Origin of the sequence: Streptomyces sp. NPDC101110, assembly GCF_044759525.1 — a bacterium.
Lineage (GTDB): Bacteria > Actinomycetota > Actinomycetes > Streptomycetales > Streptomycetaceae > Streptomyces.
In genome coordinates this window covers 344204-399534 of sequence record NZ_JBIVZM010000006.1, presented here as the reverse complement: position 1 = coordinate 399534, position 55331 = coordinate 344204, and the positions used below count along the sequence as shown (strand labels likewise).

General features: G+C 70.6%; 58 protein-coding genes and 1 pseudogene (2 of these 59 running past the window's edge). 18 read left to right on the top strand and 41 right to left on the bottom strand.

The window, feature by feature from the left end; genetic code table 11:
- The 3 genes in view from ACIQU3_RS17045 to ACIQU3_RS17035 are tightly spaced (at most 33 nt apart) and all read left to right on the top strand, a layout consistent with a single transcriptional unit that may run on beyond the window.
- Positions 1-376, top strand: partial view of a DUF317 domain-containing protein gene (locus ACIQU3_RS17045; protein ID WP_403925868.1) — the final stretch only. The gene continues 497 nt to the left of window position 1, outside the view; 376 of the gene's 873 nt are visible here — the last part of the coding sequence; the start codon falls outside the window, past its left edge; it ends in the stop codon at positions 374-376.
- Positions 377-405: 29 nt separating this feature from the next.
- A complete protein-coding gene (locus ACIQU3_RS17040; protein ID WP_381056127.1) occupies positions 406-894 on the top strand; it encodes a hypothetical protein in 489 nt (162 codons plus the stop codon).
- 33 nt (positions 895-927) lie between these two features.
- Entirely contained in the window at positions 928-1905 is a 978-nt protein-coding gene (locus ACIQU3_RS17035) for a collagen binding domain-containing protein (protein WP_403925865.1), read from the top strand.
- Positions 1906-2397: 492 nt separating this feature from the next.
- Here ACIQU3_RS17035 and ACIQU3_RS17030 read toward each other — a convergent pair whose 3' ends face one another.
- Together ACIQU3_RS17030 and ACIQU3_RS17025 are read right to left on the bottom strand one after the other, a co-directional pair.
- Positions 2398-2934, bottom strand: coding sequence for a hypothetical protein (locus tag ACIQU3_RS17030; RefSeq protein WP_403925862.1), 537 nt, complete (start codon positions 2932-2934; stop codon positions 2398-2400).
- Entirely contained in the window at positions 2931-3461 is a 531-nt protein-coding gene (locus tag ACIQU3_RS17025) for a hypothetical protein (RefSeq protein WP_403925859.1), read from the bottom strand. The genes ACIQU3_RS17030 and ACIQU3_RS17025 overlap by 4 nt, the downstream gene beginning before the upstream one ends.
- Positions 3462-3696: 235 nt before the next feature.
- On the opposite strand from ACIQU3_RS17025, the gene ACIQU3_RS17020 reads away from it, so the two are divergent.
- Together ACIQU3_RS17020 and ACIQU3_RS17015 are read left to right on the top strand one after the other, a co-directional pair.
- Positions 3697-3834 carry a hypothetical protein gene (locus tag ACIQU3_RS17020; RefSeq protein ID WP_403925857.1) on the top strand — a complete coding sequence of 46 codons (138 nt, stop codon included), beginning with the start codon at positions 3697-3699 and terminating at the stop codon, positions 3832-3834.
- A 21-nt stretch (positions 3835-3855) separates the two neighbouring features.
- Positions 3856-4044: pseudogene (locus ACIQU3_RS17015) on the top strand (hypothetical protein); the annotation flags it as partial.
- Positions 4045-4466: 422 nt separating this feature from the next.
- Here the strand turns inward: ACIQU3_RS17015 and ACIQU3_RS17010 are convergent.
- The gene (locus tag ACIQU3_RS17010) at positions 4467-5192 is read right to left on the bottom strand and encodes a hypothetical protein (protein ID WP_403925854.1); all 726 of its coding nucleotides are present in this window, start codon (positions 5190-5192) and stop codon (positions 4467-4469) included.
- A 316-nt stretch (positions 5193-5508) separates the two neighbouring features.
- On the opposite strand from ACIQU3_RS17010, the gene ACIQU3_RS17005 reads away from it, so the two are divergent.
- From ACIQU3_RS17005 to ACIQU3_RS16995, 3 genes are all read left to right on the top strand, one after another.
- Positions 5509-5862, top strand: a complete 354-nt coding sequence (locus ACIQU3_RS17005; RefSeq protein ID WP_398018226.1) for a DUF317 domain-containing protein — start codon at positions 5509-5511, stop codon at positions 5860-5862.
- A 102-nt stretch (positions 5863-5964) separates the two neighbouring features.
- Positions 5965-6255: a hypothetical protein gene (locus ACIQU3_RS17000; RefSeq protein ID WP_403925851.1), complete on the top strand. Its 291-nt coding sequence runs from the start codon at positions 5965-5967 to the stop codon at positions 6253-6255.
- A 15-nt stretch (positions 6256-6270) separates the two neighbouring features.
- Complete coding sequence (locus ACIQU3_RS16995) at positions 6271-7092, top strand: DUF317 domain-containing protein (protein ID WP_403925849.1); 822 nt, start codon at positions 6271-6273, stop codon at positions 7090-7092.
- Positions 7093-7517: 425 nt separating this feature from the next.
- Here the strand turns inward: ACIQU3_RS16995 and ACIQU3_RS16990 are convergent, their stop codons facing one another.
- From ACIQU3_RS16990 to ACIQU3_RS16935, 12 genes are all read right to left on the bottom strand, one after another.
- On the bottom strand, positions 7518-8456 hold the full coding sequence (locus tag ACIQU3_RS16990; protein WP_403925846.1) for a hypothetical protein: 939 nt from the start codon (positions 8454-8456) through the stop codon (positions 7518-7520).
- Positions 8457-8887: 431 nt separating this feature from the next.
- Positions 8888-9580 (bottom strand): hypothetical protein, encoded by a 693-nt coding sequence (locus tag ACIQU3_RS16985; protein ID WP_403925844.1) that lies wholly within the window; start codon positions 9578-9580, stop codon positions 8888-8890.
- A gap of 79 nt (positions 9581-9659) precedes the next feature.
- On the bottom strand, positions 9660-10103 hold the full coding sequence (locus ACIQU3_RS16980; RefSeq protein WP_403926157.1) for a hypothetical protein: 444 nt from the start codon (positions 10101-10103) through the stop codon (positions 9660-9662).
- 442 nt (positions 10104-10545) lie between these two features.
- Entirely contained in the window at positions 10546-12288 is a 1743-nt protein-coding gene (locus ACIQU3_RS16975; protein ID WP_403925842.1) for a relaxase/mobilization nuclease domain-containing protein, read from the bottom strand.
- On the bottom strand, positions 12285-12911 hold the full coding sequence (locus ACIQU3_RS16970; RefSeq protein ID WP_403925839.1) for a plasmid mobilization protein: 627 nt from the start codon (positions 12909-12911) through the stop codon (positions 12285-12287). Before ACIQU3_RS16970 ends, ACIQU3_RS16975 begins: the two co-directional genes overlap by 4 nt.
- Positions 12908-13144: a hypothetical protein gene (locus ACIQU3_RS16965; RefSeq protein WP_403925836.1), complete on the bottom strand. Its 237-nt coding sequence runs from the start codon at positions 13142-13144 to the stop codon at positions 12908-12910. The genes ACIQU3_RS16970 and ACIQU3_RS16965 overlap by 4 nt, the downstream gene beginning before the upstream one ends.
- A gap of 85 nt (positions 13145-13229) precedes the next feature.
- A complete protein-coding gene (locus ACIQU3_RS16960; RefSeq protein WP_030422103.1) occupies positions 13230-13421 on the bottom strand; it encodes a hypothetical protein in 192 nt (63 codons plus the stop codon).
- Positions 13418-15013, bottom strand: coding sequence for a hypothetical protein (locus tag ACIQU3_RS16955; RefSeq protein WP_403925834.1), 1596 nt, complete (start codon positions 15011-15013; stop codon positions 13418-13420). Before ACIQU3_RS16955 ends, ACIQU3_RS16960 begins: the two co-directional genes overlap by 4 nt.
- Positions 15010-15651, bottom strand: a complete 642-nt coding sequence (locus ACIQU3_RS16950) for a WhiB family transcriptional regulator (protein ID WP_403925831.1) — start codon at positions 15649-15651, stop codon at positions 15010-15012. Before ACIQU3_RS16950 ends, ACIQU3_RS16955 begins: the two co-directional genes overlap by 4 nt.
- A gap of 158 nt (positions 15652-15809) precedes the next feature.
- On the bottom strand, positions 15810-16508 hold the full coding sequence (locus ACIQU3_RS16945) for a hypothetical protein (RefSeq protein ID WP_403925828.1): 699 nt from the start codon (positions 16506-16508) through the stop codon (positions 15810-15812).
- 2 nt (positions 16509-16510) lie between these two features.
- Positions 16511-17407 carry a helix-turn-helix domain-containing protein gene (locus ACIQU3_RS16940; protein ID WP_403925825.1) on the bottom strand — a complete coding sequence of 299 codons (897 nt, stop codon included), beginning with the start codon at positions 17405-17407 and terminating at the stop codon, positions 16511-16513.
- Entirely contained in the window at positions 17404-17550 is a 147-nt protein-coding gene (locus ACIQU3_RS16935; RefSeq protein ID WP_189722332.1) for a hypothetical protein, read from the bottom strand. The genes ACIQU3_RS16940 and ACIQU3_RS16935 overlap by 4 nt, the downstream gene beginning before the upstream one ends.
- Before the next feature lie 745 nt (positions 17551-18295).
- Here ACIQU3_RS16935 and ACIQU3_RS16930 point away from each other — a divergent pair.
- From ACIQU3_RS16930 to ACIQU3_RS16905, 6 genes are all read left to right on the top strand, one after another.
- Positions 18296-18727 carry an XRE family transcriptional regulator gene (locus ACIQU3_RS16930; RefSeq protein ID WP_280641287.1) on the top strand — a complete coding sequence of 144 codons (432 nt, stop codon included), beginning with the start codon at positions 18296-18298 and terminating at the stop codon, positions 18725-18727.
- 70 nt (positions 18728-18797) lie between these two features.
- Complete coding sequence (locus ACIQU3_RS16925) at positions 18798-19274, top strand: hypothetical protein (RefSeq protein WP_242435748.1); 477 nt, start codon at positions 18798-18800, stop codon at positions 19272-19274.
- A complete protein-coding gene (locus ACIQU3_RS16920) occupies positions 19271-20479 on the top strand; it encodes an MAB_1171c family putative transporter (RefSeq protein WP_403925821.1) in 1209 nt (402 codons plus the stop codon). The genes ACIQU3_RS16925 and ACIQU3_RS16920 overlap by 4 nt, the downstream gene beginning before the upstream one ends.
- A complete protein-coding gene (locus tag ACIQU3_RS16915; RefSeq protein WP_403925819.1) occupies positions 20476-21921 on the top strand; it encodes an amidase family protein in 1446 nt (481 codons plus the stop codon). The genes ACIQU3_RS16920 and ACIQU3_RS16915 overlap by 4 nt, the downstream gene beginning before the upstream one ends.
- Before the next feature lie 187 nt (positions 21922-22108).
- Entirely contained in the window at positions 22109-22261 is a 153-nt protein-coding gene (locus ACIQU3_RS16910) for a hypothetical protein (protein ID WP_403925816.1), read from the top strand.
- Between the two features lie 73 nt (positions 22262-22334).
- The gene (locus ACIQU3_RS16905) at positions 22335-23789 is read left to right on the top strand and encodes a hypothetical protein (RefSeq protein WP_403925814.1); all 1455 of its coding nucleotides are present in this window, start codon (positions 22335-22337) and stop codon (positions 23787-23789) included.
- 8 nt (positions 23790-23797) lie between these two features.
- Here the strand turns inward: ACIQU3_RS16905 and ACIQU3_RS16900 are convergent, their stop codons facing one another.
- Positions 23798-24319: an NUDIX hydrolase gene (locus tag ACIQU3_RS16900; RefSeq protein ID WP_403925811.1), complete on the bottom strand. Its 522-nt coding sequence runs from the start codon at positions 24317-24319 to the stop codon at positions 23798-23800.
- Between the two features lie 213 nt (positions 24320-24532).
- Between ACIQU3_RS16900 and amcB the strand changes: the two genes are divergently transcribed.
- The 4 genes from amcB (at position 24533) to ACIQU3_RS16880 (ending at position 27392) form a co-directional block, all read left to right on the top strand.
- On the top strand, positions 24533-25684 hold the full coding sequence (amcB, locus tag ACIQU3_RS16895) for a cyclophane-forming radical SAM peptide maturase AmcB (protein ID WP_403925808.1): 1152 nt from the start codon (positions 24533-24535) through the stop codon (positions 25682-25684).
- The gene (gene amcA, locus ACIQU3_RS16890; RefSeq protein ID WP_311667399.1) at positions 25681-25872 is read left to right on the top strand and encodes a multiple cyclophane-containing RiPP AmcA; all 192 of its coding nucleotides are present in this window, start codon (positions 25681-25683) and stop codon (positions 25870-25872) included. The genes amcB and amcA overlap by 4 nt, the downstream gene beginning before the upstream one ends.
- 78 nt (positions 25873-25950) lie before the next feature.
- Positions 25951-26637, top strand: coding sequence for a pentapeptide repeat-containing protein (locus tag ACIQU3_RS16885; RefSeq protein ID WP_403925805.1), 687 nt, complete (start codon positions 25951-25953; stop codon positions 26635-26637).
- 29 nt (positions 26638-26666) lie between these two features.
- Positions 26667-27392 carry a hypothetical protein gene (locus ACIQU3_RS16880; protein ID WP_403925803.1) on the top strand — a complete coding sequence of 242 codons (726 nt, stop codon included), beginning with the start codon at positions 26667-26669 and terminating at the stop codon, positions 27390-27392.
- A 608-nt stretch (positions 27393-28000) separates the two neighbouring features.
- Here ACIQU3_RS16880 and ACIQU3_RS16875 read toward each other — a convergent pair.
- The 25 genes from ACIQU3_RS16875 to ACIQU3_RS16755 all read right to left on the bottom strand — a co-directional run.
- Entirely contained in the window at positions 28001-28852 is an 852-nt protein-coding gene (locus ACIQU3_RS16875) for a phytanoyl-CoA dioxygenase family protein (protein ID WP_403925800.1), read from the bottom strand.
- Positions 28849-30966: a phosphoketolase gene (locus ACIQU3_RS16870; protein ID WP_403925797.1), complete on the bottom strand. Its 2118-nt coding sequence runs from the start codon at positions 30964-30966 to the stop codon at positions 28849-28851. The genes ACIQU3_RS16875 and ACIQU3_RS16870 overlap by 4 nt, the downstream gene beginning before the upstream one ends.
- Positions 30956-31609 carry an L-threonylcarbamoyladenylate synthase gene (locus tag ACIQU3_RS16865; protein ID WP_403925794.1) on the bottom strand — a complete coding sequence of 218 codons (654 nt, stop codon included), beginning with the start codon at positions 31607-31609 and terminating at the stop codon, positions 30956-30958. Before ACIQU3_RS16865 ends, ACIQU3_RS16870 begins: the two co-directional genes overlap by 11 nt.
- A gap of 14 nt (positions 31610-31623) precedes the next feature.
- Entirely contained in the window at positions 31624-32394 is a 771-nt protein-coding gene (locus ACIQU3_RS16860; protein WP_403925791.1) for a phytanoyl-CoA dioxygenase family protein, read from the bottom strand.
- A 76-nt stretch (positions 32395-32470) separates the two neighbouring features.
- On the bottom strand, positions 32471-33250 hold the full coding sequence (locus tag ACIQU3_RS16855) for a class I SAM-dependent methyltransferase (protein WP_403925788.1): 780 nt from the start codon (positions 33248-33250) through the stop codon (positions 32471-32473).
- Positions 33247-33948 carry an HAD family hydrolase gene (locus ACIQU3_RS16850; protein ID WP_403925785.1) on the bottom strand — a complete coding sequence of 234 codons (702 nt, stop codon included), beginning with the start codon at positions 33946-33948 and terminating at the stop codon, positions 33247-33249. Before ACIQU3_RS16850 ends, ACIQU3_RS16855 begins: the two co-directional genes overlap by 4 nt.
- The gene (locus tag ACIQU3_RS16845) at positions 33945-34394 is read right to left on the bottom strand and encodes a hypothetical protein (protein ID WP_403925783.1); all 450 of its coding nucleotides are present in this window, start codon (positions 34392-34394) and stop codon (positions 33945-33947) included. The genes ACIQU3_RS16850 and ACIQU3_RS16845 overlap by 4 nt, the downstream gene beginning before the upstream one ends.
- A complete protein-coding gene (locus ACIQU3_RS16840; protein ID WP_403925780.1) occupies positions 34394-35443 on the bottom strand; it encodes an enolase C-terminal domain-like protein in 1050 nt (349 codons plus the stop codon). Before ACIQU3_RS16840 ends, ACIQU3_RS16845 begins: the two co-directional genes overlap by 1 nt.
- Positions 35430-36548, bottom strand: a complete 1119-nt coding sequence (locus tag ACIQU3_RS16835) for a hypothetical protein (RefSeq protein WP_403925778.1) — start codon at positions 36546-36548, stop codon at positions 35430-35432. The genes ACIQU3_RS16840 and ACIQU3_RS16835 overlap by 14 nt, the downstream gene beginning before the upstream one ends.
- Before the next feature lie 107 nt (positions 36549-36655).
- Positions 36656-37828, bottom strand: coding sequence for a bifunctional class I SAM-dependent methyltransferase/NUDIX hydrolase (locus ACIQU3_RS16830; protein ID WP_403925775.1), 1173 nt, complete (start codon positions 37826-37828; stop codon positions 36656-36658).
- 29 nt (positions 37829-37857) lie between these two features.
- On the bottom strand, positions 37858-38685 hold the full coding sequence (locus tag ACIQU3_RS16825; RefSeq protein WP_403925772.1) for an NUDIX domain-containing protein: 828 nt from the start codon (positions 38683-38685) through the stop codon (positions 37858-37860).
- A 204-nt stretch (positions 38686-38889) separates the two neighbouring features.
- Positions 38890-40083 (bottom strand): M15 family metallopeptidase, encoded by a 1194-nt coding sequence (locus ACIQU3_RS16820; RefSeq protein ID WP_403926155.1) that lies wholly within the window; start codon positions 40081-40083, stop codon positions 38890-38892.
- Positions 40084-40154: 71 nt separating this feature from the next.
- A complete protein-coding gene (locus tag ACIQU3_RS16815) occupies positions 40155-41639 on the bottom strand; it encodes an NUDIX domain-containing protein (RefSeq protein ID WP_403925769.1) in 1485 nt (494 codons plus the stop codon).
- A 56-nt stretch (positions 41640-41695) separates the two neighbouring features.
- A complete protein-coding gene (locus ACIQU3_RS16810) occupies positions 41696-42832 on the bottom strand; it encodes an NUDIX hydrolase (protein ID WP_403925766.1) in 1137 nt (378 codons plus the stop codon).
- Positions 42833-42908: 76 nt separating this feature from the next.
- Complete coding sequence (gene fxlM / locus ACIQU3_RS16805) at positions 42909-44153, bottom strand: methyltransferase, FxLD system (protein WP_403925763.1); 1245 nt, start codon at positions 44151-44153, stop codon at positions 42909-42911.
- Positions 44154-44297: 144 nt separating this feature from the next.
- Positions 44298-46238, bottom strand: coding sequence for an ATP-binding cassette domain-containing protein (locus ACIQU3_RS16800; protein ID WP_403925761.1), 1941 nt, complete (start codon positions 46236-46238; stop codon positions 44298-44300).
- A 233-nt stretch (positions 46239-46471) separates the two neighbouring features.
- Positions 46472-47584 (bottom strand): hypothetical protein, encoded by a 1113-nt coding sequence (locus tag ACIQU3_RS16795; RefSeq protein WP_403925758.1) that lies wholly within the window; start codon positions 47582-47584, stop codon positions 46472-46474.
- A gap of 4 nt (positions 47585-47588) precedes the next feature.
- On the bottom strand, positions 47589-49634 hold the full coding sequence (gene fxlM / locus ACIQU3_RS16790; RefSeq protein WP_403925755.1) for a methyltransferase, FxLD system: 2046 nt from the start codon (positions 49632-49634) through the stop codon (positions 47589-47591).
- Between the two features lie 34 nt (positions 49635-49668).
- Positions 49669-50739, bottom strand: a complete 1071-nt coding sequence (locus tag ACIQU3_RS16785) for a lanthionine synthetase C family protein (protein ID WP_403925753.1) — start codon at positions 50737-50739, stop codon at positions 49669-49671.
- Positions 50736-52775 carry a lantibiotic dehydratase family protein gene (locus tag ACIQU3_RS16780; RefSeq protein ID WP_403925750.1) on the bottom strand — a complete coding sequence of 680 codons (2040 nt, stop codon included), beginning with the start codon at positions 52773-52775 and terminating at the stop codon, positions 50736-50738. The genes ACIQU3_RS16785 and ACIQU3_RS16780 overlap by 4 nt, the downstream gene beginning before the upstream one ends.
- An 87-nt stretch (positions 52776-52862) precedes the next feature.
- Positions 52863-53048, bottom strand: coding sequence for an FxLD family lanthipeptide (locus tag ACIQU3_RS16775; protein ID WP_358651862.1), 186 nt, complete (start codon positions 53046-53048; stop codon positions 52863-52865).
- A gap of 132 nt (positions 53049-53180) precedes the next feature.
- Positions 53181-53648 (bottom strand): DUF6082 family protein, encoded by a 468-nt coding sequence (locus ACIQU3_RS16770; RefSeq protein WP_403925747.1) that lies wholly within the window; start codon positions 53646-53648, stop codon positions 53181-53183.
- A gap of 71 nt (positions 53649-53719) precedes the next feature.
- Positions 53720-54295 carry a DUF6624 domain-containing protein gene (locus ACIQU3_RS16765; RefSeq protein WP_403925744.1) on the bottom strand — a complete coding sequence of 192 codons (576 nt, stop codon included), beginning with the start codon at positions 54293-54295 and terminating at the stop codon, positions 53720-53722.
- Positions 54292-54942 (bottom strand): hypothetical protein, encoded by a 651-nt coding sequence (locus ACIQU3_RS16760; protein WP_403925741.1) that lies wholly within the window; start codon positions 54940-54942, stop codon positions 54292-54294. Before ACIQU3_RS16760 ends, ACIQU3_RS16765 begins: the two co-directional genes overlap by 4 nt.
- Positions 54939-55331 carry the 3' portion of a DNA-binding protein gene (locus ACIQU3_RS16755; RefSeq protein WP_403925738.1) on the bottom strand. Its footprint extends 99 nt past the window's final position, so only the last 393 of its 492 coding nucleotides appear in the window; the start codon falls outside the window, past its right edge — the gene reads right to left on this strand; its stop codon occupies positions 54939-54941. The genes ACIQU3_RS16760 and ACIQU3_RS16755 overlap by 4 nt, the downstream gene beginning before the upstream one ends.

Here is a 55331-nt window from a genome sequence, read left to right as displayed (position 1 = left end):
GTTCACCACCGGCGACCTCGATCCGGAGACCGAACTGACCACGCGCGACGCGCGCTGGCAGCTGTGGGCGGGCAAGTCCGTCGACCGGCCCGTCTGGTACGCCACGGCCAGCACCGACACCCCGGTCGCCCTGCTCACCGCCGTCACCGAGTGCATCGCCGATCCGGCTCCCCTGCCCCGGTGGCGCGAGGCGACCTCCAGCTACATCAAGGGGATGGCCCAGCTCACCCCGATCCTCCCGCCGGGCCCGCCGGCTCCCACTCCGCTCGACGTGCAGCGGGCCGTCTCCTCCCGCCGTCCGGCTGCGCTGCCCGTGGCCAGCGTCCCGCGCTGGAGCACCACCAGCCGACCGGCCCTGCCCGGCTCGCGCCTGTAGGACCAGCCAGACCTCGACCGGAGCCTCTCTTGTCCCTGCAAGCCGCCGAGTTCTTCGCCGAGCTGTGCCTTCCCTTCCACGACCACACCGTTGTTGGCAACACCTACTTCGCTGTCCCGATCCCCGATGCACCGCTGCGGATGCGGATCGACTTCACCCGCACCATCCACGCGGACACCTACGGAGGGCTGCGTGTCGCCGTCGTTCACCCGGAACGCGGCGAGATCGACGCGGTGGCGCTCAGCTTCGTGGACCACGGGACCTTCCACCGCCGCGATGAAGCCACCAATACCCGGCCGAATACCAAGCAGTACGGCACCTTCGACACCTATCACCGCCCCGGCCGCCCGCCGTGGGACGGGGCCGTCACCACCGGGCTGCGCGACGCCATCGAGCAGTACACCGCCGTCTGGTTCCCCGGCGCCTGGGCCGCGTCCAGGCCCAGGCGCGCGGCTGGCCGTACCCCGCGCAGCACTCCCACCCAGCCGGCTACCCCAGTCGTCGGCCGGACCCGCTGACCTCCCCCGACCGATCAAGGAGTCCTCTTCCCCGTGCACGCATGTCTCGTCCGATTCGCTGCTGCCGTCGCCGTCGCGGCTGGCACCCTGAGCTGGGCGCCGGCCGCGAGTGCCGAGCCCTCCGAACCGACCTCCTCGGCCTCCGCCGCTACCGCCGCGACACCGGCTTCGGACGCGGGCAGCGTCGAGATCGCTACGAAGGACACGGCCGGAGACGCCTTGCCCGGCGCCGCGTTCCTGCTGCTCGACTCCGTCGGCCAGGAAGCCGCGCGCGGACAGAGCGACGCCCAGGGGAGGCTGACCTTCCCCGACCTCGCGCCGGGCGTCTACCGGCTCAAGCAGACGGCTTCCGGCAGCCGGCTCCACGAGGTTGTCAGCGATCAGGACGTCATCGTCACGCCGGGTGCGACCACACGGCTGACGATCACCGACCCGTTCAAGGCCGCCAAGGTCCTCCTGCAGGCCAAGGACGACGAGACCGGAAAGCTCCTGCCCGGCGCGACCGTGAACATTGGCACCGGCACCTCCACGCTGCTCACCCTCACTACCGGCACCAAGGGCGCAGCCTCCGGAGAACTGCCCGTGTCGAGCCGCAGGACGCAGTTCTGGGTCAAGGAGATCAAGGCTCCTGCCGGCTACGACCTCTACAAGCCGACGAAGACGTTTACCGCAGGTCCCGGCGCCCCGGTGACGGTGACCGTCACCAACGCCAAGACGGCCACCGACCCGAAGCCTGACCCCTCCAGTAAGCCGAACAGCGGTACCGCAGGTGCCACGCCCTTCGCCTCGGGCAGCGACACACCGGAGCCCGCCTCCTCACCCGTCGCCGCGACCTCGGTCAAGGATTCCACGCAGAAAACGCCGACGGGCTCCCTCGCCCACACCGGAGCCGACGCGACACCGTGGCTGATCGGTGGCGCGGCCGTGCTGATCGCAGCAGGCGGAGGCGCTCTCCTCCTGGCACGCCGCAGCCGCACGGACAGCCCCACCGATGACTCCCCCGAGATCTGACCCGCACTCCCCCTCCACGACTCAGAGCCCCCGGATTCCACAGCCTGGAATCCGGGGGCTCTGTCGTCCACGAACGCGCGCGGACCTCGTTACGCTGCCGCGGTGATCGACCCCTCTTCGCTCCCCGGCGATCCCTCCGAGCTGCACCTGCGCTCTCCTACGACGACGAACTCTGGGACACACCGCAGGCCGACACGCTGAAGCGCTGGAACGTGGCCGTCCTGCACCGCCGACGCGCCCGCGCCGCGGGGCACGAACTGGTCGGCCCCAGCGGGTACGCGACGCCCCGCCCCGCCCCGCCCGGTCGAGGACGTCCCCGTCGGGTCCATGACGTTCTACCGGGTGCACCTCGACCGTGACCGCAACGCCTTCTTTCTTCCGCCACAAGCGCAGAAGCCAACTGTCTTGGGCTGCGGTGAGTCGCGCCTGTTCAACCATGGGGACGGAGTGGGTTAGTAGCGCAACAGTCCTGTTGCTGCCAGTTCGCGGGTGTCAGCGGTCCACGATCAGCAACCACCAGCCGAGGCGTTCTGAAACCGTCCCCGGGATCACTTCCTCGAAGTCCCAGCGGAGCAGCATCTTCTGGCTTGGGATGTTGCGCCGGTCAACGCGAGCCAGGACGGCAACGGAGTGGCTGTCAGGCTCACGCTTGAGGATGTCGTGGAGCGCGTGAAGGAGCGCCTCGTCGGCGGCCTTGCCCCCCTGGAAGCGGTGCCGCAGCGCAACTCCGAGCATCAACAGATAACGGCATGCCTGACCAGCGGAAATCTGCAGATCAGGATGAGGGCTTTCCGGCCGTGCATGCGTGTATGCCGCAGCGATCCCCGACGCGTCTTCAGCAATCTGGAAACGCTGATCGAGGCGGGCCCAAGAGTTCGTGTCGGCCAGGGCTTGGTGGCGGAAGTACTTCTGGACCTCTTCTTCCCAAAAGAGGAGACGACCGCTGGGCGGCTTGCCGTCAGCGCAGGTAAATGCCTGCAGCAGCCTGCGATCATGCTTGCCCGGGGCTCTCCAGGTGAAATCGCTCACGGCAGAGGCGGCAGCTTTCGACGGGGGCCGTCCTCCGCGCTAAGGCGCTCGCTGATCGCTTGCGCCTGCTCTGCGGTCATCGGGGCCTTGATCTGCTCGATCAGCGGCTTGCCAAGCCTCCTGCTGCGGAGGGCAATGGACCTTTGGAGACGCTCTCGCTGTAGCGGGGGATAGCTCGTGCGAGCGGCGATGCCGGCGTACTGGTTGTGGAGGTCTGCCAACGCTCGGCGGAGAGCCACCACAGAGCGGCTATGTTCATTCCGAAAGGTGCCCAAGCGCACAAAAACGTCAGTGTCTTCCAGGATGCGCTTGATGGCTGTCTGGTTCCGGAAGCTGCCCCTCAGAAGCTCTCGTAGCGGGGCGAGATCGGGCTGGGTCCGCCGCAGGTAGGTGGCCAGCAGTGCCAGATCCTGCCCCTTCTTGGCCGAGCTGGTGTGCTTGATCAGAGAGCTGGACTGTCGCTGCCCATGGGTCGCAACAGCGGAACTATCCGCTGCGGGGTGATCACCCTTGGGACGCAAGGCCATGTCCTAAGCGTACTGGTCGACACTGTGTTCGGTCAGAGGCGAGTCAGCGCGAACCTGACCGCGGTGGCTGCCCTCCCTGCTCGGCTCCCCGGGCCCCGCGCTGAGCGCCCTGGCCCTCACCCGGCCCGGAGCCACGGCGCGCATCCACGCCGCCTGGGAGCAGGGGGCACCCGGGTTCGGGGCCTTCGAGGGCTCGCTCACGGCCTACCTCCAGGCCGAGCAGCGCCTCGGATGGGTGCCCGCCACCCGCGACTGCGCCGCCCTGGCCCTCGCCCTGACCGGCACCACCCACCACCTGTTGATGATCACCTGGCCTGCGGGCCGCGACCCCCTGGCCCGGATCGAGCACCTCATCAGCACGCTCACCACCTGACGACCCATCGGCCGACCAGGCTTGAGCGCTGCCCACATATGGGACGCCTCCTCCGTCGCCGCCCTCGACGCGATCGAGACCAAGTACAAGCAGCGCGGCAAGAGCGCCGAGATCATCGGCCTGAACAAGCCGAGCGCCCATTCGAGCGTCGTCACGCTGGCCTGGGCCGCGGCCCGGACCTTCGTCAGCTTCTCCGAGTTTGCGGCGTAGCCCGGCGATCAGCACGTTGAGCACCTTCGACGCGGGCGGCACCAGCTCGTCCCAGGCCCGCGCGATCAACTCGGCTCCGCGGACCGGCCAGCCCGCCATAGGGCGGCCGACCGGAGCGACATCACTGCCACGGATTCCCAAGACCGGTCCTCAACTCCGCCGCCGCGCCAACGGAAGCTAACCGCCGCTGCCATACTCACCCCCGGGCCCGACCGTCCTCGACAGCAGGGTGCTCCGAGGGCACCCCGACGGGAGCACACTCACGCCCGGCCCGGAGCTGGAATGTGCCAAGAGGGATGGTCAGGCAGACGCCCGGTTCGAGCACGACGGTCTGCTCATGGCCGTCCAAGCTCCGCTACATGTCTCCGTCACCGGAGACGACGTACCAGATCTGCTGATCGCTGACGTTGAGAATCGGGCACTCAGGGCTGCAGAGTGTCTCGGGCGTTCTCATACATCCAGGTGGTTCCTGCACGGCTGAAGAAGCAGTCGGCGAACTTCAGGGCGCTGTCCCATGCCCAGCTCGTGCAGCCGTGGCCGAGGCACTTTTCCGGGAAGTAGGGGTTCATGGAGTCGGCGTAGAAGGGGTTCGGCGTGAACTTCCGCTCCATGAGCCCAACCACCAAGTTGAGCTGGTCAGTACTTCGTCGCTCGTCGCTGTGCTCGGGGCGCCACTGAGGTTTGTAGTGAACCAGCTCGTTGCGCAGCCTCATGAGCAGAGCTGCTTCGCTGAAGGGACGGGCGCCACGGTCGAACGGCTCCCGCTCGAGCAACTGCAACACCTTCTGGTATCGCTCAAGCGTTCTGGACTCCTTCGAGAGTTCCCCGCCAGCGGCCGTGATCCGCTGCCGTTCGTCCACCTGCAGTCCTGTCCGGGCTTCGGCGCCTTCGACGTGCGCGAGGTCGTCTCTTGAGGCCGTGAGGATGAACTCGTTGATGCATGCCTCGATGAAGGCACCGGACGCGAGCACGGAAGATGTCGCGTAGGAGCGGTGGTCCGACCTGGTACCGATGGGCGCGGTGTCTTCCTCACCGGAGCTTGGTGCCAGGGCTTCCAGTTCGCCGCACTTCCGGGAGAGAGAGCTCGCGGCGCGGGCGTGGTCCAAGGAGAAGTAGTGCCAGACCCAGATCGGTACGCCGTTGTCCACGAGGCCAAGCGTAGACACGGCGCGTCCGGATGCCGCCGTTCAGCAGGTGTCGCAGCGAGAATCCGACACCACGAAGGAGAACGAGTGAGAATCCGACAGCTTCAGTGCGACAGGACACCTGCAAATCTCAGCGGGATGTCGGATCCGACATCGGCCGTGAGATTTCGACACGGGAGCTGAGATCCCACACGGTGAGACGAGACACAGTTCGCCGGGGGCAGACAGGAAAGATCGCGGAAAGACTGGCCAACGAGTGTGAGGGCATGCCAACGTAGACGACCTTGCAAGAAACCCCAGGTCAGAGAGGTGATTGCCCGTGACCGTAGCCTCTGCGGGCCCCGGTTTCTCCACCACCGTCGAAGCCCTGCGACTGCGGGAGTGGCAGCTCGGCCCCGGCCAGCCGACGCTGGTCATGGACCAGTTCTCGGCCGAGGACTTCCACATGATCGTCGATGACCGCGCGGACGTGCACGTCAGCTCGAAGGACGGCCGGTTCTACCTCGGCTGGTTCCCGCTCGGACGCCCCGGCACCGACGGCGAGGGATGGAAGATCGCCGTCACCGGCACCGCCCAGGTCCGCGGCTACCACCTGTCGTTCGATACCGAAACGCCGGCGGACATCGTCGCCGCCGCCGTAGCGCGCGTGCTGGAGACCTCACGCCGCCTCTGACAGCGCGGACACCGACAGGTGATGCCCGCCCTGTGAGCGAGCTGGCCGTCCGTACGGCGGCCCGCTCCACCACCCGTTTCCCCGCACCGCAGGAGGCTGTTCGTGACGTCCCCGGAAATGACCGTCGGCGATCTCATCGACTTGCTGTCCGGCTGCGACCCGAATGCTCCGGTCCGCCAGGCCATGAACCCGTTCTTCCCGATGGCCCACCGCTTGGCGCAGGTCCTGCAGTCGGTCGATGAGACTGGCCGGACCGTCGTCTACCTCGCCGAAGGGCGTGACGAGGACGCACAGCTCGGGCACCTGCCACCGGAGATCGCCGTTGAGCTGACGTGGCAGGGCGCCGTCCAGGCACCCCCGCGCCGCCCCCGTCGCCGCGCCGGCGGCAACTAGACCCGCAACGAGCCCTTGGAGGCGCCCCTGTACCCCGACTTCCCGCCCGACTCGTCCACCCCGCCCGGCGGCCAGCCCGCGTTCTGGGTCGGCCCCCGGCACCTGGCCGGTGACGATGGGCGCCTCTACGACGTCGTCGCCGACACGCTGGCCGGCCTGGGCTGGACGAGCCTGACGATCGTCCGCGGACGGCACGAGCCGGACGAGGCACCGGAGGACCGCCAGGTCCTGCGCAGCACCGTCCTGCACATCAGCCCAGACGCCCTGCGATGGGCCCAGTGGGGCCTGGCGGACGAGCCGTTCCACCTGGGAGAGCTGCCGATCGCCTGGCAGATCTCCGCCCGCGCCGAGGCGAGCAACCCGCTCGCCCAGTGGTCGGCCTACTTCACCCGCGAGGTCCCCGGCGAGGCGGTGGCCGACTTCCTCGTCGCGCTCGACGCAAGCGACCAGCCCACCGTGCCCCTCGCCGGAGCCGAGCTGGTCCTCGACGCCGTCGCCGCCCACGGATGGTTCCGCGACATCGACCAGCCCCAGGCGGCAGCGACGGACCCGACGTTCACCTCGCACATCAGCCTCGGCGAGGTCCCGCCCCTCATCCAGGACGCCGACCCGCACGCCCTGGCGGCCGAGGCCGACGAGACGGGACCGGCCGGATGGCAGGCGTGGGCCGAGCCCGCGCTCGGCGCACCCTGCCTGTGGGCGGCCTCCTTCGCCGCCAGCGTCCCGCACGACCTCGTCGCCTCCTTCGCCGCCTCCCTCAGCTCGACCGCACCGGTCCTGCGCCGGGTGCTGCCCGAGGCCACCCAGGAGCGCCTCCTGCGCGCGCCGGCCATCTAACGTCCCGCTCGTATCTCTCCACCGTCCCAGTCCGGCCCCCTCCCAGTTGGGGGTGCCGGACTTTCTTGCTTCTCGGGCGAAGTGGCCGTTCGCTCTCCGATGCCCGGGATGGTTTGCCGCCCTGTGACGGAACGATGCAGGATGCGGCAATGCACCCCAGCCCCGGCGCCCTTGCCGGGGGCGCCAGCCTCGACCAGGTCGTCGGGGAGGCCGGTCTTCAGCCGTCGCGGAGGCGCACGACCCAGAACCCGGCGTCGTACGCCATCGCGCCGAGCGCTAGAACCACGAGCGGGGACGCTGCGGAACGGCGCTGTGAACCAGGGCCGTGCCGAGCATCGTGGTGCAGGCCGGGAGGTCCGGAAGGATGATCCGCAGCACCACCTCCCGATGCCCGGCCGAGCGCGACGGAGCGGGAGTGGGGGCGCTCACCGGCCGTCCCCCGTACCGTCCCCGGTCTCCCGGGAGCGGCCGGTGAGCTGGTTGGCAAGCCGCTTTACCTTCCGGCGGACCTGCTCGCCGACGACCTCCGGCTGTGGGACGCCGGCGACCCGAGCGGCTTCGGGCCAGCTGTTGACCCCGGGGCGGCTGCGTGCGATGGTCACCGCCTGATCTTCCTCGGAGAGAGCGTCCAGGATCTCGATGAGGCGAGGGTCGTCGAAGCCCTCGAAGCTGGTGTCGGCCCCGGGTTGCCCGGAGAGCACGTCGTACAGAGTCATCCCGTCGCCGAGCGGGGCGTCGAGCAGTCGCACGCGCTCCCGGTTGGCCTGGCGGAGCCAGATCGGCTTGAGCTGCCCGTTGATGACCCTGGCCTCGGCCAGGAACTGGTCCACCGCGCCGGGGGAGAGCTGGCCTTCGTTGTAGAGCGAATCCGCCCAGTTGCCGAGCAAAGCGGTGGAGACCGGCTCACTCCATCCGCTCCACCGTCCCAGCCCTTCCGAGACGAAGGCGCGGAGCGCGGCCCGATCCCCGGTGCGCGCGGCCTCGCGGGCGTTCATGGCCCGGACCACATCGGGCACCGGGACGCCCACCGCCCGGAACCCGGACTCGATCGTCTGGTTGTCCGGGTGGTTGGGCTTGAGCACCGCCATGCCGGTGGTGGTGGTGATCATCGTGCGAGGAGTGCCGCGGTCGAACGGCTCAGGCAGTTCGAACGTACCGTCCAAGTCGAGGGCGACGGTCCCGTTCTCGCGAAGGGTCACGAGCTCGCCTTCGGCCCCGGTCCAGTCGACCGGGAACAAGGCCATGACCGCCCCTGCGCCGTCCGGATACCCGTTGAAATGGGCGATCCGCTCCGCGATGTCGGTGTCGATGGAGTCGTCGTCCTCGACCATGTAGTAGCTGGGCGTCAGGTCCTCGGCGGCCATGGGCGCCTCCTTACGTCGGTGGGGAATCCTTCTCCTCTCAGAGGTGGCGCGGGCCCGATCCGACAACGAGCCCCGAAAGCCACTCTGTGGCCTGCATCACATAGCCGTCGTCAGGGTCCGGCGTGCATCCCGGCCTCCGGTACTGGCGGGCTCTCGTTTTCAACTGTCGCGGGTTCCCCGGAGAGCCCAGCCCGCTGGTGACCAGCACCCCAGCTCGTCTCGCAGCCGGATCGCCAGACTCCCCCTCGGGAACGCCGCCCGAGCCACTCGCTGCGTCTCCGCGGGGATCTCCCCATCCCTGGCAGGACGCACAACATTGGTCTCCGAGACCACAACCGGGCCTTGGAGACCGACGTCACGCAGGCCCCGACTTTGCCAACAGCATCCCCATGGCCGGTCGGAGGCAGCAGCGCGGGGTACAGGCGGGCAGGTCAGCTCGTTGCCGTGGCCTTGTCGAGGGCCTTGTCGAGGTGGCGGTCGACGAGGGCCGGGGAGCCGGAGACGACCAGCAGCAGGTTGCCGTCGCGGATCGCGGTCTGCTTGACCATGGTGCTCCGTCCCCCGCCGATGAACGTCAGGAGCTGGCTCCACTGCTCGTCACCGCCGACGTGGGGTGCGGGCAGCTTCTGCGAGGTCACGTCGACCGGGGTGCCGCCCGCGACGACCTGATAGGTCGGGCAGCCCGTCATGGCGTCGAAGATCCGGTCGATGCCGTCGGAGAGCTTCTTCACGCTGTCGCTGTACAGCTGCTCGGAGATCTCCGAGGAGCTGCCGCCGTAGGTGAAGTCCACCTTCGCCTTGTGCGGGAAGGCGAGCGTGCCGCCAGTTGCCGCGTCGCCGCCCAGCTCGCTCAGGACCGGGCAGCCGATGACGGTGACGTCGCGGTGCTGGGCCGGACGCTCCGGCTTGGGAAGGTAGCCGCTGCCGAGGTCGCGCGGGTCGAGCAGGCGGGACTCGAGTGCGGCCGAGGAGAGCGCGGTCGGCTTCTGGACGGCGTCGGCTGGCTTTCCCGTACGGGAGGAGGGGGTCCGGTGCTTGGCCCCGGTGGTGTCGGTGGCGCAGGAGGGCAGGGCGAGGAGGGCGGCGGTGATGCCGAGTGCGGTGGTAGCGACGCGAACGCGCATGACGGAACTGACCCCTTGGTGCTAGGCGACGGGTGGTCAGTGCGGGCCTGCGGGCCCGGTGGGGTCGTAGGAGTGGTGGTCAGTGCCCGAGGTGGCGCAGGCAGTCCTCGAACGTGGCGTGCGTCGCGTCCGCCGGTCCGGAGTGCCGGTTGTACCAGGCGGTGTCGATGCGGGTCTCCTGCTGCTGGTGGCCTGCCCGGCAGCGCAGCCAGATCTCGCCACGGGTGGAGAGGATGAGCCAGTCCCGGTATGCGCCGCACTCGGTGCAGGCGGCCATCTCGCCTGCGACAACGAGGGGCTGCTTCCACGGCATCATCTTGCCGTCGACCTGGTTGTGGCTCGGCACGCGCAGTTCCGGCGGGAGGAAGTCGTCTACGACGGCGAGCGGCTCGGCGGGCTCCGGCTCAGGTGCCGGCACTCCGAAGCCGGGCGGGACCTGGCCCTGCAGCCGTGCATGTAGCTCGGCGAACTGCCTCTGAGCTTCGCTCGGCTCCTTGGCCCGGCGGCGTATCCGGTGAAACACCCTGGTGTCCTCCTCTACCTCGTCACCTCGTCTTGCGCGCTTCATGATCGTGCCCCACGCCTCCGGCGGTTTCAATTCACAAAGTCCACAGTCACCTCCGGCCAGGTCGGCAGGGGTACTCGGGCTTCTCGGCTGCCCATATGACGAGTTGGCCACGATGCGTGTCTTGCTACGGAGCGGCGGCGGTGCAACGGTGTGCCCGATCACGCGTCGTCGTTTCCCTCGAGCGCTCAACTTTGCGACGCCTACTGGCTCGATTCGCCTCACCTGCACCATGCCCGTCCGTCCTGCGGGTGCACGGATGCCGACGGCATCCGCATCGGATCTGGTCGCCACCGAGGTTCGATGTGGCGTACGACCATGCTGTGGATTGCGGGCGGACCGGTGGCGCTGCCCCTTCTCTCGGTGATGCGCTGAGGCCGCGTGCCGGCACCCAGTGGCCTTACCGGGCCTTACGTGATGTGTCCTCTCCGCTGCGCTGCTTGCCGGGCGCGGAGCGCCTGGTGGTCGTCCCGCGCGTTGCGGACCGGCGCCCTGCGGTGCTGGTCTCGGGCAGGTGGGAGGCGTCGGCGGGCAGATCGGCGGTCCGCCGCATCCGCCACACGAGTACGTCGCTGACGGAGTCCGCGGTGCCGAGTTCGCGGCGGCCGGCAACGTCGGACAGAAGGACGGCCGCGTCGTGGCCGGCGGCTTCGGCTTCCGCGATGGTCGCCGCCAGGGCGTACCAGCCGGGTTCGGCGAGGATCTGCTCGGCCAGCTCCGGCAGCGCCTCGCGCAGCAGCACGGTCTGTCGCTGGAGCATCGGTCGGCTCAGGCGTCGGCCGCGCTGGTAGAGCACGCCTAGGGGCTGGGCGGCGGCTGCCTGGTAGGCGGTGCGCAGGTGCGCGCCTGCCCGGGTAGCGGCCTCGGCCTGCTGGGCGTGCCCCTTCCTGGCATGCCAGTGCGCGGCGGCGGTGATGAGGAAGAACAGCATGTCGATGGCCATGGCCGTGGTGGCTCCGTCCTCGCCGCGGCCGAGGGCCGGGCCGCCTTGGACGAGGTCGCGGGCGGCCTGCCGCAGGGCTCGATCGTGCCCGCGCACGGCGCGGACGTGAGAGCGCGAGGCCCGTTCGAAGTCCGTTGCAGCGTCGCGCAGTTCGCGGCGAGTGTGGGCGGCGGAGGTCTTCGCGAGCGCATCCAGGACCTCGCCAGCTGCTGCGATGTGGGCAGCGGCGACCGCGTCCTCGCCGTGCTCGACGACAAGCACGGCCTGCCACACGGCCGAGGCCGTCCCGCGGCGTGCGGCGGCCGGACTACCCGGGCCCGTACGGATCGCACCCTCCCGCCGGGCAGCCGGAACGTCCTGCGCGTCACCGGCCCAGCGCTCGCGGATGCGGGGCAGCGACAGGTCGGGGGCTAGGCGCGCGCCCGGGTAGAACACCGGCTCGCCGTCCTTGTTCAGGTCATCGGGCAGGGCGACCTTGTATCCGAGGAGGTCGCCAGAGGGAGCGGCGCGCTTGCGGATCAGGAGGCCGGCAGCGGCGAGCCGGTCGAAGAACTCCTCGTCGCTCCTCGCGCCAGCCACCGCCCGTCGTACGGTTTCGCGCAGTTCCTCGCGGGCGGTGCGCTCGCGACCCTGCCGCTCGGCTTTGTGGCGTTCGGCGCTGGTGGGCCATTGGGCTGCGGTGCCGTCGCCGGGTGCGACCTGGTGGAGGCCGAGTTTCTTCTCGATGAGCCGGGCTTCTGCCTGGGCGCGGGCGCCGGAGCGGAAGTCGTCGGGGCGGTGGCCGTCCTCGGTGACGAGGGTGGCGACGATGTGGATGTGGTCATCGGCGTGGCGTACGGCTGCCCAGCGGCAGCCGGGCTGTCCGTCGCCGGGGTCGATGCCGGTGGCGGCGACGATGCGGCGGGCGATGTCGGCCCACTCCTCGTCGGACAGGATCCGGTCGCCGGGGTCGGCGCGTACGGAGGTGTGCCACACGTGCTTGGCCGGGCGGGCGTGCTTGGCGAGGGCCATCACGGGCTGGTCCAGGAGCTGCTGGAGGTCTGTGAGGGTGGCGCTCGGGTCGCGGCCGGGGTCGGGGGACATGCCGTCGAAGGAGGCGACGAGATGGGGGTCGGTGTGATCCTCGTACTTGCCGGTCTCGTAGAGGTAGTAGAGGAGACCTCTGGTGTCCGACCCGGACGGGTTGACGCTGGGGATCATGAGCCGTGGTGCTCGATCAGCCGTGTGGCGGCTTCGTGGGCGGTGTCGGCGGCACGCCGTACGGCGGCGACGGCCGCTTCGAGCTGAGGAACGTCTGTACCGGAGTTGAGCGCCTTGACTGCCTGGTTGAGATTGCTGCCGGCCCAGCCGAGCCGGCGTCGGCTGTCGAACAGGGCTGTGATGACTTCGCGTTCGTCGGCGATCTCGGCGCTGGTGCGGTTGAGGTCGCGGGCGGCGGCGAGCGCGGAGCGGGCGAGGAACCCGGCGACGGACAGATTGCACTGGGCGGCGGCGGACTTGATCAGGGCGAACTCATCATCATTGAAACGTGCGTTGGGCTGGTGTAGGCGCTTCTTCTCGGGCGACTGGCGCGGACGCTGGCGGGCGCGAGGAGCGCGCTGTCGGCGTACACGCGGTTCAGCCTGCTTCTCCTCCTGCCTTGGCTTCGATCCGCCCCCGGTCGAAGCCTCAAGGACCTGCGCCCCCCAGTGCAGGTCCTCTCCCGCCCCCTCGGGGGTGGGTTCGGCGGAAGCTACGCTTCCGCCCCAACTTGCTCGCCGCGCGACCGAGTTGGAGTCGGGATCAGGTTCCGGGGTGGTGCCGTTCTTGCGTGCGTTCGTCATCGGGATTCGGGCCTCGTGGAGCGGGTGCGCTGCTGGATGGTTGCGGCCAGCGCGAGGACATCGGCTGGGCTGGCAAGGACGAGGACCGGTCCGTCGGGGCGGTCCTGGACGAGCCACTGCCCGGTCGGCGTGAGGACGACGGCGTGTAGGAGTTGCCGGCGGACCAGGACGTCCGCCCAGGCATCGGCCTCGGCGGTGGTGGGCTCGGAAGAACGAGGTGGACGCGGAATCACGGCGTACCTCCTAAGCGGGGCGGTGGCCCGGCACGGAGCCGGGCCACCTTTGCGGGCACGGGCTTTGAACTGGGGTTTTGCCGGTTCAGCCGCACTCGGGGCAGCGCCCGACGTGGCTATTGAGCGCGCGGGCCATCCGCTGTTTCGCCGAGGCAGCTTGCTTCGCGCTGGACTTCGCCGCTGGCCTGCCTGCGTGCCGCTCGGAGTGAGCGAGCATGAACCCGATCTCTCGCTCGTACTCCGCGCGGACGGTGTTGAACTGGTGGCAGGTCTTCATCGGGCGGTGCTCCTCGTCGTCGTGATGTCCTCGTTCCGCAGCTCCTGGAGGACGAGGCCGAGTCGGTCGTTACCGACACCCGTCAGGCCCTGGCGGCGGATGATTTCGCGCAGCTGCACCCGGGTGATCGCTCCGTTGCCGTCCCGTTCGAGCAAGGCGGGAACATGCGGGCGCACTTCGTGGACAAGCTGGCGCTCGGACTCGCCCAGCTCGCGTGCCGGGCGCTCCGTCTGCGGAGAGCGGGACCGGGCACGGTTGTCCTTGTTCTTCGTCCTGGACTTCCTGGCCGGCTTCCGGCGGAGTGGGACCTTGTGTCCTCGGTCCTGGGTGGTCTCGGTCCCGGACTCGGTGGCGGTCGGTCCTCGGTCCTCGGCGCTCTCGGTCCCCGACTTCGCGAGGCTCGGTCCCCGATGAGAATCTGGGTCCTGAGCTGCTACCTCTCGCGCGTTGCGGTCGGTCCTCGTGGCCGCTGTGTCCCGCGCTGCGGCTTCTGGATCGGCGGGACCGGTCCCCGGGACCGCGCCGTCTTCAGGGGACTTGGTCCCCGCGGTCGTTCCCGTTTCGTCGCCCTTGGTCCCCGCGCCGACCTTGGCTTCAGGGTCCGCCTCCTCGGGGACCGGTCCCCAAGGAGTCCTCGGTCCTCGGTCCGGGACCGGCTCGTCGGAACCGTCGGGGCCGGGGACGGGGACCGGCACATTCGATGTCGACTGTGCGGGGACCGTGGCCGCCGATGCGCTGCTGTGCGCCGGGGACCAGGGAGAAGGGAGCGGGACCGTGGCGAGCGCGAGCGCGTGTCGCCGGGCGGCGAGCTGGTCGAGCAACTGTGCTCGCTGGAGGGGGTCGGTGCCGACCGAAGCCCTGCCGACCGCCTTCGACAGGCGTCGGGTCAGCCACCGGCCTCGATGGTTCCGCTGCTGCTCGGGTGTGCGCTCGGCGAGGCGGGCGGCGAGGGTGACCGCACGGGCGGTGGCCCGGTCCCGGGTGATCTGTGCGGCGTCGCGGTCTCGCGCGGCGATGCCGAGGCGGGAGAGGAGACGCTCGCGTGCCTCCCGGCCCAGGACGGCGATCAGTCCTTTTGAGGCGGCGCCGGGTGTGCGCAGGCGCAGTTCGATGCCCATGGCCAGGTGCCACAGCATCGCCGCCATGACTGGTCCGACGAAGGCGCGGACCGTGCCGCCGATGGGGCCGCTCTCTGCGTAGGCGGGGATCACCTGCACCGTGGTGATCACCCAGACTAGCGTGCCCGGCAGGCCGGGGGCGCCCTGGACGGCGAGGTTCTGCCGTGCCATCAGCGCGGTGGCGAACAGGGCGAGTTCGGCGGCGGCGAACATGCCGGCGCGCTCGGCGGCGCCGGCCATGTCGAGGTAGTCGGCGGCGAACCGCCACGAGGTGTCGGCGCTGTAGGCGGTGCAGCCGAGGGCGGCGACGGCGGCGACCTTGACCGCCGGGCCGCCGAGACGCTTCTGCGAGCGAGATCCCCGGCGCCGGATGGTCCAGGCGGTCAGCACGAGCGCGAGGGTGGCGGGCACGACGGCGGCGAGGAGGAGAGGGAGGTCCGAAGTAGCACCGAAGGCGAGGACGGGGTGGGTCATGCTGCCTTTCCGAGAGGGACGTGCGTCGGGGGCGACGCTGCCGGGCGGCCTGCCGGCTGCTGCCTGCCGGGAGCTGCGGGCGCGGAGGCGCCCTTGGCCTTGGAGGTCTTCTTCCGCTTCTTCTTGGGGCTGGGTACGCCGTAGTTACGGTCGCGGTCGAGGACCTTGTTGGCGGCTTGCCGGAGCAGGTCTCGGGCGTGCTTGTGGCTGATCTGCAGGGCGGCGGCGAGCCGGTCGGGCTGCCAGCCCCGGACGTAGGCGTGGTCGATGGCGACCTGGCGCTCGGCCTCGGTCAGGTGCACGTCGCGTCCCTGGAAGAAGGCGGTCACGCGCCGGTAGTCCAGGCGCTGGTGCAGTCCGTCGTGCAGTGGGCGCCGCTCGGCTTCGGTGAGGCCGCCCCAGACGCCCTCCTTGAGGACGTTCTCCAGGGCGAAGTCCAGGCACTCGCGGCGTACGGGGCACCAGCCGCACAGCTCCTTCGCCTCTGCGATCTCCTCGTGGTCCCGGGGCCCGGGGAAGAACACGGCGTCGGCGTCTTCGACGTCCATGCCGTGGCACGTTGCGCGGGTGTGCCAGCTGGTGTCTGCGATGCCGCGCAGGCCGGTGGCCGGCGCGTCGTGGGTGGTGATGTGGCGCAAGGCGGGTCTCCGATGTGCTGCCGCGGCGGCCGGCTAGGGCGGTGCTCGGCGGGTGCGGCGTCGGGTGCCGGCTGCGGCGCGGGGCGTGCGTCGCAGCCGGTGCGGGACGTGTCGGGTGGCGGTGCAGCGGACGGGGGTGCACGCGCCGGGTGCGCCGGTCAGGCCAGGGCGGGCTGCTGGGCCTGCTGGGCGGTGGCGAGGTCGAGGCGGCCGGGGTGCGGGGTGGCGCGCGGGGCGGTTGCGCGGGCTCCGCCGTCGGGGCCGATCCTTCGGCGGCGGCATGCTTCGCCGGGCTGGGCCAGGCACCACTCGCACCGCACGCTCAGGGCATCGGGCAGTCCCCGCGTGACAGCGGCCTCACGGGCTGCGCGGGCGGGTCGGTAGGGCGCGAGGGCTGCTCGGGCGGCGGGCGGTATGCAGGAGCCGATCTCCCGCAGCCGCGCCTCCAGCTTCGGGTCGACTCCGTCGCGACCGCTGGTGATTGCTCGGGCCTGCACGGGCTGGGCGGTGCCGGTGGCGACGGCGCGGCGGGTGCCGGCCAGCTCTGCGGTCCAGGCGGCCTGGTCGTCTGGGTCGACGGACGGCGTGGGATCGGAGTGCCTCGCCAGGCGGTCGCGCCGGTAGCTCTCCCAGGGGCGGGCCACATCCGCGGGCAGGATCTGGTACGGCGAGGTGCGGATGTGCTGGCGGGCGGCGACGCGGACGTCCCAGCCGTGCGGGGTGGCCATCGGCACGTCGCCGAGCAGCTCGTGCCACTGGGCGAGCTGGTCGCGCGCCTCACCTTGGGCGGTGCGGATGGTGCGGGGGTCGAGTCGGCCGATGTAGGCCAGCAGGGCTGCGATTTCGCGGCGGTCCACGGTCAGCCCTCCGTTCCGGTCGGCTCGTCGAGGGCGGCAAGCAGGGCGGCGGTGTGGGCCTCCGTCCGCGTCATGCCCCCCGGTACGGCGGTGTTCTTGCCGGGCACGGCGTAGAGGTTCGGTCGGCTGGGAGCGTGCTCCCGGGCGACCCAGGAGCGCCAGTCGGCAGCCCAGGCTTCCGCCGCCCTCGGAGCATGGCCCGCCCGGTGTGCACGCCACTTCGCGTCGGCGGCCCGCAGGCCCTGCTCGCCGAGGCGATCGAGGTGTCCCTGCTGGCGGGCCCAGGTGTGGGTGGCGGAGTCGACCTGCCACTCGGCAGCCGGGAGGACGGCAGCACCACTACTGCTGTACCTCCGGTTCAAATCAGGTTCACTACGGTTCTGTGTGCCGGTAGCCGGTACATCGCTGTGCCGGTGGCCGGTACATCGCTGTGCCGGTTTCCGCCTCGACCTGCCGGTTTCCGGTACTGCCGGATTCCGGACCCTCGCGGGGGATTCCGGCACCTCACGCGGGCGGATTCCGTACCGCCGCAGAGCCGAGAGCCGAAGCTTCGCGGGGCCCGCGGGCTCGTCTGCTGCTGTGTCGCTGTCTTCCTGCTCCTGCTGCTCGCGCTGGGCCAGGGCGACCACTTCGGCGGCGAGAGGCATGCGGTAGACCGTGCTGCGCTGCGGGCCTACGAGGTCATCGAGCTGTTCCAGCTCGCCGGCCAGGATCAGGCGCTCGACGGCTTCGCGCACCGTGGAGACCGAGGCGCGGGTCCGCTTGGCCAGGCTGGACAGCGAGGCCCAGGAGATGCACTGCTCGTCGGCCACCCGGTCGGCGATCGACAGCAGGACCAGGCGCGCGGCCCCTCGGCTGGAGCTGTGCTCCCACACCCACTCGCGGGCTTCGCTGCTCATCGGCCGCTCCAGACGAGCGGGCGGGTCCGGCTGCTCGCCGGGGCCAGGGTGGTGCGGTCCGGCTCGGGGCACTGAGGCGCCGAGGCGGTGGTGGCTGCCGCGCAGGCCAGGCGGAAGGGCCTTTTGCGCAGGGCAGGAGGCATGCGATACTCCCCTTTGCAGTGTTGCCACGCTGACGCGCCCCTCGGAAGGACTCAGCGTGGTGATGGTGGGCAAGCTCCGCCCTTGCCGGGGCGGGTATGCCGCTTAGCGTTCGGCGTCCGTGAGTTACCGCTCTCGGGCGCCGTCGCTGTTTGCGGACCTTCGCGGTCCGGTCCGTGCTCGCGGTCTCCTCACGTTCGTCGCCGCAGGCGGGCTGCCCGGGGACGACGAACATACGCACGGACCGGTGTCAAGATCCAGACTTGGTTCTTAAACTCTGTACTGGTTGCAGAGAGTCGCCGAACAGTCGTGTGCCGCAGCCGTCCGCACAGGACCTGGCCGGATCCGTCCTCGCGTCGAAGCGCACCGTTGCCGCGGTTGCCCCGTACGCCGAGAGCGTGCCATTGTGTCCGAATCGGAGCAGGAGTCTGCTATTCCCCGCAGCGCAAATGCGATGTGGATGAGGTGTTTCCACGGTCGCCTCCGCGCTTTCCGGTCGAAGATCAAATACGGCCTGCCAGACGTGACTTATGTCGCTGGGTGAATGTGGCTTGCGCCACGTCGCCCGGCGTACTCCTGTCGGCAGAAGCGGACAGGTCGACCTGAAACAGGCGGTACGCGCCACACGGAAACGTGCTGGTGGGGAAGAACTTTCCATACGTGTGATCGCCGCGTCAAACTGGTGTTTATGGCAGGTAGGGTGGCTGGAGTTGCGAGGAAGCCCGCCCTGGAAAGGATCATGAAAGAGTGGCCGAAGGTCAGGTGAGCCCCAGGGGGCTCATGGATCGCCTAAACCGCCTGTTCGACACTGTGCACCCGCCCGATCGTGGCCCTTACAGCAACGCTGAAGTAGCCGAACTGATGGAGAAGCGAGGGCTGGGCAAGCTGTCGGGGCAGTACCTGTGGCTCTTGCGGACCGGGCAGCGTGATAACCCGACGAAGCGTCATCTCGAAGCGCTCGCAGGGTTCTTCGGCGTGGATCCCGCCTATTGGTTCGACGATGCTGTCGCCGAAAAGACCGTGCAGGAACTTGAGTTGCTCGCGCTGCTTCGCGATGCGAAGATCAAGAACGTTCTTCTTCGCCTATCCGACGTCTCCGCAGACGGAAAGGATGCCGTCCTGGGGATCGTTGAGAGTGTACGAAAATCCGAGGGGTTGCCGCCCTCAACTGGCGCATAAACGGCTGTAGTTCAGTAAATGATCAAGGAAAGCAATGTGGTCTGCACGTAGGCTGCGTCGGCCTGACCTCGTGGCCGAGCTGAAGCTCCCCCACGTCACCAATATCCGCGACCTCAGCGACGAGGTCTCTCGCCGCACGGGACGGACGGTGGTCCTGGAGCCCCGGGAGCAGGCGCCCTCGGTGTGCGGGGCATGTGCCGTTACAGAGAGTGCCGTCCACGTTTTCTACGACCCGTGGACCAGCGTCCTGCACCAGGACCACATCATCGCCCACGAGTTCAGCCACCTACTGCTCGGCCACCACGAGAACCGACCGGTCTCCGCGCTGGCTCCGGCCTTCATCACCAGCGTGGACCCGGCCACTGTGCAGATGATGTTGGGGCGCACCAAGTACGACGAGGACGAGGAGCGAGACACCGAACTCCTGGCATCGCTGCTCCAGCGCCGGATCATCGACCGGTGGTTGCGCAGCGACGAGTCGTCCGGGGACGAAGTACAGGATCGTGTGACGCACACGCTGCTGCGCCGACGGGAGGCCCGGCCGTGAAGGACCTGCTCCACCCGATCAGCCTATTCGTCGCGATGCTCGGCTTCCTCTGCCTCCTGCGGGACGTGCCCACCAGGCGCCGCGACCCCGCCTCCGCCGCGCTGGCCGCTGTCTTCCTGCTGTCAGGGCTCTCGTTCCTGTTCTCCATCACGCCGATGTGGAACTACCTCGACCGCGTGCTCGGCACCGTCAACATCTCCGTGCCCCTCGCGCAGGGCTGCGTGGTCGCGCTCCTGGCCTGCCAACAGGTGGTCCTCACCTACTGGGGATCCCCGCCCGAGGTAGCCCGCCGGCGCAGTCGCCGCTGGCTCTGGGCCGGCTTCGCGGTGATCGCCGGGCTGCTGGTGCTGTTCGCCCTGCTGACGCCCAACGCGCCGCACCCGGTCGACTTCACGCTCTACTACGCGCACGACGACTGGTACGCCGCGTACCTCACCCTGTACGTCACGGCCTACACCATCGGCGAAGTCTTGCTCGCCCGCGCCTGCTGGCGCTTGGCCCGCCGCAGCACTCGCGGGTCCGTCCGCGTCGGCCTGTGCATCGTCACCCTCGGCGCGACCGTCACCCTCGGATACAGCGCCGTCCGCATCGGCAACGTGATCGCCGGCGCCTTCGACACCTCCCTTGCGGAATGGGAGGGCTTTGCCTGGACCTGCGGCGATGTCGGCGCCATGCTCACGCTGATCGGCTGGCTCGTGCCCACCATCAGCGACCAGGCCCAGAGCGTCCGGTACCGGATCAAGCAGTACCGCAGCTACTACGGCCTGCGCCCCCTGTGGCTGGCCTTCTACAGCGAGGCACCCGAGATCGAGCTGCCGATCGACAGAGTCGACCCGGCGCAGAGGCGCCACTTCCGCCGCATCTCGATCCGGCTCTACCGCCGAGCCGTCGAGATCCGGGACGGCCGGTTCGTGATCCGCCAGTACCTCGACGCCGCCGTCCGCGAGGCCAGCGAAGCCCGTCACCGGGCCCGAGGGCTCCACGGAAAGGATCTGTCCGCGGCCGTCACGGCGGACCAGATCCTCGCCGGAATCGCGGCCAGGGCCGCCGGCGCCCGCCCGGAGCCCGACCAGCTCACCGAGTTCGCCGACTTCGAACGCCAGACCACCAGGCCCATGGACGACATCGACGCTCTCCTCGACGTCGCGCGCCACCTGCCCCGCCAGCCCGCACGAGCCCCCCACCTTGAGCGAGTCTCCGCATGACGAACGACCTCACCCACCAGCCCGCCCACGTCCAGCTCCGGGCCCTGGACCGCGGCGAGATCTCCAGCCGCGAACTGCTCGACCTGCACCTCGCCCAGATAGACGCCAGCCAGATCAACGCCGTCGTCACGCGCGACGACGGCGCGGCCCGCGCCGCCGCGCACGCAGCCGACGAGCGCCGCGCCCGCAGCGAGAGCACCGGCGTCCTCAACGGCCTTCCCCTCACGATCAAGGACAGCTTCGAGACGGCCGGCCTGCGCACCACTAGCGGCGCCGAAGACCTCGCCGACCACGTCCCCACACGCGACGCCGACGCGGTCGCCCGGCTCCGCCACCAGGGTGCCGTCATCATGGGCAAGACCAACACTCCGGCGTACTGCCAGGACCTGCACACCGACAACGCCCTGTTCGGCCCCACGCTCAACCCACACGACCCCAAGCACACCACCGGCGGCTCCTCCGGAGGCCCCGCCGCAGCAGTCGCCGCCCACCTGACCCCCGCCGACCTCGGCAGCGACCTCGCCGGCTCCCTGCGGCTCCCCGCCCACTACTGCGGCGTCTACGGCCTGCGCCCCACCCACGGACTTATCCCAGCCCGCGGCCACATCCCCCGCCCGCCGGGATGGATCTCGAGCAGCGACATGGTCACCCCCGGCCCCCTGGCCCGCCACCCCCGCGACCTAGACCTGCTCCTCGCCGCACTGACGACACCGTCACCCGACGAGAACAACCCCTGGAGCGTCACGCTGCCCACTGCGCAGCGCCCGATCGGCCAGCTCCGCGTGGCGGTGTGGGCCGACGACGCGAGCTGCCCCGTCGACCGCAACATCGCCGATGCTGTCGCCGCCCTCGAAGGGACACTCGCCTCCGCCGGCGCCAGTGTCCACCGCACTGCGGGGTCGGTCGGCTTCGCCGAATCCCTCCGTCTCTTCGAGCAGCTCCTCCACGCCACCACGACGGCCGCCACCGACGATGCCGCCGGCGCGGCCGAACTCGCCGCCGCCCGTGACCTGCACACGGATGACGCGAGCCCACGGGCCGCCATCCTCCGCCACCGAACGCAGACACATCGCGCCTGGCTCCGCGCCAACGAGGAGCGCCTCCGGCTCCAGCAGACGTGGCACCGGTTCTTCGCCGACGGTCAGTACGACGTCCTCATTACGCCCGCCGCTCCCACCGCGGCGGTCCCGGCCGGGAGCCGTTCTCTCACGGTCGACGGCGTCGAACGGAGCTTCTTCGACCAGACCGGCTGGGCCAACCTCACCAGCCACGTCGGTCTGCCCAGCCTTGTAATGCCTATTGCGCACGGCGCCGACGGCCTCCCGATCGGTGTGCAGCTCGTAGGACCGGCCTATTCGGACCGGACCCTGCTCGTGATGGCCGAGCACATGGCGCTCCTGCTCGGAGGGACGGCCGAGGGCGTCACACCATGGAGCGGATGACCTCTACGTCACCGTTGTAGGTGACTGCGTCTTCATCGGCGGTAGGCGGTTCGAACCGAGCGAAGAAGTCGTCCAAGGCTTCGGGAGTGACGGTCAAGGCATTGGCGTCTCGACGCTGGTTGCGTGCGGCGAGGCGCCGCAGGAGGGCCTCCTTGGACGCCGGCAGGTAGACGCGAGGAGCAATGCGATGAGCCAGTCGAAGAAGGCCGCGACGCCGAAGGTGACCGCCGAGTCGGTGCAGGTCCTTCAGCGCCGGGTGAAGGCACTCGCCGCGACCGGTGCCACCAGCCTCGCGCCGACCACGTACGGCCTTGAGTGCTGGGTAGCGTCGCGACCCTGAACACGCGTTGGCTGTAGTCGAGTTGGGTACGGTCCGACCGGCGGTCTGGGTCGTTCGGCGGCGGAGGCGAATCATGAAGAGTGCGCACCTGGGGCTCGCGGCGTTCGAGACCAGAGCAAGCGAGGCTGCCCGGACCCTGCTGAACAACCAGGGATACGACGGCGGGTGGGGCCTCACCCTGACCTCGGTTTCGTCGATCGTCAACACCAGCGAGGTCCTGCCGATTCTGTGGGCCGCAGGCATCGCCGGAAAGCCGGTTCGCCAGGGGCTTGACTTCCTCACCAGCGCCATTCCGGAGCACTCGCGGCCCCGGCCCAAAGGCGGTCGTGGTGAGCACACCCGGTTCATCGCCTTCGGCCTGGCCGGACTGCTGTCCCACCCTCGCTTCTTCCACCACAACGGCGTCGCGGAGACCGCCGCTTGGTGCGTCGGCTGGCTGGAGGACCACCAGGTCGACCACGGCTGGCCCGAAGTCCTCGGACTCGACGACACCTCGCTGCACCAGACCGCCCTGGTGGTGCACCGGCTCGCCGAGCTCAGAGATGCCCTCCACGACTTCGGCCCTGGACTCCTTTTACCCGGCGGGGTGGAGACCAACGGCCTGCTGGAGCGCGTCGAACCGCTGATCGACCACGGAGTGCACGGCCTGCTTTACCACCGGCGCCCCAGCGGGGCTTGGGGGTGGCGTACCTACGTCGACACCGACCCGAGCCCGAGCAAGACAGCGCTGTGCCTGCTCGCGCTGTCGGCCGTCTGTGCCGGAACTGGGCCCGGCGGCGAGCCTGCCTACCGGGACGTCCCGCGGGAGGTGGGCGGGGTGCACGGCCCGGTGCAGCACAAGCGGCTGTCCGACGTGGTCGTCGAGGCCGGCCAGTGGCTGCTGCACAACCACCACCGGTGGGAGGAGTTCGTCGAGGACGACAAGGACGTACAAGGCACGGCCTGGGAGCACATGGCGTACGCGCTGTGCACCCAGGCCGCCATCCGGGCCGGCGCGAGCCCGCGCGATCCCCGCCTCGCCAAGGCGTGGAAGCTGATGAACGACCTGTGGGACCCGGAGGCGGGGCTGTGGAACGAGCCGGGTGCCTCGGGCAAACGCGCAACCATCCGGGCCGCGTACTACACGGTGTCGGCCTACGAGGAAGCGATGCAGCGTCTGGCCCGGATGAACCTTGCCGACACCACCTCCGAGCACGCGAGCGAGGCGTCGGCCGAGATTGCCATCGTCCATGTCGCCCTCGGGCCGGGCCGGACCGTCCTCCTCGGGGCACGCGACAGCGAAGGAAGCGTGGCGTGTGAGCTGTCGGAGCGCCTGTTCGACGTGGTGAAGGTCGTGTACGACGCCCCCGAGGCCGGAATGGCGACCGAGCGGATCGCGGCGAAGCTCTACGTCGCCCCGTCCTCGGTGCCCAAGTACGTTCAGCGCCTCAACCACGCCGTCTCCACGGCCTTCGGCGGTGCCCCGGCCCGGCTACTGCTGGCCAGCACGGTGGACGGGGCCAGCGGGTATCGCCTCGCAGGGCGGTAGGCCGCCGCCTACGACGTGGCGCGCTCCCCGGCCACCGGGTAGTTCAGCAGGGCGAACCGAGCCAGGGAGCGGACCTGGTCGAAGGTCTTGAGGGTGTCGAGGTCCTCCAGGCCGAACCAGGCGGCCCCGTGCACCTCTTCGAGCTGCGCCTCCACGGCCTGTTCCCGGGCGCCCGGCTGCCGCTGGACGTAGAAGAACTGGACCAGCGCCGGCGTCGGAAAGCCTTCGCGCTCGATGTCCACATAGAACGGCACGGGTTCAGGAGTGGCGTTGTGGTCGGCCGGGTGGATAGCCGGCTGGCTGGAGATCGCCTCCACCAGCAGCCCCGTCTCCTCCTTGAACTCCCGCACCGCCGTGCCCGCGAAGGACTCCCCGGGCTCGATATGACCGCCCGGCGGAACCCATTTGTCGAAGCGGTTGTGGTGCACAAGCAGCACTTTGCCACGCTCGACGAGGTAGCCCGAGCAGCAGTACACCAGACCGATATCGCGGGCGGTCTGGCCGTCGTGGATCAGAATCGAGCGAGGCACCCCGCCACGATAGCCCACAGGAAGCACTCGAACTCCCGTGCAGATGACGCCACTTCAGCGCAGTGTCAGCGCCGCCCCGATGACATGTCATCGGCAATGACAGCGCGATGTCATCGCGTACACGTCATCGCGGATCGGATCGTGGTCGCATCCCGCTCCGCGGCACCCACCGCGGACCGGCGTTGCCCTCTGTCCGTTGAGGAGAGGACCCTGATGCGCTCTCGCCCCTTCCCGTGGCGTGCCCGGTACCAGCAGCGGTTCGCGGCGCCGCAGACCGTGGTGGTCCAGCCCACGACCTGGTGCAATCTGGACTGCCGGTACTGCTACCTGCCGTTTCGCAAGCTCAAGCACCAGATGCCCCTGGAGGTGGCCGAGGCCCTGGCGCAGGCGGTGGCCCAGTTCGACGACAGCGGCCATCCGATCGGCATCGTCTGGCACGGCGGGGAGCCGCTCGCCGTGGGCCAGCAGAAGTTCGCCGCCCTGCTCGCGCCGTTCGAGGTCCTGCGGCGAGCGGGCCGAGTACACCACTATGTGCAGACCAACGCGACGCTGGTCACCGAGACGTGGTGCGACCTGCTGGCCGCGTACGACGTCCGCGTCGGGGTGAGCATCGACGGGCCGGCCGCCTTGAACGCCGAGCGCGTCGACTTGCGAGGCAAGCCCGCCTTCGACCGGATCCTGCGTGGCACCTCGCAGCTGCGCGAGCACGGCATCCCGTTCTCCGTCATCTCGGTGGTCGGCACCCTGGGCATCGCGATGCCGGAGGAGCTGTTGGAGTTCTTGACCTCGTTGGGCGGCCATTCGGTGGGCTTCAACATCGAGGAGATCGAAGGGGTCAACACCGACCGGCAGCCGCCCACCGCGGTCCAGGCCGAGGAGTTCTGGCGCCGCACCCTCACCTGGGCCCGCGAGCATCCTGGCGCCCCGGCGGTCAGGGAAGTCGAACGGCTCGCCGAGTACCTCCAGCTGATCCGTTCCGGCCAGAGAGCTGAGTGGGACGGGCGCCGCCTCGACCCGATCCCCACCGTCTCCTGGAAGGGCGACGTGGTCCTGCTCTCCCCGGAACTCGCGGACACGGCGGCGCCCGAGTACGGCAACTTCATAGCTGGCAACATCCTCAACCGCCCTCTGCCCGAGATCCTCCGTGATGCTCACCGGCTGCGCTACGTACGCGACTTTCTCACCGGCCTGGACCGCTGCCAGGCCGAATGCGAGTTCTTCGACTTCTGCCGCGGCGCACAGGCCGCCAACCGCTACTTCGAGAGCGGCGACCTCAAGACGACCGAGACCAACTACTGCCGGGTCTCCCGGCAGGCCCTGGTCACGGCCCTGTCCACGCTCGCAACCAAGGAGGCTCTTGCATGAAGATCCTGGACCGACTCGCCACATCCGACACCCCCGTCGTGATGGAGTTGATAGCCACGCACGACGCCCTGCCCCCGGTGATCGTTGAAGGAGCGTGGGACAACCGGCCCACGTGGGACAACTGGGCGAAGAACCCGGCTCCCTTCGACAACCGCCCGACCTGGGACAACTGGAACAAGAAGAAGTGAGTAGTCGTCCCGCTGCTGGCACGCCCCTGGGCGTGCCAGCAGCGCCGGCGACCGAGCCACTGCGCTGAAAGGCTGTTGATGGTCACCTGCACGATCCGCCGTACGAGCGTCACGCTCCCTGCCCTGAACGAGCCGGGCCTCTACCTCTCGAACGTCACCTCGCTGGAGGGCGGGCGTGGCCGGGTGGCGGAGTTCCACTACGCCGACGCCGACCTGCGGGACCTCGACCTGGCCGACACCCACCTGATGGACGGACGGATCACCGGCCTCAAGGCCCAGCGCACCCGCCTGGAGAAGCTCCGCGTCGACTCCGTGGAGTTCACCGGCTGCGACCTGGCCTCCCTGCAGTGGACCGACAGCAAGATCTCCCGAGCCGTCTTCCGCGACTGCAAACTCATGGGCGCCGCACTCGAAGACGTGACGCTCGACAACGTCCTGTACGAGAACTGCAAATTTGACTACAGCACCCTCACCCGCGTCCGGGCCACCGGCCCCGTGATCTTCGCCAAGTGCTCGCTGCGCGAGACCACCTTCGCCGCCGCTGACCTCGGCGCCGCCCTGATCAACGACTGTGATCTACGGCTGACCCAGTTCGACAGCGGAAAGTACCGCGGCCTGGACCTCCGGGGCAACGACCTCGCCCAGCTTCGCGGCCTGGCCTCGCTCAAGCAGGTCGTCATCGACCGCGCCCAGACGCTCCAGCTGGCGGAGGCCCTCGCCGCCGAACTGGACGTCACCTTCGGTGAAGACCTCGACGACAAGTAGCAGCGCACCTGCCCCAGGGAGGCACGGCCATGGGCCTGCGACTCGTATGCGACACGTTCGACGACATACGCGACCGGTGCGATACTGCACCGGCCCGGCAGACCGGCAGCGAGCCCGGCTACGACCAAGGCGCCATCGTCCCCGGCGACGACTGGGTACCCCTCACCGCCGAGGATGCCGAGCGGCACCAGGCCGATGACTCGACGCCGGACGGCATCCGCATCGAGCTCGTACGCCGACCGCTGCCGCCGCTCGACCCGGACGACCTGTCCGGCCGGCTCGAAACCGCCGCCCGCCTCGACCCCCTCAACGGCCATTGGCCCACCACCCTCCTGGGTTGCGCGTCCAGCCCCGGCAACTGGACCACCACCACGGAGGACTCCACCACCGGCCGACGCATCGGCCTGCACGTCGACAACTTCGACCGGCTGCCGTATTTCAGACGCCACCAGGGCCGCCGCCGACTCTGCCTCAACCTCGGCCCCGGCCCGCGCTACCTGCTCATCGGCGACCGCGACATCCGACAGATCTGCCGCACACTCCACGCCAACCCAGGCCAGCACCACCCCCACACCGAGGACATCCGCAGGTACGTTGCTGCAGGACACCCGCTGCGCTGCCTGCGCATCCGCCTCGATCCGGGCGACGGCTACATTGCTCCGACTGAGTTTCTTGCTCACGACGGCTCGACTGCCGGAATCGACCAGCCCTCCGTTGCTGCCTTCTGGCTCGGCCGGTCACCGGACGGGTCATGACCGATCAGCCACGAAACCGAGTTCAGGACCGGGAAACCCGGACCCGAGGATGGACGCGAAGGCGCTGCGCCCCGCGCTCGACCCGCGCCCATCGCCTGGCCCACGCTCGGCATGTGGGTTCGATGGGAAGGCGAGCGTCTCGGCCTCGTGTCGCTGGCGCCCGCACGTGGCACCAAGGCGGAGCAAGCGATGCTCCCGTGCGCGCCAGAACTCCTGATACAGCTCCGCAAGGTCTCGCTCAGTGGCAGCCATGTCGGCCCATGCGCTGTTCGCCTGACGGAGGACCGTGCTGACCACCGTCTGTTGCTCTGTCAGCGAGTCGGGAAGGTTTGGTCCGGATCGGCGGCTCTGTGTCGTCGATCACGGAGCGCTGTACGGGAAGAGCTGGGCGGCCATGCTCGCGGCCGGCCGGGAGTCGAGAGCCGCGGGAACCAGTTCGACGGATCCGAGATCGGGGTTGTACCCAGGCAGGCGTGGCTGCCGTATGCGGCCGTGGGAGACCAGAACGATGCCCCCTCACCGGAACGTTGCAGCACACAGTGCGGGGGCGTGCCCCAAGAGCGCTGCTGTGAAGCGAGGCGCAAAGGGTGTGTGGGGCCTTGGCATCTTTACAGCGACGTGACCGTCCGGGCGCTGGTCTCCCACCACGAGCGGATAGGAGCGGCACCGCTGCCTTTGGCGAGGGATCCGTCGGGTCGGCGGTCGGGCAGCCCCAGGAGCTGCTGCTCGATCGGAGTGAGGCTGGGGTCGTTCCGGAGGTCGGTGGCGGCGTCGTCGACGGGTTGGAGCCAGCGGTATCCGTACTGGAACATGAGGGCGATGCGGCGCTGATGGGAGAGGTTGATGCCTCCGGTGTGCCAGGTCCGGTTCTCGAAGAGAACTGTGTCGGTTCCGGTGATGTCGGGGGTGACGGCGCCGGGTGGGTCGATGGCGCCGACGGGGACGACGGGCTCGTCTGTAAGGCGGTGGCTGCCGGGGAGGAACATGGTCAGCCCGCAGTCGGGGGTGACGGGGGTGAGGTAGTGGGCGGCTTTGATCGCCATGCGGGGGGTGTGGGGGAAGCCGAGGTCGGCGGTGACGCCGTACATGTCGCGGTGCCAGCCGTGGCGTCCGGGGATGCGGATGGTGCAGGGCGGGCCGCTCGGCAGGGCGATGAGGTGGGCCGACAGCAGGTGGATGTTCGGGCTGAGGAGCTGGACGACGGTGGGCAGGACGGCCGGGTTTGCGAGGAGCGGGAGGAACGCAGGATCGAGGTTGAGGCATCCGCGGAAGCCGTCCTTGCCGTCGCCTCCTCGGTCGCGGCCCTGGGTGATGTCGCTGGCCAGGAGCCTCTCGGCGGCGGCCAGGAGCCGGCCGCGTAGGTCCGGTGTGATCGCGTCGCGGACGACCGCGTACCCGTCGCGTTCGAAGGCGTTGATGGTGCCGGCGTCGGGGGCGACGGGTGGGAGCGGGGTGCTCATGCCGGTATCTCCTTCGGGGTGCCGGTGAGGGTGGTGGCGAGCTGCCACAGGCCGGGGTCGTCGAGGCCGCAGAGCTGGCGGAGGCGGGTCTGGGAGACGGGGCGGCCGGGGTCGCGGTAGCCGAGGACGGTGAGCCGGGGCCCGGGGTGGCGGCGTCCGAAGAGGGCGTGGATGTCGGTCGGGTGCCCGCTGGTGGCCAGGACGATCGGCGCCCGGGTGCCGAAGTGGCGGGCGAACGCGTCCGGGGCGAGGGCGAGGGGGCGGGTGCCGTCCTCGGCGAGGGCCGTGAGGTCGTGGACGTGGACGTACCGCAGGCGCAGGTCCGGGCGTTCGGCGCGCAGCCGCCGGGCGAGGGTGGTCAGGGCCTCGGCGGGCAGGTCGCCGGCGGAGGCGAGGATCAGGTCGGGCTCGCCGGGGCCGGGGTGGGTCAGGTGGGGCCAGATCGCGATGCCGTGCCGCAGCTCCTCGTCGAGGGTCTCCAGCGGATGGGGGACGGTCGTGTGCTTGCCGGCGACGACGATCGTGCACCGGTCGAGCTTGCGCAGGGCGAAGGTGAGTGCGGCGGCGGTGCGCGCGGGGTCGGCGGGGGTGAGGACGTGGAGCGTGGGGTCGCCGGCGGCCAGGAGTGCCGAGGTGAGGCTGGGGTTTTGGTGGGTGAGGGTGTTGTGCCAGCCCAGGCTGGTCAGGAGGTAGACCAGGCTGGGCAGCGGGGCGAGCCCGGCGTGCCGGCGCACGGACCGGTGCTTGAGCTGCTGCTGGATGAGGCTGAGGGTGATCGGTGCGAACGCCTCGTAGGTGGCGACGAGGGCGTGCCGGCCGGTCTCCGTGTAGCCCTGGGCCCAGGCGTGGCACAGCTCCTCGCTCAGCACTTCCACCGCCCACGGCACCGGGCGCCCGTGCTCGTCGGTGAGGTCGAGGCGGTTGGAGGCAAGCTCGTCGGGGCTGAAAACGCGGAACGGGCCCTGCTCGGCGCGGGCCCGCAGGACCTCGGGGACCACCTGCGCGAACGGGCGGCCGGCGGCGCGGCCGGCGACCTGGGCGGAGGCGGCGACGCAGCCGCGCGGAGCCGGGAGGCCGTCGGGCTCGGGCCGGGGCAGCGGGAGCGCGGGCAGCAGGTGCGGCCGGGGCCGGCCGCTGGAGGTGAGGAGCTGGGTGGGCTGGTAGGAGGACAGCCAGTCGGCGAGCGCGTTGAACTCGGCGGGCACACCGGCCGGGTCGCGCAGCGGCGTCTTGTGGACCGCCGGGGTGCCGGCGAGGTGAGCGGGGGCACCGTGGCCCTTGTCCAGGGTGAGGACGAGGACGCTCGACGGTCCCGGAATGCCCAAGGGCGCGGTGGCGCCGAGCGCTTCGGCCACCGCCTGACGGAGCTGGCCGATGTCGAGCCCGTCGCTGTTGACGGGCCGGTGGCCAAGGCCGGTGAAATAGGCGGTAAGTTCGGCGCGGTTCAGAGTGGACAGCAGACTCTTGCCGCCCATGCGCAGCCCGTTGAGCAGGACGACGGGAAGGACGGTGCCGTGGTCGCCCGTACCGTGCAACGCGCGGTTGGCGAGCCAGGAGGCGGCGGTCGTCCCGGTCTCGCACTCGCCGTCGCCGATCAGGACCACGGTCAGCCGGTGGGGCGCGTCGAGGACGGTGCCCTGCCCGATCGCGAGGGCGGGGCCGAGCTGGCCTCCGGTGTGCAGGTGGCCGGGGATCATTGGGGTGATCTCCCCGCCGATGTCGGCCCGGGGAAATCCGGCGACGAGTGCGCGCAGTCCGGCCTCGTCCTGGCGCAAGCCCGGGCGGGCGTGGCCGAGTCGGCCGGTGAGGTAGGCGTGGGCGAGGGCGGAGGGGCCGGCGTGCCCGGCGCCGTGCAGGACGTGCAGCTCGTAGCCGTCGGGGACGGCCGCCTGGAGTGGGCCCAGGGCGGCGAGCATCCGGTTGACGGGCGGGCACACTCCCCAGTGGCCGGCCGGTCGCGTCTTGACGTCGGCCGGGGTCAGGGGCCGGGCCAGGCGCGGGTTGTCGCGCAGATAGAGCTGGGCGAGACAGAGGTAGTCGAGCGCGTCGGCGACGGCGGCCACCGACGCGTCGGGCACCAGGCGGTTCGTCCGGCGGGCGAGGTCAGCCCACATGCGGTCCTCCTGCCGGGGCGAGAGCGGCTTCGACGGCGCGGGCGTGGACGGTGCCCTCCCGCGCCAGGCGCGCTGCGGCGCCCGCGGGGCAGTCGACGATGGTCATGTGCCGGGCGTGCGGGCAGATCCCGCCGTCGACGACCGCGGCGATCCCGGCCCTCACGGTCTGCTCGAAGACGGCGACCTGGCCGACGGTGAGCGCCGGGTGGTCCTTCTCGCCGGCGGCGGGGGTGGAGATGCTGCACACGGCGGCGACCAGCGGCTCGCCGGCCAGGGCGACGAGCTGGCCCAGTATTCCGTCGGGGCATCCGACGAGCGCCGGGGAGCCGACCGCCGCGACAGGCTCCACCGCGGGCTTCCACGGAAGACGCAGCGCGAGGTCCCCCGGCCACAGGCCGCCTGTCAGCAGCCGGGCGTCGGCGCTCAGGTCGAACAGGATCTCGGCCGTGGCCGGAGAGTCGATCAGGAGCAGCAGCGGCTTGTCGGTGGCACGCTGCTTGGCGCGGAAGACTGCGTTCGTGGCGGCGGGGTCGGCGGCGCGGGCACACAGCATGTACCAGCGGGGGGTGGGTACGGCGACCATCTGTCCGGCGGCCAGGAGGCGCGCTGTGTGGGGGAGCTGGGCGGGGGTGAGGATGTCCACGGCGCTCTCCCCTCTCACACGGTGCCGGAGCGGGCGAGGGCGGCGAGCGCCGGGTACTCCAGCCACGGGTCCGACAGGGCGCGCAGGGCGAGGTCGGGGTGCTGGGCGTGGTGGACTCGGAAGTACGCCATCACCCTCGGGGTGCTGCTGGTGTTGATGCCGACCCGGTGTGGGACTAAGTGGTGCATCACGATCATGTCGCCGGGCTCGGCGGTGAGAGCGGTGCCGTCCCGGGCGTCGATGTCGTCGGGAGTCTGGGCCGGCTGCCCCAGGACCCAGTCTGTGGCGAAGTAGTCGGCCATCCGGTAGTGCCCGCCGGGCACGTAGTGCAGAGCGCCGGCGTCCGCGGTGGCGCTACCGTCCAGGACGACGCCGGCGATGAAGGTGAACGTGCGTAGGTCGCGCGGTTCCAGGTGGGGGCAGGAGACACCGTCGACGTGCATCCGCTTCACGGGCTGCTGCGCGCCGTGCGGAAGCCGGATCTGGATCTGCGCCCGGGTAACCGGGGCGGGCCTCGCGGGCCGCAGCAGGTCTCCGGCCAACTCCGCCAGGCCGCTTCGCCGGTACAGGGCGAGGAGGTCAGGGTGCACCTCCAGTTCGGGGGCGAAGCTGCGTTCGGTGTAGGCGGTGAGCCGCGCGGGGTCGTACGCCTCGGCCAGCCAGCCGCCGACGAGGGCGCGCGCCTTGGTCAGGACGACGCCGTGGACCAGGCCACGGCGTATGAGGACGCCGTCGTCGACGAACCGGCGCCGCTCGTCGTCGCTCCACGTCACAGGACTGGGCATGGTGGATCTCCTTCCGGAGGGACACGGGGCCGGGGCGGGAAGTGGGCCGCCCCGGCCCGAAGGGGGGAGGAGCGGGTCAGCCGCGCCGGCCGAGGACGATCTGGAAGGAGGCATGCTCGATCAGGCCGCCGCTGGCGGCGTGCTCGTCGAGCAGAGCTCGGGCGCGGCGCTCGAAGTCGTCGACCCGCTCGCCGAACAGCGGCCGGGCGGCGAAGGAGGTCGAGTACAGGTAGCCGATCACCGTCTCGGTGCTCCACTCCCGCTCGACGGCGACGGTGTGCTCCTCGACCTGGCCGAACGCGGAGTCGGCGAGGATCTCGCGGTACGGGCGGTTGTGCGCCGCGTACTTCTTGCCCACCCCGGCCCGCCGCTCCTTGCCCAGGTACTCCTGAATCAGGGCGCGCAGGGCATCGGTCCAGGCGGTGCGCGCGGTCCACAGGCTTCCGTCGCCCATGACCACGACGGTCGCGTCCGGCGCGGTCATGTCCTCCAGACGCGACAGCACCACGTCCTGGTCCATCCAGTGGAAGGCGCGGCAGACCGTGACAAGGTCGGCCCGGTAAGAGGCGAGTGGGGTGAACGCCTCGGCCGGAGCGTTATGCAGGCGGACGGTGACCGGCAGCCCGGCGAGCGCTTTGTCGGCCTCGGCAAGCATGCCCGCGTCCTGCTCGACGACGTCGATCTCCAACATCGCCCCGGCCAGGGCCAGGGGGACTTGCCCGGTGCCGGACCCGAGGTCGAGCAGGGCCCGGTGCTCCTTGCCGACCACCCGCTGAGCGAGCAGCTCGACGGCTTCCTTCGGGATCCCGGGCCGGTAGGCGGCGTAGTACGGGGCGGTGGTGTCGAACTGGCTCACGGGGTAGAACTCCTGATCATCTGGGTTGACGGAAGGACGGTCTGCTCGATGTGCTCGACCGCACGGGTGAGGTCCGGTACGACCGTGAGCCGGCCGGGGTACTCGGCCAGCAGCCGGAGTGCCTCGGACGACGGCGGGCGCGAGGTGATCCACAGGGCGTGGGCTCCGGCGGCGAGGGCCCCGCGTACGTCGTAGTCGAGGCTGTCGCCGACGTGCAGCACCTCCGCGGGGTCGCGGCCGTGCAGTCGAGCGACAGTCTCCACGGCGCGCGGGTCCGGCTTGGCGAACCCGAGCTGCCACGACGGGTGATGGGCCCGGAGGTGGGGGGCGAGGAGGGCTGCGACGTCGGTCTCCTGCTCGTCCCAGTGGCTCACATTCGACAGGGTGACCACCGGCACGACCCGGGCGATCCGTGCCACCGCCTCCACCGCGCCGGGCCACAGGGCGAAGCCGGGCGCACAGTGGTCCTGGGGGAAGGCGGACGGCGCGATCCCCAGAGCGGCACACACCGTCTGCGGCGCTGGCGCATCGCTGCGCGGGTCCAGGGTGTGCAGGATTTGCTGAGCGACCTTCTTCGCCTGCCGGGTCGGGAGCGGGGACAGCTCCACGAGGCGCTGCGTCAGCGTCGTCCCGGACGGCTCGCCCAGGGTGTATCCGACGTCGAGGCTCACCAGCCGCACCGGGGCCGCCGTGCTCACGAACGGCCCGCCAGAGCCGCGATGATCATGTCGATCCGTTCGGTGCGAACGGGACCAGGGCCAGCCTCGCCGAGGAAGGTCAGCAGTTGCCGGGCTTCGGCCGGCGACCAACTGCTGGTGTCGACACCCGCGTCGGCAGCGGCCCGGGCGAGGTCGTCGGGGATCGTCGGCGGGCGCGCGCCGTGCGGTAACAGCAGCGTGCCGCTCCACCCCTCTCCGGCCTGCCCCTGCGGCAGGGCAGGGTCGAGGGGTGCAAGGACGGTGACGTCGTCGAACGTGAGGATCCGGACCGGGAGTTCGGGCAGGTGCACCGGCCGGTCGAGGCGAAGGGTCGTAGACAGGAAGGTGTCGTGTCCGCTCAGCCGCTCGTCCACGACGAGCAGGACCTTCTCCTCGCGCTGCTCCAGGCGGCCGTGGACCGCTAGCTCGCCCGTGTGCCTGGGCATTACCGGCGCACCTCCATCCCGAGACCGGGCCGGTCGGGAAGAGCGACGTGCCCGCCGTCCGGCCGGAGAGTGCCGCACAGTGCCCGCTGGCGGCGGGGCTCCCACACCACCTGGTACTCCACCGCCCCCGACACGTGCGGAAACGCGGCGGCCAGGTGCACGGCGGGCAGGAACGCCCGGCCGTGCAGGTGGACGGGCACCTTCGCGTTGTGTGCGGCGCCGAGCCAGCCCTGCGCCTCGGTGATCCCGCCGCACCACACCGCGTCGAACGTGAACGCCTCCGGCCGGCAGTGCTCCAGCAGGGCCCTGGCGTCCTCCGCATGGGACAGCCGCTCGCCGAATGCGACCCTCAGCCCCTCCGTCTGTCGGCGCAGCTGTCGGTACGCGGCCTGGTCGGTTCGCGGGAGCGGGTCCTCCACCCAGCGCACCGTCTCCGGAGTGAGGAGCGGTGCGACCTCCATGGTCCGCAGGTGCCCCCATGCGCCCAGGGCGTCCACCGCCACACTGTCCCCCGCCCACTTCGCCGCCCGTTCGGCCAGCAGCACCATCTCGGCGGCTTCAGCGCCGCGCAGGGCCCACTTGGTGAAGGCGAAGCCCCCGTCGGCGGTGGCCTTGACGGACTCGAGGGCCGACGTGGAGGCCAGGTCCAGGGAGAGCCAGGAGGCGTAGACCGGCACTCGCGGTGCGGGCCGGTCGCTGAGCAGGGCCGCGACCGGGAGGTCGGCGAGTCGGCCGTGCAGGTCCCACACCGCGCAGTCCAGCGCCCCGACCGCCCAGCGGCCGAGCCCCGCCGCGTGCGGGCCGAGGCCGGCCAAGAGCCTGTGCAACAGACCCGTGTGGTCGGCCACGGGGTGCCGCAGAGCGCTCTGCCCAAGCCGGGTGGCCACTAGCGCGGCGGGCAGCTCGTCGACCGGAGCGAATACCCCGGTCACTCCGCCGGCCTCGACCACGATCGCGAACCGGCTGTCACCAGCCTTCCACGGACCCGCCCCGCTCTCGTCGAGGCGCTCTACCCGCACCCGGTCGATGACCGCGTCAGCGGGGTCCATCGACGAGGTCCTCTCCCGCGTAGGTGAAGTACCACAGCGGCCGGTAGCACTCCCAGCCCACCGGCCGAAGCCCGGTCGGTGCCATGGCCCGCTCGATCGCCGTACGCGCCTGCAGGTAGTACTCCAGGCTCTCCGCGCCCGGCGTCCGCATCCCCTGCATCATCACCGTGTGCGCCTGGAAGACCTGGAAGTTCGGGAACGCGGTGACCTCGCCCGCCAGTGCGTTCACCCCGCGCACGAGGTCCTCCATCGGGTCCAGCCCGACGATGTACGTGTAGGAGGTGTCCAGCCCCGCCGCCCGCGCCCGCATCAACAGGTCCGGCATCTGCTCCGGCCGAAGGTCGGCCTTGGTCGCCTTCATCAGTGCCTCCCGCCGGGTGAAGTGCTCGGCTGTCAGCCTGAGCACGAACGGTGACACCTTCGACGCGATGGTCTCGAATGCCTCGTCGCTGCGCAGCACGGAGGTGAGGAAGCCGATCCGAGCCTTGACGCCGGCCCGCTCCAGAGCGGGCCGCAGGGCGGTCAGGTGCGCGACGGCCGCCTCCTCCCGTTCGAAACAGCCGGTGGAGACGGTGACCTCGGTCAGCTCAGCCAGGCTGCGGCGGGGATGCTGCTCGCCGAGGGCGTGCAGCAGGGCGTCGAGCCCCTGGTCTTCCTGCATCCTCGGATCGGCGGCGGCCTCCATGGTATTGGGGCACCAGCCGCACCCGACGCACCGGCTGCGGGCGTTGGGGTTGAGGGTCGCGGCGCGGCCGTCGTTGCGGAAGTACCCTCCCACCGCCTCGTCGGCATCGATGTGGCCGACGCGCGCGACCACCTCGCCGTTCAGCGACAGCTCGTTGCTCCGGAGCCGGAAGGGGCTGGCCGGCTGGTTCAGCGGGACGATGATCTGCCAGGGGGCATCGGGGCGGCGCACGAGGCGAAGGTTGACCCGGGCCCGGTGACGGTCCTGGTCGGAGGTGATCCCGTACAGGTTGACGGCGATCAGCAGCACGTCCTCGACGGGGACTCCGTGGCGCAAGGCAGCCTGCTCCAGATGGCGCAGGCGGTCGGTGCCGACGGCGCCGTCCGGGGATATCGACCGGCGCATGGAGAGATGCGGCATGGAGGACTCCAACTTGAGTGCGAGGGTGGGGTGTTGCATCCGGGGGTGCGGCACCTGCGTCGTGTCGCGGGAGGGCATCGGTGTCGGCTGTTGTGCCAGTGCGCCGCCTACTTGGCTGAGGCGAAGGCAGTGAAGTGCGCCGGCGCGTGGTCGATGGCCAGGTCGGGTCGCCAGGCGGTGAGGATCTGGGCGCTGCATACGAACAGGCCGTCGGGGAGCTGATCGAGCGGGTACCATGCCCAGTCGCCGACGCTCTCGCCCGGCTGCGTGGCCGGCTGCCCCTGCCACGCGTGGACGAGCGCGCCGACGGTGACCCGCAGGACACCATCGACGTGATCGACGAGCGTACCCAGGAGCCCCACGTCCTCGGCGCGAGCGACCAGACCGGTCTCCTCGGCGAGTTCGCGGATCACCGTGTCCTCGAAGGATTCCCCGGCCTCCACACTGCCGCCAGGCAGTTCGAGGGTGCCGCGGCGGTGCAGGCCCAACAGGATGCCCTCTTCGCTGAGCAGGATCGCCCCGACGCCGACGGCCGCGTGTGCCGCTGGCGCTCGGGTGCTGCGGGGTCGGCTGGAGACTCGCGCCGGCCGTGCGGGCAGGCGCCGTGCGCGGATGAGCTGCTGGATGACCGTGGCGCTGTTGTCGGGGTGCGGTAGCAGGTCGATGGCCTCGACGCGGAAGCCGTACTCGGTGAGCAGGTCCTCCCACAGCTGCGGTGCCAGGACCCACATCTGTGTCGGCAGGGGTGGGTCGTCGCGCAGCAGGATCATCTGCTCGCGCGGCGCCACTTCCGTGGACGGACCGCGGCCGTGCAGGTCGGTGTGCAGGAGCGAGAGGATCAAGGGGGCGCCCGGACGCAGGCCGTCGCGCAGTGCCGGCAGCGAGCGGTGCGGGTCGATGAAGGCGAGCGTCCCGATCGCGTATGCGGCGTCGAACGGCTCGGCTCCGGCCAGGTACTCGGTCACGTCCGCCTGGACGAACTCCACGCCGTCAACGTCGGCGTGGGCGGAGGCGGCGCGTTCGTGCTGGGTCGGGGACAGCTCGATGCCGGTGACGCGGGCTCCGTGAGCCTGGGCGAGATGGACGGCGTGGTGGCCGGCTCCGGACCCGATGTCCAGGACCCGGCGGCCGGCGATGTCACCGAGGACTTCTGCACCCGGTCCGATCCCTTTCCAGGGCGTCCAGCGGAGCTGGTCGGGGATGGGCGGGGTGTGGGCGCGGGCCAGTTGTCTCTGGCCGTAGATCTGCCAGGCCCGGGTGTTGGTGTCCTCGGCGGGCACGGTTGCCTCCTGGGTGGGGGTGCTGGGGATCAGGTGTGCGTGATCAGGTAGGTGGGTCCCTCGTCGCGCCGGGCTCGTTCGATGGCGTCGAGGCGGGCGAAGGCGCGCGGCGCCATCAGCTCCTGCCAGGTCGCGAGGTCGTGGATGGCCCACATGTCGTGCTCTGCGGGATCGAGTCGGATCCGGCCGAGCTGGTCGGCGGTCAGCCGGCCTCCGTCGAAGATGAGCCCCACCTTGTTGAGCGGCAGGCGCGGCCCGGCGTGCAGGAAGTGCGTCAGGAGGAGCTTCGGCGTATCCAGACCGAGTTCGAGGCCCGTCTCCTCGACCGCCTCTCGTCGTGCGGTCTGCAGCGGGTCCTCGCCTGGGGCGTCCAGGTTGCCGCCCGGGAACTGCCAGAGTCTCGAGCCGTAGACCGAGCGGAGCTGGACCGGCCGGTCGTGTTCGTCGCGGATGTACAGGCAGCCGTACACCGTGTGGTGGGGGACGGTCTGCGCGTACTGCGAGGGCGTCATTGGCATGGGGCGGCCGGGCCGGGCAGGGCGGTGGTCGAATGCGAGGGCGAGAACACCGAGGGCTTCCTTGGCCGGAGGGTAGATGCTGCGGAGGCTGGCGAGCAGCTCTCCGGGCGGCCCGTCCGGGTCGATGCGCACGGTGTCCTCCGAGCTGAGCAGATCCTCGAAGGAGCAGTACGAGGTGATCCGCTTGACGATGACGTCGAGTTCCCGCCCGGTGTCCCGGTCGTGGAAGACGACCGTGTCACCGACTGCGACGGCGCGCTTCTGCGGCGTGGCCACCCTCACTTCGATCGTCTTGCGGCCTGCTTCCACTTGGCGGTAGTACCGTCCGAGCAGGTGCATGTGGTGCTCTTGTGGTTCACCTCCGGTCGCTGGACTCGGGACGGCTGGGATCGCCTGCTGGGTGTCGTCAGGCACACGTGCCTCCGTTCGATGCGTTCCGTCCGTCGCGGTTTTGGGATCCCAACCGGCCCAGGGTCCGGTGGCCGCGCTCCTGTGTTTCCGGATCGCGTGGGTGGCGATGAAGTGGACGAGGATGCCGGCGTGCTAGGGCAGTTCGATCGGTCCGTAGCGCGCGTGCGGCTCATGCCGCATCAGCGCGTCGTACCGGTCCGCTACCGAGAAGTGCCAGAACTCGGTTCGGTAGTTCGTAAAACCTGCATTCTCCATGGCGTTGAGCAGCAGCATGCGGTGGTGGCGCGCACGATCGCTGACGTTCGGGGCGTGAGTGAAACAGGCACCGTCGCTCTCCTCGGGGGAAGCATTGACGCGGGTGCCCAGGTCGAGTTCGTGACCGTCCTGGTCGGCGAGGGTTACGTCCACGGCCGCGCCCGCGGAGTGGGGCGCGATCTCCGGTGGTGACACGTACCGGCTGGCGGCCTGGTGCAGCTGCTCAGCTGTCCAGTCGGGGTGAGCGGCGGCCAGCTCGTCCAGGTACTCGGTGAAGTAGCGCTGCTGTAGGGTCGGCGGCCGGTAGCCCTCGATGAACAGCAGGTCGGTGCCAGCGGGCAGGAGCGAGCGGGCGTGCCCCAGCCGGGCCAGGACGCCCTCACGGACGTGGGCGAACGCGCCCAGCGGGTCTTGCTTGCGGGGATCGACGCGGAAGCTGTGGTCACGCACGTCGACGAGCGGCTCCCCGCACTCGCGCACCGGGATCGCAGCGACCCGCGGATCGGACATCAACACCAGAGGGTCCATCGAGTCTCCCTGTGACGGCTTGCACTGCGGTGGCGGGACGGGGGAAGCAGAGGCCAGGTCGGTTTCGCGCAGGATTCGCGCGACGGTGTCCTGCAGCGTGCTGTCGGCCGGGATCACGGTCTCCAGACCGCCGGGCAGCAGATCCAGTTCGCGGTACCAGGAGGCGAGGTGGTTGTCGGTGACTTGCGCCAGGTACGCGGCATCCGCCTTCGACGCGTGTCGGACCAACGTCGTTTCCAGCGGCACGTCCAGGTAGTAGCAGTTGGAGACGCCGCGGTGGTCGCGTACCAGAGACGTGATCATGTGGCTGTAGCGATCGGAGTACAGGATCCCTTCGAGCACCACATGAAAGCCGGCGTTCAGCGCTTCGCGTGCGACCCGGCCCAGCAGGGCGATGTTGGCGCCGCGCGCGGTGTCGTGTTCCCTGAGCACGTTCCGGCGGATCACGTCCTGGCCCACGATCGCGATACCGCGGCCGTAGTGATCGCGCAGGCCCTGGGCCACGCTTGACTTGCCTGACGCCGAGTTGCCGCGGATCACCACCAAACGGGTGTCCTCACGGCCGGCCGCAGTTGCAGTGGACACACGACGGTGTGCGCCGCTCGGGGAGCCGGTCATGCGGGCCAGCCCGTCTCGCTGTACAGGTCCCCGTTCTGGATCTTCGCGATGGCTTGGCGGGTGTAGGAAACGAGGTTGTCGGGCAGCGCGGCGGGGTCCCAGAACTTCCACTGGGTGCACTTGTCCGGCTCACGCAGTTCCGGCTCGCCGCTCCAGGCGCGGGCACGGAAGAACAGGCCCATGCGGGGCCGGTCCCCGGCCCGGTCGATGTGGTGGACGACGTGGACGAGTTCGACGTCCCGTCGCTCGATGTGCAGACCGGCTTCCTCCCGTGCCTCCCTGATCAGGCAGGTGATGGCGCTCTCCTGCTCGCAGTGGCCGGCCAGGACGTGCCAGGTGGACGGCGCGAACGCGGAGTCGGGGTGGCGCAGCCCGAGCAGCACCGTTCCGTCAGGGCGCTCCAGGTAGAGGTGGACGCCGATGACGTTGAGGACCGTGCCGTGCGGCGAAGCTGGGCGGCGCTCCTCATGCGACGAAAGCCCGCTCTGCGGCTCGGGGCCGGCCGGGTGGCTGGCGGCGTGGCGCCGTACGAGGTCGCTGGTGGTGTCTGCGATGCGCAGGCGGTGGAGATCGTCGGGGGCGAACCAGGCCAGCATCACCCCTTCCGTCAGGCTGAGTTCGCGGGGATCACCGTTCCAGCGGCCGGCGTAGATGGCGATGGGCACGCTCGCACCGGCGTCGTCGGAGGCGTACTCGGTGCCGAACGGGGTCAGGTCGGTGATGTGGAGACCCGTTTCCTCGGCCAGTTCGCGCCGCACGGTGTGTTCCAGGGTGGCGTCCTGGGGCTCTCGGCCACCGCCCAGCAGTGACCACATGCCCGGCTCCCAGATCTCGCCGGGGAAGTAGTCGCGCAGGTGAAGCAGGTACTCGCCATGGTCGTTGTAGATCAGGGCGGAGGCATTGGCCGCCTCCGGTTCGGTCTTGGGCGTGAGCTTGAGCAGCTTGTCGCGCAGGGAGGGGGAGCTCACCCGATCCACGGGCCGCCACTCGGTGCCGCCGACCTCTTCTTCCTGCAGCACCACCGGCACCTCGGCCGCGGTGCACAGGCGGAAGAGGAACCGGAGGTCGAAGTGCTGGTGGCCGGGTTCGCCTTTGCCCGGGCGGGCGTCGATGTCGTGGATGTCGATGTCGAACGGCACGGCCTCGTATCCGGGCCACGGTGCCACGGCCTGCGGCGGGATCCCGGTCTCCTCGTGCAACTCCCGCAGCGCCACCCCTGCCAGGGACTCGTCGGCGGGCTCGGCGTGCCCGCCGGGGGCGAGAACCTTCCCGCTCGCCAGGTGCAGCACGTGCAGGACACGGCCAAGCGCGTCGACGACGATCGCGCCGCAGGTGACGTGGCCGGTGAAGGTGGAGCGGCTGGCGATGTCAGTGGGACGGTCGAGGGCGGCCAGGAGTCCGCCGAGCTGGGTGCGCTCGTGAGGGTGGCGAGCGAGGTAGGTGGCGACGGTGGTGCGGATGTGGTCGTGCGACAACGGCATAGGGCTACCTCAGAAGGCGTGGAGCGGGACGTGTTGAGGCGGGGTGGTCGTTCGGGTCAGGTCAGCCGCATCCCCTCCGCCGGGATCTCCTCGATGGCGGCAGGGCGAGCGGTGGGGTGGCCCCACCGCTCGCCTGCCGTCCCCGCCGCGAGCTGGGCTTGCCGCGCGCCGGGCGGACCCCATCCCAGCAGGGCGACTGCCTGGGCGGGGGTGGCGAGAAGGCGGGCGAACGGGTGGCCGGAGGCGGGGTCGACGGCCGCCGGCCCGATGCCGGTGACCCGCGCGGCCAGGCGGAGCCGGGCGTTGGCCCCCACCCCGCCGTAGACCTCGCCGGTCTCGTCCAGCACCCAGCCCAGTCGCACCGGATCGGCCAGGCTGAGCTGGGCTTCCTCGGCGGCTTCGCGGTGCAAGGTGTCCTCAGGCGTCGCGTCGGTCTTCTCCACGGTGCCGCCGGGCAGCATCGGCAGCGCGCCCCGCGGGCCGGGATCGGCCACCAGGACGACCCGGCCGTCGGGGACGAAGCACCACGCCCAGGCTTGCTGCACAGGCAGCCGCTCGGGGACGGGGCCGCGGTGGAGAGGGCTGTCCCACAAGGGCCGGTAGCGGACGTGGACGTCATGGCGGTCCAGCGCCGGGACATCGAGGATGTGACGGCCGTCGGCGAGGTGCGCGGTGGCGGTGTTCCCGAGCCGGGCACGGTAGGCGGCGAGCATGATCTGCCCGTCCACGGGTCGCAGCCGCTGCACCGCGTCCCGGGTCTCCAGGAAGGCGTACTCGGACAGCTCCTCGCGCGGCAGGCGGAGCGCCGCCACCTGGGCGGGAGTGAGCGTTCCCCCGTCGAAGACGAACCGGACCTCTCCGGGGCAGTGCGTGCCGGGTTGCAGGTCGGGGTGGTGCGCGGAGAAGGAGTGGACGGCGAGCACAGCCGACAGGGGTAGATCCAGGCCCAGTTCCTCGGTGATCTCGCGCCTGCAGGTGACGTGCGGGTGTTCGCCGGGTTCCACGACGCCTCCGGGCAGCAGCCACGAGTCGTCCTCGCGGTAGGTGGGGTGCACCAGCAGGACACGGCCGACCTCGTCGGTGATGATCGCGGCGGCGCCGAGCCACGCCGCATGCCGGGATGCGGCGTACTGCGCTGCGGGCAGGGCGGCGCGCGGTGAGACGTGATCCGAAGGGGAGACGGGAGAGGGCACGTAGCTCTGCCTTTCGCGACGGCGGACGGGCGGGTGCAGCGCGGACCGGACAGGGGTGACCAGGAGGCACCGCCGTTCATCCGGCGCTGCGGCTCCCAGCGCTGCTGGGGACGATCGGCCAGTCCACGGTGATGCGGGTGTGCTTCTTGGCGAAGACGTGCGGTTCGTGGTCCCTGCTCGCCGGGACACAGTCGGCTGCCGGGCGGGCGGTGATGAGGGGGCAGCGGGCACCGCGGTGGTTGCGCTGCCAGTGCTCGACCTGCTCGGCCATCTCCTGGGCGGCGACGTGTCCTTGGTCGCCATAACCGTGGACGACGAACTCGTACATGCCCTTGCCGTCGTCTCCGTCGCCGATGCGTTCGGTGACCAGTCGGGCGAGGGAAGCTCCGCGAACGATGGCGGCGCCGGGCCAGTGCTGGGGCGGCGGGTGCAGAACCTGGTTGTCGCCGTCGGGGTCGACCTCCAGGCGGCAGAAGCCGGGCAGGGCGCCAGCGAGGTAGAGGGTGAGGGCATCGAAGGGTTCCTGGCCGCGGACGGTGATATTGGTGCGGGTGACGGTCGGCTCGTAGGCGAGGGCTGGGGCGAGTTGGTCGACGGGCAGCGGGGTGCCGTCTTCCCACAACAGGTGGACTCCGGTGCCGGGGACGGTGCGGCGGTTTGTCTGCCAGGCGCCGTCACCCTGCATGGCGACGAAGCCGCAGACGATGAGGGGCTCGTCGCTGCGCAGTGCCCCCTTGTCCCTGGTGAAGGCGATGGCCCAGTGGTAGCCGTGCAAACGCAGCGGTGCGATGAGACGGCCGCCTTCGGCCAGGGCGTCGATCCAGGGCAGGTCCCAGGTGTCGACGGTGACCACGATGGCGTCGAAGCCGCCGTCCGGCACCACACCGGTGGTCAGGTGCTCGGCGTCGGCGGTGACGACGTGGACGTGGTCGTATCCGTTCTCGCTGAGGAAGCGGGTGGCTCTTTCGGTGACGCCGGGGTCGATGTCGACGGTGGTGACGTGGCCGACCGGGCCGACGAGTTCGGCCATGAGGGCGGCGTTGTAGCCGCCGGAGCCGATCTCCAGAACGCGGTGGCCGCGCTGGATGCGGGCCGCTTCGAGCATGTCGGCTTGCAGCCACGGCGCGGAGATGGAGCTGATCACCCGGCCGTCGGACGCGTGGCGGGTGGGGATGATGTCGTTGGCGTACGCCGCTTCCAACGCGGAGTTGGGAGCGAAGACGTGGCGGGGCACGGTGCGGAAGGCGCGCTCGACAGCGGTGGTGCGGATGTGGTTGTCGGCGCGGAGTTGCTCGACGAGCTGGTGGCGACGCTCAGTCACGTCGCTGACTTCGGTAGCCGGTGAAGTGGTCACGGCTTTCCTTCCCGGGCTAGTTGGGCGGCTTCGGACGTGGAGCACAGGAGGCATCGGGTGCGGCCCGGTGTCTCTGCCTGGCAGAACGGTGGCCTCGGGCGGGCGGGGTGATCAGGGGGTGTCGCCGCTCATCCGGCGCTGCAGCTCCCACAGGGTCCGGAAGAGACCTGCTTCCTGGGTGAGTTGGGCGTAGGTGCCCTCCTGGACGATCCGTCCTTCGTCCAGGACCACGATCCGGTCGGCGACGGCCACGTTGGTGAGCCGGTGCGTGATCAGCAGGATGGCGCGGTCCTTGGCCAGTTCGCGCAGGCCGGCGAAGATCCGGTGCTCGGCGCGGGCATCGAGGGCGGCCGTGGGTTCATCCATCACCAGCAGCGCCGCCTGCCGGTGGAACGCGCGAGTGAGGACGAGACGCTGCCACTGCCCGCCGGAGAGCTGCTGTCCGCCGAACCACTCGCTGGTCAACAGGGTGTTCAGGCCGGAGCGCAGGCCCGGCAGCATCTCTGCTGCGCCGGACGCCTCGCATGCGGCGAGCAGGGCCGCGTCGCTGGTGTCGCCCTGCCCGAACGTGATGTTGTCGCGCATCGTGAGCGGTAGGTAGGTGAACTTCTGCGGCACCAGGGCGACGTGCTCCCACGACCCCCACGGGTCCAGGTTCGCGGTGGAGGCGTGGTCCCAGGCCACGTCGCCCTCGGTGGGCAGCAGCAGCCCGCACAGCAGGCGGGAGAGGGTCGTCTTGCCGGAGCCGTTCTCCCCGACCAGCGCCACGATCTCCCCGCGCCGCACGTGCAGGGAGACGTTGCTCAGGCTGTCCTTCGGGGCGCCGTCGTAGCGGTAGGTGACGTTGCGGACCTCGAAACGCTCCGGGGCCGCGGTCACGGGCGCGGTGCCGCGGGAGTCGGTCATGGCCTGGCCGTGGGCGTTGTCGAGGAAGTTCTGCCAGTCCTGCACGTACCAGCCGGTGCGCACCAGGCGGGCCCCGCCGTTGATGATGCCGCGCACCGAGCCGGTGGCGGTCTGGAGGGCGAAGACGGCGCCGCCGCCGGCCGCCAGGCTGATCCGCCCGGAGGCCAGGAGCCACAGCAGTGCCGCCCACACCGCGGTCGAGGCGATCCCGCCGGCCACTGCTCCGGCCAGCCCCATCCAGGCACCGGTGTTGGCGGCCTTGCGTTCGGCCGCGTTGACCGAGGCGGCCAGCTTCCGGTACCGGCCGATCAGGAAGGGGCCTGCCAGGCAGGCGCGCATCTCCTCACTGGACTCCTGGTAGGCCATGTGCCAGCGCAGTTTGCCCAGCATCCGGCGCCGCCCGGAGGTCTCCAGCGCGGCGAGGTAGATCACGCGCGCGGAACGGACGTAGGCGGCGGCCTGCGGTAGGCACGCAAGGAAGAGGAGAGGAAGGAGCAGCGGGTGCAGGACGGTCAGGACGGTGGCGCCGGCCGCGAGCGTGGCGGTCGCCGCGAGGACGTCCTGCGCTTCTTCGACGAGGTCGGGGGTGACCTGGGCGCCGCGGTCGGCGATGTCGTAGGCGTCGTTGTAGCCGGGCTTGTTGTTGGCGGCCAGTTCCGCGCCGAGCGCGGCCTCGATCATCGTCAGCTCCGCTGCCCGGCCGAGCACCGGGCGCAGACGGCCGGTCAGCCAGACGACGGTGATGCCCAGCAGCGCCCGCAGGCCGGTGGCGGCGGTGATCACGGCCAGCTGCGGGGCGGCGTCCCACAACCGCTCGGTCATGTCGCCCGAGGAAATCAGCGCGGTGATCGTGCCCGTGACGGCCAGGAGGCCGAGGGCCGCGAGGACGCCGGTCCCGATCTGGCACACCAGCAGGCCGATGGTCGCGCCACGGTCCACGCGCCAGGCCATCTGCACCGAGCGCCGCACGAGCGAGGGCAGGCGCCGCGCCATGGAGCGGGAGGTCAGCAGGGAGCCGGCCTGGAGCCTCGACTCGTCGCGGTAGAGGTATTCCTCCTCTCGAACACGGGCCTCCTGTGGTTCGTCGTCCGGCGTGGTCCCTTTCGGCGGTTGCGGCGGCTGGTCCTGCGTAATGGCCGAGGTCATCGTTCCCCCTAGGACGGTCGCTACGGCAGAGTCGTGAGGTCTAACGACACGGCTGCGATATCGAACACACGTCATTCGGTCGTGCTGGGGAGCCCGCTATTTCCTGCGTCAGGGAACCCCGCGGGCGCGGGATCCCTGGTCTTGCTTGGAGCGGCTGCGGGCAGGAAATGGCCGAAACGCCGACAGCGCCAAACAGCGTGGGCAGCACGGCGGGCCATCCCGGTCGTCCCCTCCTAGCCGGGATCTGGTTCGGCCTGCAGCAGCCTTTCCAGCTCTGTCTCGGCGTGGCCGACCGCGCCCGTCAGAGCCTCATGGTGGGGGGCGGACAGGACGCCGGATCCCAGTCCGGCCGCGGCGATCACCGCGTTGAGCGCGTCTGCCGCCCCGTCGTCCAGGGCGGACGCGGCGACGGGGTGGTGCAGTGCGTCTCGTGCGGCGTAGGCGTCGAGTCGGGCGACGCTGACGAGGGAGTCGAGTACGCCGGCGGAATGTCGTCCGGTGCGGTCCAGTTCCAGGGCTGACAGGGCCGTCCTGGTTTGGAATGTGGCGGTCGGCGGATCGGGGTGGGCAAGAAGCTGGACTGCTGCGTCGAGGGTGCGGTCGAGGTCGGGTTCAGGGACGGGGGCGTCTGCGGGCCGGCAGTGGGCGTGCAGGAGGAGGGCGATGGCTCTCTCCCAAGGCTCCGTGGGCTGGGTGGTGTCGATCAGGTCGCGGGCCTGCTGGTCCAGGCCCTGCTCCATCAGGGCCATGATCTTGATCTGACGGCCGTCGAGGAGCCGGTTGCCAATGCCGCGATGCTGGGCCATGGCGTCGGCCGCGTCGGTCCACCGCCCGATCTGGGCGAGGGCGCGGGCGCCGTCCACGAGCAGGGTGACGTACAGCTCCTGGCACACCGTGCGGTGGTCCTCGTCCGTGCCGGTCAGAGCAGACAGGTCGACGGTGCGGCCGTCGATGTCGGTCTTGTTCCGATGTCGGGCAGCGTCGTTGAGGCAGAACAACAAGCTGTAGGCAGTTACGCCTTGGCCGGCTCGGGTCAGGAGCCGGGCGAGGTTGACGAGCGGCATCAGCGACATGACCGCGACCCGTCCGCTGAGGCGTCCGGCGTTGGCGAAGACCTGGTGCTGGCGCCAGCACAGATCCTCGGCCAGGTCGGGCAGGCCGACGTCGGAGGCGATCAGCGCGGCGTAGTTGAGGACCCCGCAGGCGCGGGCCACCAGGTCGTGGTGGCCCGCACCTGCGGGCGCGACGGTCAGCCCGGTGAGGTGGTTGATGCGCTCTTCCAAGGGGAGCGCGGGCGCCTTGGTGCGGCGGACCAGGGGGATGTGGCTGGCTATCGCGGGGATCACCGGCTCAGCCCTTGCGCGCCCAGTCGACGACCAGTCGGCTGTAGGGCTTGTCGACGACGAAGCGGTCGTCGTCTGCCGTCAGCCGGTCACGCGAGTCCGCGACGGCCATCCGGAAGCCCGGCTCGGGGGCGTCGTTGCCGCCGGTCGCGTCCCAGGCACGGATCTCGCTCACGACGCGCTCGGCGAGGCCGGCGCCACCCCCGCCGTGGCCGATCACGCCGACCTCCCAGTACCGGCCCTGCTCGTCCTCGCCCTCGCGAATGGTCAGGTACGCCAGCGATCCGCCGTCGAGGGCTGCCATGGAGCCCCACCCGAAGTGCGGGGTGAACCCGGGGCGCTGCCCCGGCAGCCGGGACAGGCCGTTGGGCAGCACGCAGGCCAGATACAGGTACAGCCACTCCCACGCCGATCCCTGCCGGAACTTCACCCCGGTGTAGATCTTGGTCTGCTGCTCGTCGAGGACGGAGCGCAGGGCCTCGCGGTCGACGTCCTGCTCGCTGAACGTCTCCAGGCGCACGTTGCCCTCGCCAGCCATCGGAACGAGGGCGTACACGTCGTCGCACACGCCCTTGCGCAGCGGGATGAAGGTGACCATCTCACAGGAGACGGTCTTCCACGTGTCGCCGTCGCGTTCGAAGGCGAAGGAGCGGGAGATGCTGCCGCGGATGCGCATCGGCAGGACCAGGCGCCCGCCGGGGGCGAGCTGGTCAAGGATCTTCATGGGGACGTCGCCGGCACCGACGGTGAAGATGATCCGGTCGTAGGGGGCGTGCTCGGGCAGCCCGGCCGCGCCGTCAGCCATCACCGCGGTGGCGTTGTCGACGCCAGCCTCGGCGAGGTGCTTGCTCGCGCCGGCGACGAGGTCCTGGTCGACGTCGAGGGTCCACACCTGCCCGCCGGGGGAGACGATCTTGCCGAGGAGGGCGGCGTTGTAGCCGGTGGCGGCTCCGGCTTCCAGGACCTTGTGACCGGGCTGGGCGCCGAGCTGTTCGAGCTGGGTGGCGACGATGGACGGCGCGGAGATGCAGGAGATCATCTCCCCGTGCTCGTCGTGCTTGATCGGGACCGCGTCCTCCTTGTACGCGCTCTCCAGGTCGACGCCGGGCAGGAAGGCGTGCCGGTCGGTGCTGCGGAAGGCGTCGATGGCCGCCTGGCTGCTCAGGTGGCCGCTGCCGACGAGCCGCTGGGCGAGGGCTTCGCGCAGCTGGTTGGGGTTGGTTACGGGTGTCACGGTGGTCTCCATCCGAGGGAGGCTAGGGTCCGCGGAGGCGGACTTGCGGGTAGACACGTCAGCTCCTTCTCCGGTGGAGAAGGCGACGTGACGGCCGAGCCACGCGGTGGCGGCCTGCGCGTCGGCAGGTACGCCTGCGCGATTGAACGCGAAGATCGCGTGATGGGCGATGACGCCCCGGATTCCGCGTATCAGTCGACCGTCGGCGGCGAGTCGGCGCAGGCGTCGGCCGGCGTCCTCGAACGCGGCGACGCGCTCGCCCCACCCCGCTTCCGCGTCGGGGCGCAGGGCGGCGTCCGCGTTCATCAGCCGCCGCATCGCGGAGACGGCTTTCTCCAGCGCGTGCCCCTGGGGCGGGGTAACGGTGGGCCGCAGGGCGGCCCACCGGGCGTACACGTCTCCGGCTTCGAAGGGGTCCAGCCCGGCCTCAAGGATCATGGCGGACAGCAGCATCACGCTGCGCTCGCGGGCGCCGGGGGTGCCAGTCTCGGCGAGCGCGGCCGGGCTGTCGGCGCAGAACACGTCGTGCGCGACCTCCATGCCCTCGGGGCCGCCGAAGGCATGGGTCTCCGGCTCGTAGATCCCGCCCGTCCAGCCGGTGATCACGCGGTCGGCGACGAGCTGGTCCAGCAAGTCGCTGGCGGGCTGTTCGGTGCGCAGACGCACGCCGGCGTCCTTGCGCAGGAAGTGGAAGCGGCGCCCGGACAGCGCGGTCGCCAGGGCCCGGGCGGCGTCCGTGTGCGGGTCGGGGAAGGCCACGGAGGCGTGCCACCAGGGCATGTCCGGGGGGATCAGTAGCTTCTCGTCGTCGAAGGTCATGGGAGGGAACTCCTTGCGAGGCGGCGGGGTGGGGTCAGGTGAGCAGGAGGACGCGGGTCCAGCCGGTGGTGTCGGTGGTGTACAGGGCGAGTTGGGCTCCGGCGCGGCCTTCCATGAATCCGGGTTTGGGCAGGCGCTCCCAGTCGGCGGTCAGCCGTCGGTGCAGGTCCTGGATGATCGGGGTGAAGCGTGCGGGTGCGGGGCTGTCGGCGGCGACCGCGCGGGTGAGGGTCAGCAGGCCGGCCCAGCCGTGACAGAGAGTCGAGTCGGTGATGCGGGCGAGCCGCAGCGGGTCGGTCAGGATGGTCTCGACGGTGTCCTCGGCCGTTTGGCGCCGGGCTGGGTCGCCGATGGCGAGCGCGGCGAGCTGCTGGGCGCGGGCGATGCCGGGCTGGCCGTAGCACCAGGACTGGCGGACCGGTTCCGCTGCGGGCGGCTGGTCGGCCTCCAGGTGTGCTGCGGTGGCCCAGTAGTGGGCGCCGTGCCGGTCGAGCCAGGTGGCGAATGTGCTGACGGCCTCCTCTTGCCCGGGGACGCTGACTCCGGCGCGGAGGGCGAGGGAGAGCACAGCCAGAGGCCCGGCGATGCCGTGGGCCATGCCGTTGTTGCCGTGGCCGCCGGCCATCGTCTTCCCGTCGGGGCCGACCGGCGACCACCACCCAGGCAGGGTTCGGCCTTCACCACGGGCGGGGTGGGCGAGCGCGACGAGGCAGGCGAGCACGTCGGGCAGCCGGGGCGCGATGGGGCGGCGGGACAGCAGCAGTGCGGCGAGTCCGGTCAGGCCGCGGATGAGGTCCCATTCGGCGAGGTGGGGCAGCGTGCCGGCCGCCTGACGGCGGTGGGCGGCGGCGAGCCGGGCGTCCACGACGCGGTCGACGGCCGCACGGACGTCGTCGCTGGCCCCGTGGGCGCGGGCCAGGACGAACTCCAGGGCGGGTGCGCCGTGGAAGAGGCTGGCGTTGCTGCCGGTGCTCACCCCTCGGACGGTGGCCTGGGCGAGGTGGCGGCGGGCGGTGGACAGGTCACGGCGCTCGATGTCGAGCAGGGCCATCCCCAGGGTGCCCTCGGACAGGTCCTGCACGCGGGGCACGGTCGTCGTGGTCATGAGCGCCTGGCCAGGGGGACGACGATGCTGTGGGCCCGGCCGCCGATCCACCCGTCGGCGTCCAGCGGGGGCGCGTCGTGCAGGGTGGCGATGCCGAAGGGGCTGGCGTCCAAGTGCGCGCGCAGAAGGTCCAGGTCGACGTCGCGGGTGAGGTCGAGGGGCAGCTGCTGGTCGTCCTCGGCGAGCAGGACCCGCTCCGGCACGCCGAACCGGGCACGCCAGGCGTGGAGTTGGTCTGCCCACTGCTGGAGCGTGGCGGTGCGGGCGGGCAGCGTGCGGCTGCGGATCTTCCAACGTGCGGCGGTGAGGATGGTGCGCCGGTAGGTGAGGGCCGGTGTGAAGGGCAGGGTCCAGGCGGCGCCCCAGTCGAACCAGGTCACCTGCGGGGACGCGGCCCGGCTGATCTCGCCGAGGAAGCGGGCCATCGGCGGGGTGTAGTTGTTCCACAGGAAGTTGATGGCGGTGGGGGCCAGCAGCTCCAGCGGCTTGCCTGTCGCGGACTCCACCAGCTTGGGGCGGCCGTCGACGACGGTGACCGCGAGGTCGCGGGGGAAGAGGACGTGCGGGGCGGGGCGGCGGAATTCGCCGACACTGACGATCCGGGGCAGCGCCCGTGGCGCGCGGGTGAGCAGGTCGGCCGGCACCCGCCCGGCGTGGAAGGAGAGCTGCGCGAGTTCCGCCTTCGGATCGACGGTGGGCAGGTTCGTGTACGCCGCCTCGGTGCCGGGGAACAGGTGCCAGAACCGGCCGGTCATCGATCCGGCCGAGCGGGAGACGGTCAGCACGCGCAGCCGGAAGTCGCCTCGGTCCAGGGCCGGAGCAGAGGTGGCGTGGACCTGTGCGGCCAGTTCGAGGTGGGGCGCCAGGTCGTGAGGTTTGTCGCCGGCCGCTGCTTCCAGTTCCTCGATCATCGCTCCGGTCACCGCGACGGTGCGGTTGCCTTCGGCGGCGGCGGTGCCGGCCAGCTCCAGCAGCAGGCGGTCACGCCGGGACATCGGCCGGGGCGGTTCGCTCGCCGTGACGAACCCTGCAGGGAAGCCCAGGCCCCGGTCGTGATCCGTGGCCACGTCGACCGGCACCGTGGTGTTCTCGCCGTAGCGCTCGGAGAACTGCTCGATCCACCGCCGCCAGGTCGGTGTTCCGGTCGGATGGGTGACCAGGCGGGCCAGGATGGTCGCCGCGGTCTCCACTTCGGTCAGCACCTGCTCGGGCAGCCGCACGTCGGCGTCCAGCCGCAGGTCGCAAGCATTCCGCAGGCCGGCTGCCTGAGTGCGCGCCGCGGGCGGTAAGACGTCGGTGGGGTCGGCAACGGTGGCGGGTGCGCGCAGCGAGGAGCGCAGCAGCCGCACCCGCAGCAGTTCACCGAGAAGCCGGTCGCGCGCCGTGCAGCTCACGTCGGGGAACTCCGCAGCCAGCTTGTCGGACAACTGGCGGTACCCGATCGGCGATCGGGCCAGGTCGAGGACGAGACGCAGTGCGGGGCTGAGGGCGAGGCGGAACTGGGAGTCGCCCTCGGAGGGCACGTCGATGTGCTTGTCACGCTGTCGGATCAGGGTGTTGACGCAAACCTCGGCGTCGGCCATGCGGGCGGTGTCGCTCTCCCAGGCGCTGAGCATCTCCTCGAGCCCGACCGGCTCAGGGCGCGTCACAGCCTGGTGCTCGTCGCCGATGCGGACAAACGTGGTCTGGTCGAAGCCGAGCGGGGCGACGCCGGCGAACAGGCCGAAGGGGGTGGAGCGGCGGGCGTAGCGGATCGCGTAGCGGGCGGTGGCCAGCGCCGCCCGGCGCATCCGGCGCACCTTCGGCGTGCGGCCGTTGACGATGGCGTGCACTTGGTTCGCCAGGTGAGGGCTCGCCTGCGACACGGTCCGGCGCAAGTCGCTGTCGGACCACACCGTGTTCAGCCACGCGCGCCACTCTTCCACGGGCGCCGTGGTCGCCGGCCAGGGCGGCATGGCGGGCTCGGTCGTGTGTACCGCGGCGCGCAGCATGGCCTGTCCCGCGCCCTCGTACAGGCTGGGCCGTTGCCGTGTCATCTGGGCTCTCCTTATCTTCTGCGTGGCGGGCGGGGCGGGCCGGACGGGGAGAGCCCCGTCCAGCCCGCGCTGCCGGGATGGTCCGGCTTACGAGGTGGTGCAGGCGCTGGGGCAGGAGCTGCCGCAGGTGTCGCCCGTGCTGCACATCAGGACCGTCTCGGTCGCCGGCGTGCCCTCGATGAAGGAGATGTCGAGCCCGAACGGGTCGTCGTCGGTCTTCGCGAGGTCGGCCTGTGCGGGAGCGGTCGGCCTCTCGGCCTGGATGGCGGTCATGCGTGCCTCCTAGGAGTGGTGGATGGTGCGGGATGCCGAGGTCCGGTCGGGCCCCGGGGTCTGCTACCAGACGGCGGTCGCAGCCGAAGTAGCCTCAGCGGTCGCGCATCTGGGGGTCGGTGTGTGGTGTCGTCAGGCTCCTGCGGACTGCGCCTGCGGGTGGTTCTTCGCGGCCTGGTCCAGCACGCGGGTGAAGTGCTCGGCCCGCTCGTCGCCCTCGGCCTCCTGAGCGCGGAGATCGCCGAAACGGTTCCAGTACCGTCGGCAGACGTCGCTTTCCATCAGCGTGGAGGCATAGAACGGCAGTTGACCGTTACGGACGAAGCCGAGGCGGTCACGCAGGCTGAGGGTGCAGATCTGCTGGTTGGCATGCAGCAGCTGCATGTACTCCTCGACATCCATGTCCTCAGGTGCCCAGAGTTTGGCGAGGTCGGCGTTGGTGGACATCTGCGCCAGCCAGTCGAGCTGGTTCCGGGCGAGGACCGCCTCGTTGTGCTCAACCTGGTGTCGTGCGTTCTGCCTGAGCCGGGCCATTCCGAACACGGCGGTGGTGAGGGAGAGGGCAGCACCGGCGGCTAGGACGGCGGTGGTGAGCTTCATAGCGTGAATGGTCCTTTCGTAGGGCGAGGTTGTGGACAGGTGTCTGGCTGGTGGAGATGTAGCGGCTCCGCTCACGCGGCCTCCGGAAACGCGACGGTCAGTGCGTTCTCGGCACGGTGATCCGGGGTGTATCGGCGCTGCACCGTTTTCAGGGCGACGGCGACGGGTGGCAGCCCTACGCTGGCCCGCCGCTCGTCCAGCGATTCCGGGGCGCGCAGCGGGCATAGTTCGATGCCGTCGGCTCGGAGGAGGAGTTGGGTTCCGTACTCCTGGGCGTGCCCGGTGTTCACGAGGGCGCGGTCGTGCAGGTGTGCCCAGTGCTGGATGAGCGCGTCGCCGGCCTGAACCGCACGCTGCAGCAAAGTCGTGGCGGCGCGCTGGAAGTCGGGCTCGTAGTCGCTGTGCAGGGCGATACTCCAAGCGGCGCGGGCGGCAGTGGGGCCCACGAGGAGGTGGCCGGGCCAGTCGTGTTCGCTCAGGATGCGGCGCAGCACGTTGGTGTTGGCGTGATCAGCGTGACGGCCCTGGCCGAGTTGGACGGCATCGAGCTGGTTGCGCACTCGTTGGGCCCGGCACGCGGCGGACGCCTGCGCGCGGGCGATCAGCTCGCGGGCGAGGTCGGGCCGTTGGGGTCCGGCGGTCGTCATGCGCTGCCCCGATCACTCGGGGCGGCCTGCGGCTCGTGGACGCGGCAGCCGATCAGCGCGCTCAGCCCGGGCCGGGATTCTGCGGCGAGTTCGAGACGGGCGACTCGGTCGCCTTCTCGTCCTCGGCCGGAACCCTGTACATCCCAGCCCATGCCGGTGAGCCGATGCAGAAGGGCCGCGACGGGCTCGGCGTCGAGGGCGTGGCGGGCCAGGGTCTCGGTCCGTACGAGCCGGAGGTCGAGACGAGCGGCGAAGTCGGATGCCCAGAGGGTGATCAGCCGGGTGATGTCGTCGGGCTGGTCGGGCAGGGTGTGGATGCAGCCCAGGTAGAGGCACGGGCCTTGGCCCCATCGAAGGCCGGGGTCGCGCTCGGGGATCATGCAGGCCAGCAGCTTCCCGTCCTCGAACAGGCCAGCCGGCCTCGTCTGCGGGTTGCGGAAGATGGCCGGGATGTCGGCCTGGGCGGGCACCGGGAGACTGCGCGTGGTGAGCCAGCGTTGACGGTCCTGGACGAGTGCGGCTGCCTCGTCTCGTTCGGCGTCGGTGCACAGTGTCCGCATCTCGTACACGGCCGGTAACGCTGTCGAGCGCCGGTGCAGGGAGGCGTGGGAGGGCTCGGTGACCACAGAAACGGGTGACGCGTTCACTGGTTCGCTCCGCTCCCCGTCGTGGTGGCTGGCTTGGTGCCCAGCAGGCCCCACGCGTGGGCAAGGACGACGAGCTGGGTGGTGTTGGCCGCCCCGGTCTTGTCGAGCAGTTCGTCGTGTGCCGCTCGGACGTCGGCGGGGGCGATCTTGGCGGCGACGGCGATGTCGTGGGGGTTGCTGTGCTCAGCGACGGCCTGCAGCAGCAGTTGCTCATCCGGGCTGAGCTTGGGCGTTGGCCTGTCCGTTGTGGGTGGGGCGACCTGCTGGGCGGCGAACAGGCGGTGCACGATCACCGGGGGCTTGCAGCGGGGCGGGCAGTGGAGGCTCTCCCGGATGTCGCGGACGTACTGGCGGACGGTAACGGCCGACAGCCCTGTCCTAGTGGCGAT

What these genes read in the sequence shown, in the direction of transcription:
- ACIQU3_RS17025 (WP_403925859.1), bottom strand. Translation starts at nt 3,461, where the DNA reads ATGGCCTTGCGTCCCAAGGGTGATCACCCCGCAGCGGATAGTTCCGCT.
- ACIQU3_RS16990 (WP_403925846.1), bottom strand. Translation starts at nt 8,456, where the DNA reads ATGGCCGCCGAGGACCTGACGCCCAGCTACTACATGGTCGAGGACGAC.
- ACIQU3_RS16985 (WP_403925844.1), bottom strand. Translation starts at nt 9,580, where the DNA reads ATGCGCGTTCGCGTCGCTACCACCGCACTCGGCATCACCGCCGCCCTC.
- ACIQU3_RS16975 (WP_403925842.1), bottom strand. Translation starts at nt 12,288, where the DNA reads ATGATCCCCAGCGTCAACCCGTCCGGGTCGGACACCAGAGGTCTCCTC.
- ACIQU3_RS16970 (WP_403925839.1), bottom strand. Translation starts at nt 12,911, where the DNA reads ATGACGAACGCACGCAAGAACGGCACCACCCCGGAACCTGATCCCGAC.
- ACIQU3_RS16960 (WP_030422103.1), bottom strand. Translation starts at nt 13,421, where the DNA reads ATGAAGACCTGCCACCAGTTCAACACCGTCCGCGCGGAGTACGAGCGA.
- ACIQU3_RS16955 (WP_403925834.1), bottom strand. Translation starts at nt 15,013, where the DNA reads ATGACCCACCCCGTCCTCGCCTTCGGTGCTACTTCGGACCTCCCTCTC.
- ACIQU3_RS16940 (WP_403925825.1), bottom strand. Translation starts at nt 17,407, where the DNA reads ATGAGCAGCGAAGCCCGCGAGTGGGTGTGGGAGCACAGCTCCAGCCGA.
- ACIQU3_RS16935 (WP_189722332.1), bottom strand. Translation starts at nt 17,550, where the DNA reads ATGCCTCCTGCCCTGCGCAAAAGGCCCTTCCGCCTGGCCTGCGCGGCA.
- ACIQU3_RS16915 (WP_403925819.1), top strand. Translation starts at nt 20,476, where the DNA reads ATGACGAACGACCTCACCCACCAGCCCGCCCACGTCCAGCTCCGGGCC.
- ACIQU3_RS16910 (WP_403925816.1), top strand. Translation starts at nt 22,109, where the DNA reads ATGAGCCAGTCGAAGAAGGCCGCGACGCCGAAGGTGACCGCCGAGTCG.
- ACIQU3_RS16905 (WP_403925814.1), top strand. Translation starts at nt 22,335, where the DNA reads ATGAAGAGTGCGCACCTGGGGCTCGCGGCGTTCGAGACCAGAGCAAGC.
- amcB (WP_403925808.1), top strand. Translation starts at nt 24,533, where the DNA reads ATGCGCTCTCGCCCCTTCCCGTGGCGTGCCCGGTACCAGCAGCGGTTC.
- amcA (WP_311667399.1), top strand. Translation starts at nt 25,681, where the DNA reads ATGAAGATCCTGGACCGACTCGCCACATCCGACACCCCCGTCGTGATG.
- ACIQU3_RS16885 (WP_403925805.1), top strand. Translation starts at nt 25,951, where the DNA reads ATGGTCACCTGCACGATCCGCCGTACGAGCGTCACGCTCCCTGCCCTG.
- ACIQU3_RS16880 (WP_403925803.1), top strand. Translation starts at nt 26,667, where the DNA reads ATGGGCCTGCGACTCGTATGCGACACGTTCGACGACATACGCGACCGG.
- ACIQU3_RS16875 (WP_403925800.1), bottom strand. Translation starts at nt 28,852, where the DNA reads ATGAGCACCCCGCTCCCACCCGTCGCCCCCGACGCCGGCACCATCAAC.
- ACIQU3_RS16870 (WP_403925797.1), bottom strand. Translation starts at nt 30,966, where the DNA reads ATGTGGGCTGACCTCGCCCGCCGGACGAACCGCCTGGTGCCCGACGCG.
- ACIQU3_RS16860 (WP_403925791.1), bottom strand. Translation starts at nt 32,394, where the DNA reads ATGCCCAGTCCTGTGACGTGGAGCGACGACGAGCGGCGCCGGTTCGTC.
- ACIQU3_RS16845 (WP_403925783.1), bottom strand. Translation starts at nt 34,394, where the DNA reads ATGCCCAGGCACACGGGCGAGCTAGCGGTCCACGGCCGCCTGGAGCAG.
- ACIQU3_RS16840 (WP_403925780.1), bottom strand. Translation starts at nt 35,443, where the DNA reads ATGGACCCCGCTGACGCGGTCATCGACCGGGTGCGGGTAGAGCGCCTC.
- ACIQU3_RS16835 (WP_403925778.1), bottom strand. Translation starts at nt 36,548, where the DNA reads ATGCCGCATCTCTCCATGCGCCGGTCGATATCCCCGGACGGCGCCGTC.
- ACIQU3_RS16825 (WP_403925772.1), bottom strand. Translation starts at nt 38,685, where the DNA reads ATGCACCTGCTCGGACGGTACTACCGCCAAGTGGAAGCAGGCCGCAAG.
- ACIQU3_RS16815 (WP_403925769.1), bottom strand. Translation starts at nt 41,639, where the DNA reads ATGCCGTTGTCGCACGACCACATCCGCACCACCGTCGCCACCTACCTC.
- ACIQU3_RS16800 (WP_403925761.1), bottom strand. Translation starts at nt 46,238, where the DNA reads ATGACCTCGGCCATTACGCAGGACCAGCCGCCGCAACCGCCGAAAGGG.
- fxlM (WP_403925755.1), bottom strand. Translation starts at nt 49,634, where the DNA reads ATGACCTTCGACGACGAGAAGCTACTGATCCCCCCGGACATGCCCTGG.
- ACIQU3_RS16785 (WP_403925753.1), bottom strand. Translation starts at nt 50,739, where the DNA reads ATGACCACGACGACCGTGCCCCGCGTGCAGGACCTGTCCGAGGGCACC.
- ACIQU3_RS16780 (WP_403925750.1), bottom strand. Translation starts at nt 52,775, where the DNA reads ATGACACGGCAACGGCCCAGCCTGTACGAGGGCGCGGGACAGGCCATG.
- ACIQU3_RS16775 (WP_358651862.1), bottom strand. Translation starts at nt 53,048, where the DNA reads ATGACCGCCATCCAGGCCGAGAGGCCGACCGCTCCCGCACAGGCCGAC.
- ACIQU3_RS16770 (WP_403925747.1), bottom strand. Translation starts at nt 53,648, where the DNA reads ATGAAGCTCACCACCGCCGTCCTAGCCGCCGGTGCTGCCCTCTCCCTC.
- ACIQU3_RS16765 (WP_403925744.1), bottom strand. Translation starts at nt 54,295, where the DNA reads ATGACGACCGCCGGACCCCAACGGCCCGACCTCGCCCGCGAGCTGATC.